Below are 57,671 nucleotides of genomic sequence, written 5' to 3'. Positions count from 1 at the left end.
ATGGCGCTGGTCATCGGCATCGTCGCCGCCGTCGAAGGGCTCAAGGTCGGCGGCAGCGCGGAATCGCTCGGCCAGCATGTGACGGCTGCGGTGGTGAAGGCGATTTTCGTGGTCATCCTGATGGACGGGCTTTTTGCGATGTTCTATGCAGCGATCGACTTCTAGCATGGCGAATCGCGTGGAAAAACCGATCGATACGGAAGACAGGGACGACAAGAACGAGAGGGACATCGTGCTCTCGGCGCGCGACGTCACCGTTGCCTTCGGCTCCAAAGTGGTGCTCGACAATCTCAACCTGAATATCTATCGCGGCGAGATCCTCGGCTTCGTCGGCGCGTCGGGCACCGGCAAATCGGTGCTGATGCGCACTGTGCTCCGGCTGCTGCCGCGGCGTTCCGGCACGATCAAGATCCTCGGCCAGGATTTCGACGAACTCGATGAGCCGCAGCGCAACGCGCTCGACATGCGGCTCGGCGTGCTGTTTCAGCAGGGGGCGCTGTTCTCGTCGCTGACGGTCAAGGAAAACATCCAGGTGCCGATGCGCGAATATCTCGACCTGCCGCGCTCGCTGATGGACGAACTGGCGCATCTGAAGATCCGCATGGTCGGGCTCGCGGCCGATGCCGCCGACAAATATCCGTCCGAACTGTCCGGCGGCATGATCAAGCGCGCCGCCCTTGCCCGGGCGCTGGCACTCGATCCCGAACTCGTCTTCCTGGATGAGCCGACCTCGGGTCTCGACCCGATCGGCGCTGCCGAATTCGACGAGCTGATCGCCAACCTGCGCGATAGTCTGGGACTGACCGTGTATATGGTGACGCATGACCTCGACAGCCTATTTTCGGTCTGCGACCGTATTGCCGTGCTCGGAAAGAAACGGGTAATGGTGGAAGGCACGATCGACGACATGCTGGCCTATGACGATCCCTGGGTGCAGGCCTATTTCAAGGGTAAACGGGCACGGGCGATCGTGCCGCAGGATGATGGCGCGCGGCACGGCAGCAGCGGGAAGTGATCGGATAAATGGAAACCAAAGCCAATTACACGATTGTCGGTTTTTTCACGGTGTTGGTGATCGCGGCTGCCTTCGGCTTCGTCTACTGGATGGCCGAATATGGCCGTGGCGGCCCGATGACCGAGCTGATCGTGCGTATTCCGGGTTCGGCCAACGGCCTCAGCGTCGGCTCGCCGGTGCGCTTCAACGGCATTCAGATCGGCTCGGTGCAGACCCTGTCGATCGATGCCGACGATCCGCAATATTCACTGGCGTTCACCCAGGTGCGCACCGATGCGCCGATCTATCCGTCGACCAAGGCTGCTCTTGAAATTCAGGGCCTGACCGGGGCTGCCTATATCGAACTGTCGGGCGGCCGCAAGGGCGAGGAAAGCATCCTCCAGCATGCGATCGACAACGGCAAACGCGCCGTCATCGTCGCCGATCAGTCGAGCGTCACCAATCTACTGGCGACCGCTGACAAGATCCTCGATCGCGCCAATGACGCGGTCGGCGAACTTCAGGGATTCATCGAAGATTCACGCGCGCCCCTCACTCAGACGTTCAAGAATGCCGAGACCTTCTCGGATGCGCTTGCCAAGAATTCCGGCAATATCGACGCCTTCCTACAGAGCGTCGGCGAGCTGTCGAATACGGTGAAGGCGGTCTCCGGCCGTGTCGATTCGACGCTTCAAGCGGTGGAATCGCTGGTCAAGGCGGTCGACGCCCAGAAAATCGACAATATCGTTTCCAACGCCGAAAAGATCACTGCCAATGTCGCCGATGCCTCTGGAGATCTGAAGGGGGCGATCCAGAAGTTCGACCAGACGGCCACCACCTTCAACGATTTCGGCAAGCAGGCCCAGGCGACGCTCGACCGCGTCGACACGCTCGTCGCCCAGATCGACCCCGCCAAGGTGAAGGGCTCTGTCGACGACATCGCGCAGGCGACCAAGGATGCGCGTGCAGCCGTTGCCTCGATCCGGGATGTCGCAAACACGGTTTCGTCGCGCCAGAAAGATATCGACCAGACGATCCAGGACGTCTCGCAGCTTGCCAACAAGCTGAATTCGGCCTCGACCCGCATCGACGGCATTCTCATCAAAGTCGATGCGCTGCTCGGCACCGACAATACACAATCGATGTTCGCACAAGCGCGCGATACGCTGGAATCCTTCAAGAAGGTCGCCGACAATCTGAATGCACGCATCGGGCCGATCGCCGACAATCTGCAGAAATTCTCCAGCGGCGGCTTGCGCGACGTGCAGACTCTCGTCAACGACATGCGCGGAACCGTCAACAATCTCAACGACACGATCACCAACTTCGACCGCAATCCGCAACGCCTGATCTTCGGCGGGGACACGGTCAAGCAATATGACGGCCGGACGCGGCGTTAACTGGGAAGTCAGGGGTAGCCTAATATGGTCGCATCGCATCTCTTGTCGCGCCGTTCATGGATCAGGGGAACGGTGATCGCGCTGCCGCTGACGGCGCTGATCCTTTCGGGGTGCGGCACCGCGGCCAAGAACGATACCTATGACCTATCCGCCGCCGCTGACGGTGACGGACCCGCGGCCAAATCTCGCCAGATCCTGATCGCTTCGCCAACGGCGCTGAGTGCGATCGGCAGCGAGCAGATCGTCATCCGCGTTTCGCCTTCGGAAATTCAGTATCTCTCGCGGGCGCAATGGGGCGACAAGCTGCCGCGCATGGTGCAGTCGAAACTGGTGGAAGCCTTCGAGAACTCCGGCAAACTCGGTGGCGTCGGCATACCGGGGCAGGGACTGGCGATCGACTATCAGGTCGTCACCGATATTCGCTCCTTCGAGATCGACGCTTCCAACGGCAATCAGGCGGTGGTCGAAATCTCCGCCAAGATCCTCAACGACCGCAACGGCTCGGTGCGCGCACAAAAGGTGTTCCGCGCCATGGCGCCGGCCGGCGGCGACAATGCCGGCTTCGTCAAGGGCCTAGACCGCGCCTTCTCCACGGTTGTCTCCGAGATCGTCAACTGGACGCTGCGTTCAATCTGAGATGGCGTTTGGCGACCGCTGCGTCGACATCAAGGGTTGCCGATTCTGAAAAATATGCGGCTCCATGAAGTCGGGGCTGTCATCGTATTCAAATTCTTCACGAATTTGTGGAACGCATCATGTTATCGCTGTCAGGAGGCATGCTGCATGGTGGTCGTAAGAGTATTCGGAAAGTCGTCGTCGGAGGCGATCCAGCGCGATAACGACCGCCTGGCTGCGCTGCAGCAGCTCGATCTTCTCGACACGCCGCGGGACGAAGGTTTTGAGCGGATCGTCCGCCTGATAAAGCAAATCTTTTCCATCGACATCGGCATCGTTTCCCTGATCGATGCGCACCGGCAATGGTACAAGGCCTGTTCCGGCCTCTCCGCCGACGAAGTGTCGCTCGACGACACATTCTGCCGCTGCGTGGTGGACTGCGACGAACCCGTTATCGTGCAGGATGCGACCAAGGACGCGCGCTTTTCAAAACATTCTGCGGTGACCGGCGAAGACCATATCCGCTTTTATGCCGGCGTGCCGTTGAGAACGAAGGCCGGGCATTTGATCGGAACGGTCTGCGCGATCGACCGCCGGCCGAGATCGTTCGGCAGCAGAGATCTCGACATTCTCCAGGAACTGGCGGGGGCGGCGATGGACCGCATCGAGCTCGTACAGTCGGCCGCCACCGACAGTCTGACCGAGGCGATGACACGGCGCGCTTTCAAGCAGGAAGCCGATCAGCTGATTTCGCTCGCTTTGCGGCACCAGCATGACCTGTCCTGCATCGCCTTCGATATCGACCATTTCAAGAAGGTGAACGATACCTATGGGCATGCCGCGGGAGATGCGGTTCTCAAGGCGGTTGCCTCGATTTGCAAGGCGACCCTTCGCGCCGGCGATCTGTTCGGGCGTATCGGAGGCGAGGAATTTGCCGTCGTCCTGCCGCATGTCGACCGGGAAGGGGCTTTCGCCGTCGCCGAAAAGCTCAGAGCCGCCATCGCCGCGCAGCCCATTCGCGGTGATCACGGTTCTTTGAATGTCACGGCGAGCTTCGGAACGTCGGCGCTTTCGATCGTCAGCAAGGAGATCGAGACGCTGTTGGCTCAGGCGGATGCCGCGATGTATCAGGCCAAACATGCGGGACGAAATCGTTGCGTGTCATGGAGTTCCATCCACGCCGATCACGCAATTGGTGCGCGGCGGCGGGTGCTGAAGGCAGGTTCGATCCTGTTCAACGATCGACGCTCGACCATCGACTGCACCGTCAAATCCATCGGCTCGGAAAGCGCCGGCATTTCGGTGTCCAGTTCGGCCGGCATTCCTTCCGAGTTCATTCTTGCCATCAAGGGAGAAGGATTCGAAACGAATTGCCGGGTGATCGCCCAGGACCGGCAACACCTGGAAGTGGCTTTCAGATAGAATAGCAGCCTATTTTGTCGGCTGCGCATCCGTCATCGTCGCTCCGGGCTGGTTGCTCGGCGTTGTGGAAGCTGTCGCGCTTGATGAGGGAGACAGGGTGCTGTCCAGCAGGCCTGCCATCTTGTCGTCGCGCAGGCTCGCTGTCTTTTCACCCATGACGACGCCGACGACGCGGCGGCCGTCCTTCAGCGCCGATGTCACGACATTATAGCCCGATGCGTCGGTATAACCGGTCTTGATGCCGTCGACGCCGTCATAACGATACATGAGGTTGTTGTGGCCGCGCAGCTTCATGCCGCGGAACTGGAAGCCGCGCATAGAGAAGAGCTTGAACTCCTCGGGAAAGTCCCGCATCAGCGAAATGCCGAGAGTTGCCATATCTCGCGCCGAGGTGACCTGCTCGGGATCGGGAAGGCCCGAGGGATTCCTGAAGACCGTATTCGTCATGCCGAGCTGGCGCGCCTTGTCGGTCATCGCTTTGGCAAAAGCCTGTTCGGAGCCGCCGAGCTGTTCGGCGATCGCCACGGCAGAATCGTTGGCGGACAAGACGACGATGCTTTCGACCGCTTCGCGCAGCGTCACCTGGCGGCCGGCGCCGACGGCGAGCTTGAACGGTTCCTTGCTCTCGGCATTTTCCGACATGGTGAGCTTCTGGTCCCAGGTGAGGCGTCCCTCATGCAGGGCCTCGAAGGCGAGGTAGAGCGTCATCATCTTGGTCAGCGACGCCGGATAGTTCAGGTCGTCCTGATTGGAGGCTTCGAGAACCTGACCGGATTGCGCATCGACGACGAAGCTCGCCTGGCCGGCCTCGGCCAGGGTGAACGCGCCCAGCAGAACGGCGGAAGAGAGCGCGGTGGCAAGGAGCCGGGAGGTCGTCTTGGTCATCGATGTTACTGTCTCTGTCGTTGGAAGGTCGAGCGTTGGAAGGTCGGGTCAGCCGTTAGCTAAACGCAAGCCGATCGAGAAAGTTTGTGACCAAATGAAGGACGGGCGGCAATAAAAAAGCCCATCCACAGCTGATTCATTTTGTCTCAGCGAATTGGGGTTTTGGCAAAGGCACGGGCGGCACGTAGAAAATTCGATCATGACCATGAAGCGCGCCCCTTTCTCTCGCCATTTCAGCACCTGCCTGCAGGTCGCGAGTGTGCGCGCATTTGACGGACGAGGTCTCCGCGTCCCGCTGTGACGTTGGGCGCTCCGGGCGTCCGGCGCGCTGCTGGACGTAAAGCCCCTCACCACGTCAATCAAGGCTGCCAGGGAGACAGGCGCCGTGCTCAATCTTTATCATGTCAATTCGCTCGTCCATTGGGAGGAGCGCGAGATCCATCTGCGCGATCATATGATCGGCTTCTTCTCGCAAGAGGTCGGCCGCTTTCTCAAATCGGTCAATCCGGCCTGGGATGTCAGAAGGGTCGAGGCGCCGGCGCTGATGCCGCTGGAGATGGTTTCCAGCGCCTATTCGAACGTCGATATTTGGGTCCAAGAACAGCTTTCCGCCGGCGATACCGCGCTGGTGCTGAGACCTGAGACCACGCCGTCAACCTATGCCTATATGCAGTATATTCTCGGCAACCACTCGAAGACGCGGCTGCCGCTCTGCGTCTGGCAGGCGGGCCGGTCCTATCGCCGCGAGCAGGAGCAGGCGACCAAACACATCCGGCTGAAGGAGTTCTGGCAGCTGGAATTCCAATGCGCCTTCACGACCGACAGCGGCAACGACTATCACGCCGCCTGCCTCGAACCGGTGCGCCGCATGATCGCCTCGCTGATCCATCTACCGACGCGGATCGTGCCCTCCGACCGGCTGCCGGCCTATTCCGAGGTGACGATGGATATCGAGGTCGACAATGGCGACAAATGGATGGAGGTCTGCTCGATCTCGCGACGCACGGACTTTCCGCAACGCTATCGGTCGCAACCAAAAAAAGGACCTGCTGTCGACCATGGCGTCCTCGTGCTGGAAATCGCCATCGGTCTCGATCGGTGCGTTTACAATTGGGGCATAGCGGCCGATCGGTGAGAAAGGGAACCGGGGTCGCTGCGGCGGTCCCGGCTTTCCATGGCACATGGTGCGGTTGGTAGCGAGCTGTCGTCGTTTGCCGGCGTTGAACGTTCGGGCGTCCCGTTGCTATGAATAGGATCAGCGACAAGGACACGATTGTATATCTCCTCGGGCCTACATGCATTCATCGAACAATGGGATGAGAAGCCATGCTGATTATCTTTGGCGGCTTGCCGGGGAGCGGGAAAACGACTGTTGCCCGCGCGCTCGCGAAACGGCTGGGTGCCTTATACGTCCGGGTGGACACCATCGAGCAGGCGATCAGAGTGTCCGGTGGTGACCCTGCAAGAGACGTCGGTCCGGCAGGGTATGTCGTCGCCTATGGGGTTGCCGAGGACAATCTCACCCTCGGCCGCGTGGTGATTGCCGACTCGGTCAATCCGCTTGACATAACCCGCGACGCTTGGCTGGCGGTCGCGGCGCGGTCCGGCGTGCTCGCGGTCGAAGTGGAAGTGATCTGTTCCGACAAGATCGAGCACCGCCGTCGGGCCGAGACGCGGAAAACGGATGTGGAAGGTCTGGTGAAGCCGACGTGGCAGGAAACCGTCGAGCGAGAATATGACGATTGGGGGCGGAGGCCGATCATTGTCGATACGGCTGCGAGGGATGTGCCGGAGGTCGTCGAGGCGCTGATCGTCAAGTTGAGGACCGATCGCCTGCTTCCGATTTGATGTTGGCTGTTGCTGCCGGAGCCTTATGAAAAATCAATGTTGGCGGTGGGACGGATATCGACGATCGCCCTGCCGGCGTCGAAACCGTCGAGCGTTTCATTGTGGTGGGCGACAATCTCGGAGAAGGTAAGGGTCGCCGTATCGCCGGTGGTGTGGCCATCCGCCACCAGCGTCACGTTATAGCCAAGAGAAACGGCGCGCCTGACCGTCGTGTCGACGCAGAATTGCGACATGCAGCCGCCGATGACGAGGTGAGTGATCGAGCGTTCGTTCAGGCGTTCGGCAAGGTCGGTCTCGAAGAAAGAATCGGCGCTTTTCTTGCGCACGACGACCTCGCCTGGTTCCGGCGCAATCTCCTGGCGCAGCGCCCATCCTTCCGTGCCGACGGCCAAGCGGTGACCACTGTCGCCGTCATGTTGGATCAGCACGACCGGCGCGCCCGCATTCCGAGCTTTCTCCTGAAGCGACGCCAGCCGCGCGACGGTCTCGTCGAGTGCGGCATCAATCTCGGGCTGGCGCTCCGGCAAGGCTTTTCCGGAAAGGATCGCATTCTGCACGTCGATGATCAGAAGGGCCTGGGTCATTCGGGGCGGTTTTCCGTGGCTGGACAAAGGGGGCTCGGTACTCGCCAATGGCTGCAAGAGAGGTTTTAGTCGCACCGGCATCTTACGAGAAAAGCCGCCTGACACATGGTCAAGCGGCTTTCCCTCAACGTCAATTCAAATCGGCAAACTCAGCTGAGCCTGCCTGCGGCATGGGCAAGCATGGTGTAGACCTTGCCCGTATCTGAGGTCAGGTAGGACTGCGAGACGATCTGGTTCGGGTCGGTGCGGGCGACGTCGGCCAGCAGCTTTTCGAAATCACCGATATAGCGATCGACGGCGGTGCGGAATTCCGGTTCGCGGTCATATTTGCGCTTGATCTCGTCAAAGGTCTGCTGGCCCTTCAGCGTGTACAGGCGGCGGGTGAAGACGTCGCGCTCGCCGCGCTGATAGCGGCGCCACAGATCGACCGAGGCGTCGTGATCGATGGCGCGGGCGATATCGACAGAGAGCGAGTTCAGCGATTCGACGACATGGCGCGGATTGCGGATGTCACTGCTGCGTGCGGCCGGTGTGGCGGTTTCCGCCGAGCGAGCCGGGGCACGGGCAGGCGCCTCGTCGGCGGCCTCCTCACGTGATGCGCCGCGCAGCAGATCGCTGATCCAGCCGCCGCTTTCGGCACGAGCCGGTTCCTGGCGGCCTGGTTCCTGACGGGCAGGCGCAGGCTGCGGAGCGGCAGCAGGTGCCGGCGGGGCGATCGTTCCGCGCAGGCCCGTCGCTTCGATCGGCGCGGGCGCTGCCGGCTGTGGCGGCGGGGGCGTCACCGGCTGACTTGCGGTCGGCTGACTTGGGATCGGCTGGGCGGCACGCGGGGCCGGCTGCGTCTGGGCGAGCGTGCGGGCGACGGGCTCAGAGATCTCGAGCTGCTGGCTGGAGCGGCCGACGAGCTGGGAGATATCCTGCAGCGCCTTGATCTGCTCGGCGACGGCCCGGCGCATGGCCGAGGCGCTTTCCTTGGCTTCCTCGGGAAGGTCGAAGGCGCCGCGCTTCAGTTCGGCGCGGGTGGCGTCGAGCTCGTTGCGGATGTCGGCGGCGGAGCGGCGGATATCATCGGTGGCGCCGGAGAAGCGGCCGACGGCATCATCGATCGCTTCGCGCAATGCTTCGCGCATGTGCTGGGCGGCGCCGTCGGAGGCGCGGCCGGCTTCGCCGAGCATGCGCTCGACTTCCGACAGCGACGCCGTCAGGCCACCGCGTATGCGGTTGGAGAGGTCGCCGGAGCGACGCTCGACATTGGCGAAGGTGCCGTCGATCGTCGTATTGGCCTCGTCGCCGGCGCGGGTGATCGCCTCGCGCATCGTCTCGGCGGCTTCCTGGGCGCGTTTCTCGGTTTCGGTAAGAATGCGGCCGATATCGGCGAAGGAGGACTGCACGCCCTGGCGCAGATTGCCGGTGACCTGGCTGGAGCGCTGTTCGGCTCGCTCGAACACGGTCTCGATCATGCCGCCGAGGCCGCGCATGGTCTTCTCGATCTCGTCGGAGCGTTGAACCAGGCTGACGGAGAGCGCTTGCAGCGCGCCTTCGCGCTCTTCGAGCGTCGAGGCAAGGTTGGACTGGGCGGCGCCGAGAAGCTGCGAGGCCTGTGTCAGGACCTTGGAGTGTTCGTCGAACCGGCCGATGATGCCGCCGACCTGTGACAGCGTCTGCCCCGAAATGTCGGAGAGGCGGTCGACCTTGCCTTCGAGAAGCCGGGTCGAGGCGTTGACCATTTCGGCAGCCTTGGTGGTGGAGTCGGCAAAGCGCGTCGTGGTTTCGCCGAGACGGCTGTCGACGCTGGTCAGCTGCTCGACGGCGCGGTTCATCATCATCGCCATCGCCGCGCTGCTTTCCGACATGCGCTCGACGAGGCCGTTGACGTTGCCGACCAGGCTGTTTTCGATGGCGCTGACGGCGTTGGCGACATTCTCGGTGCGGGCGGCAACGGCGCTGGCGAGCGCTTCGTTTTCGGTACGCAGACGGTCGGCGCTGAGGTTGGCTGCTGCGGTGATGCGGGCGGCGGCCTGTTCGCCGGCATCGGTATATCGGTCGATGATCGGACGGGCAGTTTCGTCGAGGATGCGCGTCAATTCGACCGAACGGCCAGCGAGCATCGAGTTGAGGTCGCGGGTGCGCTCGTCGAGTGTCGCGCGGATCGAATTGCCGCGCGCTTCGAGCGCCCGGTCGATGCCGGAAAAGGTCGTATCGATCTCGCGGGCGCGCTCCTCGAGATTGGAGCGGATAGCGTTGCTGCGGGCTTCGAGCGCCCGATCGACATCCGCCATGGTGGCGGAAATCTCGTTGCCGGCTCCCGACAACGTTGAGCGGATGGCATCGCCGCGCGTCTCCAGAGACTGGCCGGCATCCGACAGCGCCTTGGAGATGGCATTGACCTGCGTACCGACGATGGTCTCGGCCTCGGCAACCTTGTTGACGATGGCGTTGCCGGCTTCCGAGAAGGTCTGGGCGACGGCGGCGGCCTGGCTTGCCAGCCGGCTCTGGGCTTCGGCGACGCGGGTGACGATCTGCGACGAGCGCTCATCCATGGTGCGGGTGAATTCGTCGCTTTTCGCATTGAGATCGACGGCGAATTGCTGGCCGGTCTTGCCGAGCAGCTCGGTGGTTCTCGTCGCTTCGCCTTCCATTCCCTGGGCCGCCTCGGCAACCGCGCTGCGCAGCGTCGAGGCGAGGCCGGCGGCCTTGCCTTCGATGGTGCGGTTGACGGCATCGAGGCCGACGGTCAACGCACGATCCATGGTGGACAGACGTTCCTCGATGCGTTCATTGCCGCGGTCGAGGGTTTCGCCAAGGCTGGCGGTGCGGCCGTCGATGGCGCCGGTCAGGGTTGTAGCGCGGCTGTCGAGCGTCTCGGCCAGATTGGCGGCGCGGCTGTCGATCGCCTGGGTGAGGTTTGCGGCGCTGCCTTCGAGCGTCGCGGTGATACGCCGGTTGGCGTCGTCGCTAAGCGCGCTGATACGGGAGATGCCGTCGGCAAGCACGCCGGAGAGCTGGCCGCTGGCGGCTTCGACCCTTTCGGCGACACCGCCGACGCCGTTGCTGATGCGGGTCTCGATCGCCGCTAGACCGGATTCCACCCGCGATCCGGTTTCTTCAAAACGGCCGGTCAGGCTTTCGACAGACTGATCGAGTTGGGCGGAGAAATTCTGCGTGGAGGTGGAAATCGCATTTGCCGCCTCCTGGAAGCGGCCGGCGATCTGGCCGGCGCCGGCATGCATGCGCTCTTCCAACGTCTGGGCGCTGGCATCGATAGCCTGGCGGATCGAGGCTTCACGGTCCTCCAGCGACATTTCGAGCATGCTGACGCTCGTCGCCACCGAGGTGCCGATGCTGGTCGCGTGTTCCGTCAGCGTATCGTTGATAAGCGTATGGGCCTGGTTCAGCGACAGATCGATGGCATTGGCGCGATCTTCAAGCGTCGTGCGGATGCGCTCATGGGCAGAGGTGAGCCCGCCTTCGATACGCGCCGCGGCCTCGTCGGCGAGGCCTCCGAGCCGCGCATGGGCATCGCTCAGACGACCTTCGATGCGGCCGGTCAGGCCGCCGACGAGATCCTCGAAGCGAGCGCCGCCGGCATCGAGAACGCCGGAAAGGGCGGCACTATGCTCGGAAAGCGCATTTTCGAGCCGTTGCTGATTGTCGGTGTAAGCGGCGCGGATAGCATCGGTCTTGTCGGTGAAGGCGCTGGCGACGCGCGACTCGGCGCCGGAGACGGCCTCCATGATGGCGTTGCTGCGCGCTTCGAGCACGCTGTCGAAGCGGCTCTGGTTGTCGTCGAGCGAAATGGCGAGCGCCATGGTCTTTTCGTCGAGCGTGTCGGTCAGCCTGTCGTGCGTTGCCGTTACGGCACCGATGATCGCGGCGGTGCGGTGCACCAGGGCTTCCTCGAGGCGGGCCTGGCCTTCATTCAGCGAGGAGGCGATGGCCGCAGCTTTCCGGTCGAGCACACCGTTCAGGCCGTCATGCGTGCCGGAGACCGCCTGGGTGATGGCATCGGCGCCTGAGGTCAGGGTTTCCTCGAGCCGGCTCTGGCTCTCGTTCAGCGAAATGGCAAGCGCCATTGCCCGGTCGTCGAGTGTCTCGGACAGGCGGTCGTGGGTAGTGGAGACCGCACTGAGGAAGGATTCCGAGCGGCTGTCAAGCGTGTCCTGCAGGCGGCTCTGACCTTCGTTGAGCGAGGCGGCGAGGGCTGCCGACTTTTCATCGAGCGTTTCCGAAAGCCGCTCATGCGTGCCGGACACGGCCTTGAGGAAGGCTTCGGAGCGCGCTTCGAGCGTGTCTTCGATCCGTGACTGGCTCTCATTCAGCGAGATGGCGAGCGTCATCGCCTTTTCATCCAGCGTTTCGGACAGGCGCTCATGGGTGCCGGAGACCGCATTCAAGAGGGCCGCGGAGCGGCTTTCGAGCGTCTCCTCGATGCGAGCCTGGCCTTCGCTGAGCGAGGTGGCAAAAGCTTCCACTTTGCCTTCCAGCGTTTCGGACAGACGATCATGCGTGCCGGAGACAGCGTTCAACAGAGCCGCCGAGCGGGTCTGAAGCGTCTCTTCGATGCGGGCCTGGCTCTCGTTCAAGGAGATGGCGAAGGCCGCCGCCTTTTCGTCGAGGGTCTCGGCAAGTCGGTCGCGCGTGCCGGACACGGTGTTCAGCAATGCCTCGGCACGGGTTCCAAGCGCATTGTCGATGCGGGCATGGCGCTCATCGAGCGAGGTGGTCAGGGCGGCGGCCTTGCTGTCCAGCGTTTCGGACAGGCGGTCATGGGTGCCGGAGACGGCGTTCAGCAGGGCCGTGGAGCGGGTCTCGAGCGTATCTTCAATGCGGGCCTGGTTTTCATTGAGCGAAATGGCGAGCGCCATGGCCTTTTCATCGAGTGTCTCGGAGAGGCGGTCATGCGTGCCCGATACCGCGTTCAGCAGCGCTTCCGAGCGGGTCTCGAGCGTATCCTCGATGCGGGCCTGGCTCTCGTTGAGGGAGATGGCGAGGGCCATCGCCTTTTCGTCGAGCGTCTCGGCCAGACGGTCATGGGTGCCGGAGACGGCATCGATGATGGCATCGGCGCGTGATGTCAGCGCTTCTTCGAAGCGGCCGTGATGGGTGGTAAGCGCATCGACAAGCGCACCGCCGCGCTCGGCCATGACGTTGTCGATGCGGCCGTGGGCCGTGCCGAGCGCCTCGCTGATTTCGGCAGCGCGGGCAGTCAGCATGCCGCTCAGCTCCTCGCCGCGGCCGCCGAAGGCTGCGGTGACCTGCTCGGTGCCGGCGGCAACGGCGGTGGTCAGATCGCTGGTGGTGGTGCGCAGCGTGTCGCGGAATTCGGCCGAGCGGGCCTGAAGATTGTTCTGGAGATCGGAGGTGCCGGATGCAAGCGTCAGCGCGATTTCCGAAGTGGCGCTCTGCAGCGCCGAAGTCAGTTCGCCGGTGCGGTTGGTGAGCGCCGCGGTGATTTCGTCCGCCCGGGTGCCGAGCGCGCTTTCCAGCACTTCGTGGCCGGTGGAAAGCGCAGTGGCGAGTGCCAGCGACTGGTCGGTCATCGAGGAGCTCAGCCGGTCGATGCCGGAACTTAGGATGCCGTCGATCGAATCCGAGCCGCCGGTCAGCGTCTCGTTGATGCGGGCGAGGCTCTCCATCAGCTTGGTGTCGAGCGAGCCGGTGCGCTTGTCGAAGGCGCTAGTGAATTCAGCGACCCGTTCGTCGAAGGCGGTAGACAGCTGGGCGACGGTCGTCTGGAGCCGTTCTTCGAAGAAGCCGGAGCGGACGTCGAGATCCATGACGGCGTCGTCGGCGGTGCTCTGCAGGCTCTGGCGGAAGCTCGCTCCCTTTTCATCGAGGGCGCTGTTCAGCTTCGACAGCACGTCGTCAAGCGTGCCGCCGATGGTGCGTTCACCTGAAGTGAGGCTCTCATTGATCTCGCGGGTGCGGGCGATCAGTATCTCGCTGAGCTGCTGCGTGCGCTCGTGCAGCGCGGCATTCAGTTTCTCGGTGCTGCTGTCCATGGTTGAGGCGCGCGTCTCGAATTGGCTGAGCAGTTTTTCGCCATGGTCATTGAGGTTGACGGAGAGCGCTTCGAGGCGGTTGTCGAATTCGGTGGCGAGCGCGAAACCCGATGCGTTCAGCGTCTGCAGCAGGCTATCGGTCTTGGCGGCGAGCAGGCTGCCGATCGATTGCAGGGCATTGTCCGATTTTTCCAGAATCGTCGCGGCGCGCGTATCGATCAGCGAGGCAAAGGCTTCGCCCGATGTGGAAAGCCGCACGGCGATCTCTTCGGTTGCCAGCGAGAGCTCTTCCTTCAACTGGTCATGGACGCTGCCGATCGAGGTGCGGATGCGATCGGCATGGTTGACGATCGCCTCGCGCTCCGAGCCGAGTTCGTGGACGAGGCCGCGGACGCGCAACTCGTTGTCGGCATAGGAGCGTTCAAGTGCATTAACTTCGGAATGGACAAGCGTTTCGAGTTCGGACGCACGCGCGATGGTGCGTTCGATGCCTTCATTCATGGCCGAGACCTCACGGCGCACGGCCTGGCCGACGGTCATGATGCGCTCGGAGGCGATGGTTTCCGGCTCCGCCAGTCGCAATGCGACCTCCGCCATGGAACGGGCGGCGTTGCGCATGTCCTGGGCGCGGGCGATCATGATGGCGAAAGCATAGAACATCATGACGGGGATAATGATGCCGACGAGGCCGGCGATGACGCCAGGCAGGGCGACGAGATCGGCGAGCGAACGGATCTGCCAGATCTGCGGGGCATAAAGCAGCGACATCAGGCCGAGGCCGCCCATGACCCAAAGCACTGAGAACAGCGTGGCGGTGCGCACCGCCGAGCGGCTGGAGGCGCCGTCGAAGGATTTCAGAATCGAGGCGGGCGTGTTGCGGCTGGCATCGTTGGCGGGCGTGAAAGCCGGCCCCCTGGAAGCCTGCTCGGCCCCGGCGCTGCGGCGGTTGCGGCGCTGCGCTTCTTCCTGGGCCTGCTGGTTACGCGCATTCACTGGATCAGACACATTAGCCTCCGGGGCCTCTGGCGCATCGCCGCGGCGAGACGGCACGTTATCTTTGCCGAAGTCGATCTGGAGCGCCTCGTCCAATGCCTTGAACGCCTTGTCCTCAATCGACTCGTTATATTTGTTGTTCGCCATTGGTTATGCCTCGTTACTGTCGGCCGGTCCGGCAGCGCAATCCCGGGCTTCCGCCTCGCCGGGGAACAACTTTGCCGTTCCAGCCTTCCATCCCAACGACGGACGGATAAGCATGTTATTTCAGAGTAGATAGCCGCTTTTTCAAACGGAAGGTATCAAAACACTACCATTATCCACTCGCTCGGCAAAGGCGCGTACCGTAAACCCGCTCCACCAGTATCGTAGTGACACATCTGGGCTCTTCACACAATTAATGAAGGCTTGAGATTCCAAGCTCGTTAACCCGTTGTTAACATCTTTAAATCTGCGGCACCGCTTAAAAACCAATAATTTAGCGATATTTAACGGATGTTAACCATATGGCGAGATTTCCGCCCTGCATGTGTCGGAATTTAACGCGATGGCCACCCTCCTGTCGCAGAACTGTTGCAACTGCGCACGACACGAGACGGGAGAATTGGCAATGGCAGCTCAGATGGCAGCTTTGAACATCGTATTCGAGGCGCCGGATAATGCAAAGGGACCCTGTCCCTCCAAGGTCCGGCCGATCGATCTCGTCCATCTCGCCAAGCAGACGATGGGCGACAAGTCGCTGGAAATCGAAGTCCTTCAGATGTTTGCGCGCCAGGCTCGCGCATGCCTGCAGGATATTGCGAGCGGCGAAACCATCCGCGTCGGCGCGGCCGCACACCGCCTGAAGGGCGCGGCAAGCTCGGTGGGGGCGTTCCGCGTGTCGCAGACGGCCGAAGCCGTCGAGGAAACCGGCGGTGACGCCGGGGCGACGGCAGCGCTCGGTGCCGCCGTCATCGACGCCGAGAATTTCATCCTCAAGCTCTGCCGCGGCTGAGCCTTGTTTGAGATAGTTTGAATGAGGCCCGTTGTTCCATTGCGGAACCGCGGGTCTTTTTGCGACGTCTTCCATGACGCTTTGAAGACGGCGGGCGGAGGCCCGATCTGCGAGGTTATGGCGACTTTCCCGATGTTGACTGAAGCGTCGAATTGTCGGAAGAAAATCCGCCCATCATTTGAAGACCGGAAATAGTCCTGATGCCAAAACTTACCATCGTCGCCTTCGACGGCACGCGCTTCGACCTCGATGTCGACCAAGGCTCCACCGTCATGGAGAATGCCGTGCGCAATTCGGTGCCCGGCATCGAGGCTGAATGCGGCGGCGCTTGCGCCTGCGCGACCTGTCATGTCTATGTCGATGAGGCATGGACCGAGCAAGTCGGCCAGCCGGAAGCGATGGAAGAGGATATGCTCGACTTCGCCTTCGATGTGCGCCCGACCTCGCGGCTGTCCTGTCAGATCCGCATGAAGGCTGCCTATGACGGGCTCGTGGTGCACGTGCCGGAACGCCAGGCTTAAGCGCCGAGCTGCACACTTCGCCGGAATGGGATCCACAAAAAAGACGCCTCGCGCGCTGGTGCGAGCGAGGCGAGGCGGGCGCATTACCTACGGATGAGGGAGGAACATCCGCGGCTTCGGAACGCGCCAGGAGAACCCAGCGATGAAAGAGCAGATGCCGTAGCTGCACTTTCGAATGTGTTCATATTAACGCGTCCCGGTTGAGTCTGCCAGGATGAAAAATGACCATTCAATCACTGGGGAGGGTGCAAGTTTCGCACAAGTTTCGTTGTGCAGCTAAGGTTTTCCGCTCGCAACCAGACTGAAAAAGCCTTATTTTGCGCCGGCTCGGCCGTTGATTCGATTGTTCAACAATCTCAGCATGCGCTTCTGGAAATTGACCGCCTCGACCCGGTCGAATCGCGCCTGCTGCCGATCGTGCTCCTCTATACCGCGAGCTGATTCGCCTGAGACGAGTTCCTGCATGGCCTCGCAGCTGCGCTGCTGAGGCAAGGTGCGGATGGCGCGTTCCATGGCGCGGGCCTGATCGCGGGCGATTTCGGCATGGCGCTCCTCGTGGCGCTTGATATCGCTCGACAGGGCGTCCCAGATCATTGACAGCTCCTTGCTGGCGCCCTTGCGGCTGTTCCAGCGCGGCAGGATGATCTGGGTGTGGACCGTGACCTTGACGTTGCCGACACGGCAACGTCCGTTATCCTGGATATAGGTGGCTTCACCGCCGAAGCGGATCTTGGTGGCGCCGGGGTGGCGCGCCGAGGAGCCGCTCGAGGTCGGGCCGCGCCGGCTGAGTTCGCGGTCGAGCTCATCCGCGGTTTTGCCGCGGATGTCGAAATAGGAATAGCTTTTCGATGCGATCACTTCTGCTGCCACTGGGCTGCAGACGGAAAGAGCAATGGAAAAGGCGATAGGAAGGACCATATAACGCACTGCAAGCGGCATTCTGAACGCAACCCGTGTTGAAATCGACCGGAGCTTGGGGCATAGCCACCGCAAGCGCAATATCGGATGGCGCTTTTTTCGCGATCGATAGGATAAGTCTGGTGACAGGGTTCGAAGGCAGTTTATGGCGTGTGGGCCATGGCCGGGAGATCGAACTCGGCCGTCGTTCTCTCATCATGGCGATCATCAATGTGACGCCGGACTCCTTTTCCGACGGCGGACGCTTCGAAACCGTCGATGCTGCTGTCGAGCACGCGCTTCGCGCGGTGAGCGAGGGTGCCGGGATTGTCGACATCGGCGGGGAATCGACCCGCCCGAACGCCGCTGCCGTCAGTCCTTCCGAGGAGCAGGCGCGCGTGCTGCCGGTCATCGAGGCGCTGCGCGGGCGCACCCAGGCGCTGATCTCGATCGATACCTATCGCGCCGAAACGGCGCGGCTGGCGGTCAGTGCCGGCGCCCATATCGTCAACGATGTGTTCGGGCTGCAGAAGGAGCCCGATATCGCCGACATCGCCGCGGCGACCGGGGCCGGGCTCTGCATCATGCATACCGGCCGCGACAGGGCGAAGCTTCCGGACGTGATTGCCGACCAAGTGCATTTTCTCAAGCGGTCGCTTGAGATCGCTCAGGCCGCCGGCGTCAACAGCGACCGCATCGTGCTCGATCCGGGCTTCGGTTTTGCCAAGGAGACGGCGGAGGAGAACCTCGAACTGATGGCGCGATTTTCCGAACTTTCCCGCTTCGGACTGCCGCTGCTTGCCGGGACGTCGCGCAAGCGCTTCCTCGGCGCGGTGACGGGGCGTGAGGCGGCAGACAGGGATGCGGCGACGGCCGTCACCAGCGCCCTGCTCAGGCTTCAAGGGGCTGCTGTTTTCCGGGTGCACAATGTCGCAATCAACAGGGATGCGCTTGATATCGCCGATGCTATGCTGAATGCGCGCCAGGAATTCGAGAGGAAGCGGCCGACATGACCACCTACACGATCACGCTGCAGAACTGCGCCTTCTTTGCGCGCCACGGCGTGCACGACGAGGAGGAATTCCTCGGCCAGCGCTTCTTCGTCGATGCCGAGCTCGATGTCGTTGCCGGCGAGGCGCTGAAAAGCGATTCGATCGACGATACCGTCAATTACGGCATCGCCTTCACGGTGATCGAGGGGATCGTCACCGGCAAACGGCGTTACCTGATCGAGGCCCTGGCGCTCGATATCGCCAAGGGACTCTGCGATACATTCCCGCAGGTCCGGCGCGCAAAGATCACGGTGCGCAAGCCGAATGCGCCGGTGCCCGGCGTGCTCGATTTCGTGCAGGTGAGCGTTGAACACTTTGCCTGAGACTGCATTGCAATCGGCCACACTCGGCCTCGGCGGCAACATCGGCGATCCCGTCAAGGCGATGGCCGTCGCACTGCAGCGGCTGGACGGACGAGATGACTGCCGGGTTACGGCGGTCTCGCGGCTCTACCGCACGCCACCCTGGGGCAAGACCGACCAATCCTTCTTCTTCAACGCCTGCGCTGCCGTCGAAACCCGGCTGGAGCCGGAGACCTTGCTCGATGTCTGTCTGTCGATCGAACGGGAGATGAAACGCGAGCGTATCGAGCGCTGGGGGCCGCGCACACTCGACATCGACGTGCTGACCTATGGCGACGTCATCCAGGAGGCGCCGCGGCTGGAACTGCCGCATCCGCGCATGACCGATCGCGGTTTCGTGCTGATGCCGCTTGCCGATATCGCGCCGGACCTTATCGTCAAGGGCAGGGCGGTCAGCGACTGGCTTGAAGATGCAGAGGTAGCGGGCATCGAAGTCGCCAACAACAGCCGCGACTGGTGGCTCCAAACCTGAGGCAGAGATCCTGAAACGGAAAACGGCGGGAAACCCGCCGCTTTAGGAAAATGCGCTGTAGCTTCAGGAAAATCCGCGGTGCGATTGATCTACTGGATGGACCCGACGGCCATCTCGTCGACCTGGCGGGTCAGCGTCAGGCCGATGACCGGGATCATCTGGCTTTCGACCTTGACCGAAACAGTGACGTTCATCGTCTTGTCATCACGCACGCGGGCGATCATCGCGCCGTTCAGCTTGGCGCGGTTGATGCCGACGACGACGGTATCTTCGCTGACGGCGCCAGAGACGACGTCAAGACCCTTGCCGGCGGCGCCGTCAAGGAACTTGCCCTTGTAGGTCGAGCCCGACTGCGAGATGACGGCTGTCATCGGCTGCTTGAAGACGCCGACGCGGCAGGTGCCGTCGAGCTTGATGCCGGCGCCGCTGTCGCCCGTGGGCTCGCCGATCAGGTTGCAGGTGAATTTCGTCCCCTTGTATTTGCCGGCGACGATTTCGCCCGGGCCCTTCCATGAGCCGGCGACGGAATCGAAGAAGGCCTTGTCACGGGTTGCGGCGGTAGCTGCCGGAGCGACGTCTGCGACGGGAGACAATGCCGCGGCGGCCAGACCGCATATAATGAGAAACTTGCGCGAATACATGGATTTTCCTTGGCAAACACCACTCACGAACTGGCTGCAAGTTTTGCCTGGGAATGGTTAATCCTTCCTTTCAATCGTGCCGAAATGCGCTGGAATACAGGGGTTTCGCGCGGTCCAGATTTTAGCTTGTCGCTATTAGAGCCTTGAATCTGCTGTAATTTCGCCAACATTCCGTTAGGGATGGCAAAGTGTGCGGAATTGCTCCGACTCTCAAGGAGTGTTGCCGCGCGGCGACATGGAGGGCGTGAGGTCGCCGATGAAATCGCCGATTCCCGGCCGCTTCAGGGCATGGAAGGCGAGCGGGCGGCAGAGATCCATTGCCGCGATTCCAATGCGGGCGGTCATCAGGGCGTTGATGACGCCTTCGCCGAGCCGGGCCGAGAGCTTGGAGGCCAGCCCATGGCCGAGCACCTGCTGGACGAGGCTGTCGCCGACGGCGATCGAGCCGGTGACGGCCAGATGCGCCAGCACGTCGCGCAGCAGACGGAACATGCCGAGCGTGCCGGGACGGCCGCCGTAAAGCTCGGCCATGGCGCGGATAAGACGCACGGCCTCATAGAGGACGTAGAGCAGGTCGACCACGGCGCGCGGGCTGACGGCGGTGACGATTGAGACGCGCTTGGAGGCGTTGACGATCAGGGCACGGGCCTTGCGGTCGAGGGGCGTGAGCAATTCCCGTTCGGCGAGCGCAATCAGATGCGGGGGATCGATGACCTCGCTTTCCGTCGCCTTCAGCGTGGCGCGGCCCTTCGATGTCTCGGGATTGGCCGACAGCAGCGTGCTCAGGCGGGCGACGACGGCGCGCGCCCGTGCCGGCCGGGTTTCGACCATCGCGGCTTCCGCTTCGGCCTTGATCGCCTGGACGGCGGCAAGGCGCATCATCCCTAATGTTTCGCGGATGATGAGCGCAAGCACGGCGAGGATGCCGACCGCAAGCACGGCCAGCGCCGCATAGCCCAACCAGTCGGCACGGGTGAAGAGATCGCGGATCAGCCTATCGGTCCAGAGGCCGATGCCAAGCGACAGCAGAATGCCGAAGGCGCCGGCGGCGATCTTGCCGAAGGAGGTTCGGCGTCTCAGCGGCGTTGCCACGGGCACTGCGCTCAGATCCTTGTCGGGATTGAGGAAGGGATCGTCCTCATCCGCCGTCACGACGATGTTTTCGGAGAAGCTTTCCGGCTTGCGCCGCTGCTCTGCCTGGCGGCCGTTGTCAAGGCGCTCGGTGGCCTCGTCCTCGTAGATGAAAGCCGCGGGCGGGCGGCGTGGCGGATCGGAGGGGGGCTGGCTCATGCGAGACGATCTCCGAACAGGAACTGCATGGCGCGGTCGAGGCGGATATGCGGGACCGACAGCTTGATGCCGCCGCCGGTTTCCTCAAGCTGAGGCGGGCGGAACCTGACGACATTGACATCGGGCAGCCGCAAGCCGCTCTCGCCCGCGGCGATGCGGTCGAACAGGCTTTCTGGATCCGCCGGCAGGTCGCCGGGAAAGATCGCGGTCTTTCTCTGGCCGTCGAAACGCTCGCCGGCGATGGTTTCGCCCTCCATCGGCGTGCCGACGATGACAGGCAGGTCATGTCCGTCGCGCTTGACGGATGCCTCTCGGGTGGCGCGCACGGAGGCGAGCGCCATGACGTCGATGCCCGCACCCGCCATGCCGATGCGGTCGATGGCGCGATCGACCAGGCGGCGGGTCAGCGCGTCGAGCCGGTCGTGGCTTTCATGGTGGAGATGATCGGCCTTGGTCGCGGCGACCAGCACGCGGTCGATGCGGCGCCCGAGCAGCGAGGAGAGCAGCGAATTGGTGCCGGGGCGGAAACAGGCGAGCACATCGGTCAGCGCGCGTTCCAGATCCTGGACGGCTTCGGGGCCGCGGTTCATCGCCTGAAGCGCATCGACCAGCACGATCTGGCGGTCGAGCCGGGCGAAATGCTCGCGGAAGAAGGGTTTGACGACGACTGATTTATAGGCCTCGTAGCGCCGCTCCATCATCGTCCAGAGCGAGTTGCGCCCGGGACGGCCGTCCGCCGGCAAGGCCAGCGGTGCGAAGGTCAGCGCCGGCGAGCCGTCGAGATCGCCGGGCAGCAGCAGGCGGCCGGGCGGCAGGGTGGAGAGCGAGCGTTCGTCGGCCTTGCAGGCCTTGAGATAATCGGCAAAGGCGGTGGCGAGGCCGCGGGCGATCATCTCGTCGGCGCGGGCCTGGATATCGGCGGCATGGGTCAGCGCCAGCCATCCGCGCGACAGTTCGGAGCGGACGCCGGTTTTCGCTAGCGCGATCGTTTCCTCGCTAAAGGTGCGGTAATCCTTGCCGAGCAGCGGCAGGTCGAGCAGCCATTCGCCCGGATAGTCGACGATATCGATCGACAAACGGCCGGGCGAAAAAAGCCGGTTCCAGCCGCTGGCGCTCTGATAATCCAGTGTGATGCGCAGCTCAGAGATGGCGCGGGTCGAATCCGGCCAAATACGATCCTTCACCAGCGCGCGGATATGATCCTCGTATTGGAAGCGCGGTACGGCATCGTCGGGCTGCGGCTCCAGCCGCACCGCCGAGACGCGGCCGGACTGCACCGGCTCGAACAGCGGCAGGCGGCCGCCATGCAGAAGATTGTGTACCAGCGAGGAAATGAAGACCGTCTTGCCGGAGCGGGAGAGGCCCGTGACGCCGAGCCGCACGGTCGGATTGACGAGGCCGCTTGCCCGATCGGCGAGATTGTCGAGGGCGATGCGGGCGTCGTCGGTAAAGGATGTGAGGCGTGGCGGCAAGGCGCAATTCCGGTTGGTGACTGCCGGCAATATAGGAAGGACGTGCCGCCTGAAAAAGACGCGGCGCGAAAGCTTTCAGACAACCACGAAATCGATGAGACGCCAACCGCCGGCTGAAGCGTCGTAATCGACGACGGCAAGGCCCGCCGTCGGGAAGCCGCCGGGAAGGGCGCTTGCCATCGCCTCATGGCCGATCAGCGCCTCCAGCGCCTGCTCCATGGTTGGATTGTGGCCGACCAGCATGACGGCCGCCTCTTCCTGCGAATCGACGATTTCCAGGTAGTTATCGACCGTGGCGTTGTAGAGCGCATCGACATAACGGATGTCGAGCGTAAGGCCCATCGCCCGATGGACCGCATCGGCAGTGCCGCGGCAGCGCAGCGCCGTCGAACTGATCAGCAGATCGGGACGGTAGCCCTTGTCGGCGGCTTTGTCGGCAATGATCTCGGCATCGCCGAAGCCCTTTTCGTTGAGCGGCCGGTCGAAATCGCGCTGTCCGGGTTCGGCCCAGGCCGCCTCGGCATGACGCAGGAGATAGATGCGGTTCGGCGGAGGCAGCGGTACGGTCATGGGCAAATCCAGGATCGGGCGGGTCTTTTCAGTAGCGGTTGCGCTTGGCCGCCGTCAATCGCTGGCCATGCTGCGACGGCGCAAAACGTGGCTGACAACACGGCGTTTTGAAGGCGAAGAAGAAAACGGTAGCCGGAATAACCATGACAAAATAGATCGTTAGCCTAAAATTGTAACAGATTTAAAAATCTGTTTACCTGTCGTATTTGGCTTGAATCGCGGCTAGCGCTTGGGATATACACCCGCCCAGATGAGATGTTCTTCAGGAGAATCGCGTTGAGTGAGAAGATCGATCTTAGCAATTACGTTCCCTCGGAAGAGGAAGAGTTCATGAACGTAAACCAGCGTGCCTACTTCAGGACCAAGCTGGTTGCATGGAGAAATGATATCCTTCGAGAAGCGCGCGAAACCCTCGACCACCTGGCCGAGGAAAGCGCAAACCATCCCGACCTCGCCGACCGGGCGTCCTCGGAAACCGACCGGGCGATCGAACTTCGCGCCCGTGATCGGCAGAGAAAGCTGATTTCCAAGATCGACGCGGCACTGCAGCGCATCGAAGACGGTACTTACGGCTATTGCGAGGAAACCGGCGAACCAATCGGCCTCAAGCGTCTCGACGCCCGCCCGATCGCGACGCTGTCGATCGAGGCGCAGGAGCGCCACGAACGCCGCGAAAAAGTCTATCGCGACGAATAATGGTTTTCATGCAGAGGTGAGAGCAAGCGCCGCGATCGGATCGCGGCGCTTGTTCGTTGATCACTGCTCCGCTGCACAAATGCCTATCGCCAGAGCTTTCCACGATTGCTCTCGCTCGGCCTCCATGGAGAGGTCGATCGTCACAAGGGTGCCGTTCCTCAGGCGGTGTCGCAGGATGTCCGCCTTCTCAGGATCCGTCCGAACCATGCCTTCAGTGTGAAGGGCCTGCAGTCTCGAGCGTGAAAGCTTCAGTTCCGAGGCCAGCAGACGGTCGAGGCGGGTGCTTGTTGGGACAGGGACCGTCAGTTCGATTGCCAATGTCGTCCAATTTGCGGTTTCGTGCCGCATCTCCTTGGTGATTTCAAATTCGGCAAACTCGTCCATACGCAGCGATTTGCGTCGGAGAGCATCGAGGTTGAAGGTCTCTGCCCGGATCCAGTCCGGATCGTTGGCCTGCAGCGCGTCAAGGACCGCAGGATCGATGTCGCGGACATTGCGGCGCTCGAAGATCGGCCGGTTCCATGTCCTTTCGCAGGTCAGGCATTTGTAGATCAGCCAGGCATCCAGTTTGCGGCCGTTGGCGTTCAGCCGAATCTTGCCGCTGGATTGGAAGGCTCTCATGCCTCCGCATCCGCCGCATGCGATCCAGGGCTGGGGAGCTGTCTTGGGAATAATGGTCCATCGGACCTGAAGCGTCTTGCACATATCGTCTTGGTCTTCCGTTCGGAAGTCCATCGAGATGGTGCAGGAGAAACCCTTGCGGGCGCGGTGTGGCGATGTTGTGGGCGGCTGAAGAGCTGAGACAGCGGAACTGCACATGGCACATTGGAACAATGCCAAACCGGTCTCTCGCCACCACCCGATGAACATGGTCGCATGCCGCCAGCATGTCGCTAGACGGCAGTACGGGTGAAACTGGAGTGAGACCGGTGTTTACTTAGGCAAAATGCAACCTCGGATGCGCCAACGCTCTTCACCCCGATCGATAGCAAATGATCGGCATGATGGGGAGGCCAAAGACATTCGGACACTGAAAAAGCCGCGGTATGCGGCTTTTGTGCAACTTCATGGTGAAGGAGAGGGCGCGGCAACCCGGCGTGACGCGGGGGCCTTTGCCCTCATTTGTCGCGATTGACGCTCATTTCGCCGAAGATGCGGGCGACTTCTTTCTGCAGTTCCGTATCGGCGCCGGTGATTGGGGCGAGGTCGGGATCGCGGCGCGGCAGGTTGCTCGGCTGCGGCTGCGGTATGGCTTGGCGGGGGGCCTGGTTTGCCGGCGCCGGCACGATGCGTTCGGCCGTCAGATTGTTCGACATCTCCTCTTCCAGCACCCGCTGGAAATCATGGCGGGTCGCCGCTGCCGATTGCGCAGCCGCATCGTCTTCGGCTGGGCCGGGGGCGGCGGGCGGCATGTGCTGGACAGGCGGTGCGGAGATCTCGGGTTCAATGCGCTGCTGCGGCAGCACGCGCTGACGGGCGGCATCGAGGATCTCGGCCGCACTTGCGGTATCGTGGAACGCTGCGGGCGCGACCGGGGGAGCAACAGGACGCTCCGGCGGGCGCGGCTGGGGTGGGGCAGGTGGAGGAATGTCGCGTTCGGCCGACAGGGGCGCTATCACCCGGTTTGCCGGAAGAGGGCTGGTCGCCACCGGCGGTGCTGCGGCCTGCTGGGCCTGCGGTTCGGGGCGCGGGCGCGGCTCGGGCGAAACCGGTGCGGAGAAGGAAGGCTCGGCGGCCGGCTCGACGCGGGCTGCGGCAGGCGGTGAGGCCGGAGCTGCAATTGCAGCGCGGGGCGGAGAAACGGGGGACGGTTCCGGCTGCGCCGGGGGTGATACTGGACGCTGTTCGACAGGTTGTGGAAGGCCGGCGATTTCCGGCTGTTCGGCCGCTGCGGGCAGGATACGGCTTTCGATGACTATATCGCTCGGGCCGCCGATCATGATCAGATGCTCGACGTCGTCGCGGCGCACCAGCACCAGCCGGCGACGGGCATCGACAGCGGCGGCATCCAGGACCTGCAGACGCGGCTGGCGGTTGCGGCCGCCGCGCACGAAGGGCGAGGGCGCCCGGCTGCGGATCACCCAGAGCACGAGGATGAGCAGGAGAAGCGCCAGACCGACGCCACCGGCGGCAAGCAGAAAACGGCTGCCATAAGCTCCGACAACATCATCCAACATAGTCACTCACTCCATTTCATATTCGGCACATATTGACGACTTTTCCGTTCCTTAGGCAAGGGCCGCCGGTGCTGTCCAGTCACGGGAGAACGCGTTTTCGTGTTCCGCGGATTGGGCGCTCGCCGATGTTGCGCACGGTCGGCCGCGTCAGGGTTCAGGGGCAGATGGCGCTGTTGCCTGTGAATTCAAGCAGTCTTGCCGACCACCGGTGTTTTTGCCAACGCGGCAAATTGCTAAGAAGGAAAGAGTGCCTGATTCCCGCTTCGTGTTCGTGCTACGAAGCTGGAGGGACTTATGTGAGGAATACATGACGAAACCGCGTCAGGCCGACGATTATAACGCACCGCTTGTGGATCGTGGGGGGCGTTCTGGCACGGTTTTGCGCATTCTTCTGCTGGCCCTTGTGCTGATTGCAGCCGCCGGCGGCTTCGTCGTCTTCAAGAGATCGCTCGACAATGAGATCGTGCTCGGCGGTCTCGGCGTGCTTGCCATGGTCGGCATCTTCTTCCTGGTATCCTCGGTCATCGGCTTCATCGAGGTGATGCCGCAGCGTCAGTCCGACAGCCTGGCGCGCGCCTTCCTCAACAGCCATCCCGACGGCACGCTGATCACCGACGAAAAGGGCCGGATCATATATGCCAACGCCGCCTATGGTGCGCTGACCGGCGCGCGCAAGGCGACCGAGGTGCAGACGCTGGAAAGCCTGCTGTCGCGCCACCGCGAATCGAATGAGGCGCTCTATCGGCTGGTCAACGGCCTGCGCGAGGGCAAGGAAGGCCGGGAGGAATTCCGCCTGCTGCGCGCCGTCGGCCCCGGCAGCAACAGCTCAGGCGCCCATTGGTATCGGCTGAAGGCGCGGCTGCTGCAGCCGGAGGAAAACGGCGGCAAGCCGCTGCAGATCTGGCAGATTACCGATATCACCACGGAGCGGGACGACCAGGAGCGCTTCTTCAAGGAATTGCAGAACGCGATCGACTATCTCGACCATGCGCCGGCCGGTTTCTTCTCAGCCGGCAGGAAGGGCGAGATCTTCTATCTGAACGCCACGCTTGCCGAGTGGCTAGGCCTCGATCTCACCAAATTCGTGCCGGGCTCGATGACCATCGGCGACGTGGTGGCGGGCGAGGGGCTGGCGCTCATCCAGTCGGTGCAGGCCGAACCCGGCCTGAAGAAGACGGTGACGCTCGATCTCGACCTGCGCAAGACCAACGGCCAGAGCCTGCCGGTGCAGATCATCCACAGCGTCACCTCGATGCGCGACGGCGCACCCGGCGAAAGCCGGACGATCGTGCTGGGGCGTGAAAAGAGCGAGGCGGGCGGCCAGTCCGCTTCGGCCGCCGCCATGCGGTTCACCCGCTTCTTCAACAATACGCCGATGGCGATCGCCTCGGTGGACGGGGACGGGCGCATCCTGCGGACCAACGCACCGTTCCTGAAGATGTTCTCCGGCGTCGTCTCGCGCGACGATCTCGAAAAGGCGCCGCATCTCGAAACCATCGTGCAGGAAAGCGACCGGCCGCAGCTCGCCGAGGCGCTGGCAGCGGCCAAGGACCGGCAGGGCGACATTGCGCCCCTCGATACCCGCACGCCGACCGACGAAGCGCGCTATTTCCGTTTCTACGTCAACGCCGTCATCGACCAGAGCGACGAGGCGCCCGAGGAGGCGGCGATCGTCTACGCCGTCGAGGTGACCGAGCAGAAGGCGCTGGAAGCGCAGATGGCGCAGACGCAGAAGATGAATGCCGTCGGAACGCTCGCCGGCGGCATCGCGCATGATTTCAACAATGTGCTGACGGCGATCCTGCTTTCCTCCGACCATCTGCTGCTGCAGGCACGGCCGGCCGATGCGAGCTTTGCCGACCTGATGGAAATCAAGCGCAACGCCAACCGCGCCGCGGTGCTGGTGCGCCAGTTGCTCGCCTTCTCGCGCAAGCAGACGATGCGGCCCTCGGTGCTCAACCTCACCGATGTCGTCGGCGACCTGCGCATGCTGGTCGACCGGCTGCTCTCCGGCACCAATGTCAAGCTCGACGTGCAATATGGCCGCGACCTCTGGCCCGTCAAAACCGACCTTTCGCAATTCGAACAGGTGCTGATCAATCTCTGCGTCAATGCGCGCGACGCCATGCCCGAGGGTGGCACACTGACGCTGCGCACCCGAAACCTGACTGCTTCCGAGGTCTCCGCCTTCAACTATTCCTACATGCCGGCTGAGGACATGGTGCTGATCGAAGTCGCCGACAACGGCACCGGTATCGCGCCCGAAATCATGGACAAGATCTTCGAGCCCTTCTTCACCACCAAGGATGTCGGCAAGGGCACCGGGCTTGGTCTCGCCATGGTCTATGGCATCGTCAAGCAATCGGGCGGCTATATCCAGCCGGAATCCGAAGTCGGCAAGGGCACGACCTTCCGGGTCTTCCTGCCGCGCCACATCCCGGAGCCGGCGGTGGCCGCGGAAGCGGGTGCGATCGACAGCGCCGTCGCCGAGATCGGCATTCGGCCGGAGGCGCCAACGGCGCAACAGCCGGAGGACCTGACGGGATCGGCGGTCATCCTTCTCGTCGAAGACGAGGAGGCGGTGCGCCGCGGCGGCAAGCGCATGCTGGAAACGCGCGGTTATACCGTGCACGAAGCCGGCTCGGGCGTCGAGGCGCTCGCCATCTTGGAAGAGCTGGAAGGCAAGGTCGACATCGTCGTGTCCGACGTCGTCATGCCCGAGATGGACGGCCCGACGCTGCTGCGCGAGTTGCGCAAGACCTATCCCGACATGAAATTCATCTTCGTCTCGGGTTACGCCGAAGATGCCTTTGCCCGGAACCTGCCGCCGGACGCGAAATTCGGGTTTTTGCCGAAGCCGTTTTCGCTGAAGCAATTAGCTGTGGTGGTGAAGGAGACGCTGGACGGGTGAGGGCAGCCGGCATCGCCTTAGTAGACAGGGCGTGCCGCGGCCGCCCCCTCTGCCCTGCCGGGCATCTCCCCCACCTGTGGGGAGATCACAAGCGGCGGAACCTTCTCGCCACATCAACGTTTCGGCGAGCTGCGACGCCAATTGTTGGGGGAAGCCATTGCGTCTAGCCAATCTCCCCACCTGTGGGGGAGATGCCCGGTAGGGCAGAGGGGGCTGGAACGGCAGCAGCTGTCTGGCAAGGCGATTCCGGCCTGCCCCGTAGGCCTCACTCACCCAACGCCACGGCAATCTCAGCCGCCAGCCGCGCATTGTTCTCGACCAGCGCAATATTCGTCTTCAGGCTCTGGCCGTCCGTCAGATCGAAGATGGTCGAGAGCAGATAAGGCGTCACCGCCTTGCCCGTGATCTCGTCGCGCTCGGCGCTGTCGAGTGCCCGCTCAATGTAGATCTCCATCTCTTCGCGGGCGATCTCGTCGGCTTCCGGCACCGGATTGGCGATGAGCATGCCGCCGTCGATGCCGAGCTGTTCGCGCACCGTCTGGAAATTGGCGATGGCGGCCGGGCTGTTCAGCGACAGTGGGCTGCGGATGCCCGAGGCGCGTGACCAGAAGGCGGGGAATTCTTCGCTCTCATAGGTGACGACGGGAACGCCGCGGGTTTCCAGCACTTCCAGCGTCTTCGGAATGTCGAGGATCGCCTTGGCGCCGGCGCAGACGACGATGACGCCGGTGCGGGCGAGTTCCTCGAGATCGGCCGATATATCGAAGCTTTCCTCGGCGCCTCGGTGCACGCCTCCGATGCCGCCTGTGGCAAAGACGCGGATGCCGGCGCGGGCGGCGGCAATCATCGTCGCGGCCACCGTGGTGGCGCCGGTGCGGCGCTCGGCGATCGCGAAGGCGAGATCGGCGCGCGATACCTTCATCACTTCGGTCGCCTTGGCAAGCTGCTCCAGTTCGCCGGCTTCAAGGCCGATATGCAGCGTGCCATGAATGACGGCGATGGTTGCCGGCACCGCGCCCTGTTCGCGAATGATCGTCTCGACGCTGCGGGCCATCTCGATATTGCCGGGATAGGGCATGCCATGGGTGATGATGGTCGATTCTAGCGCCACCAGCGGCGCGCCGCGCTGCTTGGCGCTGGCAACCTCTTTCGAATAGGCAATCGGCAGAAGGGGCGAAATGGGCTTGGTCATGATGTTGTCCTGTCGTCGATGAGCATGATGCCGAAGCGTGTCAGCGGTTTTCGCACCTCATGCTCGACTATTTAATATAGCGGCTTCAATGCAGAATTCTGACCTCGGGAACAAGGGCAAGCGCCGCATTCAAGAGATCCGGCGTCAGATTTTCGTTGACGGCGTGCCGCGACTGCACGGTGAGCGTTGCGGCAGCCGTGCCGTGGCGAACGGCCTCTTCGAGCGGCAGACCGAGCATCAGGGCGGCAAGCGTGCCGGCCGCAAGAGAATCGCCGGCTCCGGTGACGTCGGCGACCGTGTCGGCGATCGGCGGCTGCAGCGTCACGGCGCGGCCCTTGCAAAGTGCCACGAGCTCGCGGCGGCCGCGGGTGACGACGGCGTTCCTGATGCCGATCTGGTTCAGAAGCGGCGGCCAGCCGGCAGCGTCTTCCGGCTGTTTACCGGCAAGGGCAGCGGCCTCGGCTTCATTCAGGAACAGGTAGTCGATATCCGCGATGCACTGTTTCAGCCTGACGACCTTGGCCGGCGAGATGGCAATCGCCGCGACCGGCTTCGCCAGGGAATGCGCCTTGGCAACGATCGCTGCGATCGTCTCCTCCGGCAGGTTGGCGTCGAAAAGAATGAGATCATGGGCGGCGAAAGCTTCGCGCACCCAGCGGATGGAGAGACGCCGCGGCACGAAGAATCGGTAGAGATCCATGTCGGCAAGGGCGATCACCAGATTGCCGTCCTTCTCGATGATCGCCGTATAGCTCGGGGTCTTGCGGTCGAGGAACACGAAAGGCCGGTCGTCGATGCCGGCGAAATCGGCGGCTTCGCCGACCATCTCGCCGATGGAGTCGCCGCCGCGTGGCGAAATCATCGTCACCTGAAAACCGAGCCTTGCCAGGTTGCGGGCCGCATTGAAGCCGCCGCCGCCCGGCTCCTCGAACCAGGTGCCGGGATTGCTGGCGCCCGGCGCCGTTTCGCCGGAGATCCGGCCGCGCCGGTCGATATGGGCGCCGCCGAGAACAAGAATCTTTTTCTTCACTTCAACCGCCTTCCGATGCCCGAAGCGCGAATCGAGACGGTGCTAGCAGCCGCGGCAAAGCCGGTGCATAAGGCCTAAGCCGTTGCTTTGCATCGATAAAACAAATATAGAACACAGGCTGTTTTACCTTTTTCTTTCAATCGTTTGATCGCCTATTGCGGAAATAGAACAAATGGGGTACAAACTCGACATTGCTTGGGCGGCTTCAATAACCTAAAGGTGGATCGGATGTCTCAGAATTCATTGCGGCTGGTAGAGGACAAATCGGTGGACAAAAGCAAAGCGCTTGAAGCGGCACTCTCACAGATAGAGCGGTCGTTCGGCAAGGGCTCGATCATGAAACTCGGCTCCAACGAGAATGTTGTCGAGATCGAGACGATCTCGACCGGCTCGCTTGGCCTCGATATCGCACTTGGCGTTGGTGGTCTGCCGAGGGGCCGTATCATCGAAATTTACGGGCCGGAAAGCTCGGGTAAGACGACGCTTGCGCTGCAGACCATTGCGGAAGCGCAGAAGAAGGGCGGCATTTGCGCCTTCGTTGATGCCGAACATGCGCTCGATCCCGTCTATGCCCGCAAGCTTGGCGTCGATCTGCAGAACCTTTTGATCTCGCAGCCCGATACCGGCGAGCAGGCGCTCGAAATCACCGATACGCTCGTGCGCTCTGGCGCCGTCGACGTTCTCGTCGTCGACTCGGTCGCCGCACTGACGCCGCGCGCCGAAATCGAAGGCGAGATGGGCGACAGTCTTCCCGGCTTGCAGGCGCGCCTGATGAGCCAGGCGCTGCGCAAGCTCACGGCTTCGATTTCCAAGTCGAACACCATGGTGATCTTCATCAACCAGATCCGCATGAAGATCGGCGTCATGTTCGGTTCGCCTGAGACGACAACCGGCGGCAATGCGCTGAAGTTCTACGCCTCCGTGCGCCTCGACATCCGCCGCATCGGCGCGGTCAAGGAGCGCGAAGAGGTGATCGGCAACCAGACCCGCGTCAAGGTCGTCAAGAACAAGATGGCGCCGCCCTTCAAGCAGGTCGAATTCGACATCATGTATGGCGAGGGCGTTTCCAAGACCGGCGAACTGGTCGATCTCGGCGTCAAGGCCGGCATCGTCGAGAAATCCGGTGCCTGGTTCTCCTATAACAGCCAGCGTCTCGGCCAAGGCCGCGAAAACGCCAAGACCTTCCTGCGCGACAATCCGGATCTCGCCCGTGAGATCGAGCTGTCGCTGCGCCAGAATGCCGGCCTGATCGCCGACCGCTTCCTGCAGAACGGCGGACCGGATCCCGATGATGGTGACGCTGCCGCGGAAATGTAATTTTCGCGATCGGTTTTCCGCCAGTCCCTTTGAAAATCCAAGCCGGCTGCATTCCCTGATCAGAATGCGGCCGGTTTTGTTTGTCTGCTGGACAGTGGCGGAGGTGAACGTTAAAAGCCGATGGATTTAGATTTACCTGCCTCCGGCAGCATTGAAGGGCATAGCATGAGCGGTGTGAACGATATCCGGTCGACATTCCTCGACTATTTCAAGAAGAACGGTCATGAGATCGTCTCGTCGAGCCCGCTCGTGCCGCGCAACGACCCGACGCTGATGTTCACCAATGCCGGCATGGTGCAGTTCAAGAACGTCTTCACCGGCCTGGAGAAACGCCCTTATTCCACGGCGACCACCTCGCAGAAATGCGTGCGCGCCGGCGGCAAGCATAACGACCTCGACAATGTCGGCTATACCGCCCGCCACCTGACCTTCTTCGAAATGCTCGGCAACTTTTCGTTTGGCGACTATTTCAAGGAGAATGCGATCGAGCTTGCCTGGAAGCTCGTCACCGAAGGTTTCGATCTGCCGAAACATCGCCTGCTGGTCACCGTCTATTCCGAAGACGAGGAAGCCGCGACGCTGTGGAGGAAGATCGCCGGCTTGTCCGACGACAAGATCATCCGCATCCCGACCTCCGACAATTTCTGGCAGATGGGCGATACCGGCCCCTGCGGCCCATGCTCTGAAATCTTCATAGACCAGGGCGAGAACGTCTGGGGCGGCCCTCCCGGTTCGCCGGAGGAGGATGGCGACCGGTTCCTGGAATTCTGGAACCTCGTCTTCATGCAGTTCGAGCAGATCGAACCCGGCGTGCGCAATCCGCTGCCGCGTCCGTCGATCGATACTGGCATGGGTCTAGAGCGCATGGCCTGCATCCTGCAGGGCGTCCAGAGCGTCTTCGACACCGACCTGTTCCGCACGCTGATCGGCGCCATCGAAGAGACGATGGGCGCCAAGGCTGAGGGCAGCGCCAGCCACCGCGTCATCGCCGACCATCTGCGCTCCTCGGCCTTCCTGATCGCCGACGGCGTGCTGCCGTCGAATGAAGGCCGCGGCTATGTGTTGCGCCGTATCATGCGTCGCGCCATGCGACACGCCCAGCTTCTCGGCGCCAAGGAGCCGCTGATGTACAAGCTGCTGCCGACGCTGGTGCAGGAGATGGGCCGCGCCTATCCGGAACTCGTGCGTGCCGAAGCGTTGATCTCGGAGACGCTGAAACTCGAAGAAGGCCGCTTCCGCAAGACGCTGGAGCGTGGCCTGTCGCTGCTGTCGGATGCGACCACGGATCTCGGCAAGGGCGACATGCTGGACGGCGAGACCGCCTTCAAGCTCTACGACACCTACGGCTTCCCGCTCGACCTGACGCAGGACGCTTTGCGCGCCCGTGAGATCGGCGTCGATATCTCCGGTTTTACCGATGCCATGCAGCGCCAGAAGGCCGAAGCCCGTTCGCACTGGGCCGGTTCCGGCGAGAAGGCAACCGAAACCATCTGGTTCGAGCTTAGGGAAAAGAACGGGGCAACCGAATTCCTGGGTTACGACACCGAAACCGCCGAAGGCGTGGTGCAGGCGATCGTCAAGGACGGGGCTGCTGCTGAAGAAGCCCAGGCCGGCGACAAGGTGCAGATCGTCGTGAACCAGACGCCGTTCTATGGCGAATCCGGCGGTCAGATGGGCGATACCGGCATCATTTCGTCCGACCACGGCAGAATAGAGATATCGGACACGCAGAAGAAGGGCGAAGGCCTCTTCGTGCATTCCGGCGTCGTTGTCGAAGGCGCATTCAAGAGCGGCGATGCGGTTGTTCTCACCGTCGATCACGCCCGCCGTTCGCGGCTGCGCGCCAACCACTCGGCAACACACCTGCTGCACGAGGCGCTGCGCGAAGTGCTCGGCACCCATGTTGCCCAGAAGGGTTCGCTGGTCGCGCCCGAGCGCCTGCGTTTCGACGTGTCGCATCCGAAGCCGATGTCGACCGAGGAGCTGAAGATCGTCGAGGATATGGCCAACGAGATCGTGCTGCAGAATTCTCATGTCACGACCCGGCTGATGAGCGTCGACGACGCCATCGAGGAAGGCGCCATGGCGCTCTTCGGCGAGAAGTACGGCGATGAAGTGCGGGTCGTCTCGATGGGCACAGGCGTTCATGGCGCAAAGAGCAACAAGCCTTACTCGGTCGAGCTTTGTGGCGGCACGCATGTGTCGGCCACCGGTCAGATCGGCCTGATCCGCGTTCTCGGCGAAAGTGCCGTCGGCGCCGGGGTTCGCCGCATCGAAGCGCTGACCGGTGAATCGGCGCGCGAATATCTGGCTGAGCAGGACGATCGCGTGAAGACGCTGGCTGCCTCGCTGAAGGTTCAGCCTTCGGAGGTTCTGTCGCGTGTCGAAGCGTTGATGGACGAGCGCCGCAAGCTCGAAAGGGAACTGGCCGACGCCAAGCGCAAACTTGCCATGGGCGGCGGGCAGGGCGGCTCGGCCGATGCCGTGCGCGAAGTCGCCGGCGTCAAGTTCCTCGGCAAGTCGATATCGGGCGTCGATCCCAAGGACCTCAAAGGGCTTGCCGATGACGGCAAGACCAGCATCGGCTCCGGCGTCGTGACGCTGATCGGCGTCTCCGACGACGGCAAGGCGAGTGCGGTCGTCGCCGTGACGCCGGATCTCGTGGATCGTTTCAGTGCTGTCGATCTGGTGCGCGTCGCCTCGGCCGCCCTCGGCGGCAAGGGCGGCGGCGGCCGCCCCGACATGGCCCAGGCCGGCGGCCCCGACGGCTCGAAGGCCGACGAGGCGATCGAAGCGGTGGCCGTAGCACTCGCGGGCTGAGCTGCCGGGTTACGTCGGCTCTCCTCCCTCATTCCTGTGCTTGTCACACGAATCCAGTGCGCCCAAGTCATTGGGCGCGAAAGATCTTTTTTCTTTCGGTACTGATTCATTCACGGCGCGGACGCGCCGTGAATGGAATCCTGTGACGAGCACAGGAATGAGGGACGTTGGCGTGATGCCGGTGTACCCGCCTCGTCCTTCGAGGCACCTGCTCGGCACGTCAGCAAGGATAAGGCTCTCTTGAACTTTGGCGCTCCGGAGCCGGCAAGTCCGCAGGATTTGTCAAATCGGGCTATGCTTTGTTGCATCCGATCGATTTGCAGGAGGTTTGACATGAACGGGGAAACGGCATGGGCACTTTATGAAACCCGTCTGAGACGGGTATCGGCTTATATTCACGACCACCTCGACGAGGAGCTGGATATGGCGCGCCTGGCCGAGATCGCCTGCATGTCCAGCTATCACTGGCACAGGATCTATCGGGCGATTTACGGCGAGACGCTGGCGGCCACCGTCAAGCGGCTGCGGCTGCATCGCGCGGCGGGCGAAATCGTCCGCACGGAGCTTGCCGTCCGTGAGATTGCGAAGCGATCAGGCTATCCCAATCTCCAATCCTTCAACCGCATTTTCAAGTCGGTCTACGGCATGCCGCCGGCACGCTATCGGAAAGAGGGAAGCCACACAGCCTTCCAACCCTCACCTAACGGAAAGATCAAAGCCATGTTCGACGTTACCATACGTGAGATCGCACCCACCGAACTGATCGGTGTTGCCCATGCCGGCTCCTATATGGAGATCGGCAAAGCCTTCGAAACATTGTTCGGCACGCTTTACGCGCGTGGTCTCGCCAGGCCCGACATGCGGATGATCGGTGTCTATCTCGACGATCCTGATATCGTGCCGGCCGAACAGCTGCGCTCGATCGCCTGCGTCACCGGCGTTTCCGCGGGGTCGGCCGAAGCGCCGTTCGAGCGGCGCACGATCGACGGCGGCGACTACGCCGTGCTGCGCCATAAAGGCCCCTATGCCGACATGCACAAGGCCTACCAGTGGCTCTATGCGGAGTGGCTGCCGAAATCCGGGCGGCAACTGAAGGACAGCGTCATGTTCGAGGAATATCTCAACAACCCGCGCGACGTGCCGCCGACCGAGCTGATGACGGATATCCATATGCCGCTTGCCTGAGGGCTGACATCCCGGCGCGGCGCGGCGATGACGATCAGGCGGCCTGCATCGTCTTGCCGGCCTCATCATCCAGCGCATTGGCGCGCTTATAGGGCTCACGTTCGCTGATGCGGCCGAAGTAATCGACGAAGGCCTGGCGCTTTTCGATGCTGCCGAAGCCGAGACCCCAGCCGATATGCGAGCCGACATAGACGTCGGCGGCGGTGAAGCGCTCGCCGGCGACGTAGGTCGAGCCGGAGACGGCCATTTCGAGTGTGTTCATGACGTCGCCGAAACCGCCGCAGCCGGCCATGCGGAGGCGTTCTGCTGGAATTTCGAAGCCGAGCGCCTTCATCGTCACCGCCGATTCCAGCGGGCCGGCGGCAAAGAACATCCAGCGGTAGTAGCGGGCGCGCTCTTCCTGCTTGGGGGCCAAACCTTTTTCGGGGAAGGTCTCGGCGAGATAGGCACAGATCGCTGCGCATTCAGTGACGACGGTGTTGCCATGGCGGATCGCCGGAACCTTGCCCATCGGGTTGATGCGCAGATATTCCGGCGCCTTCATGCGTTCGCCGAAGGTCAGGAGTTCGGTGCGATAGGGCTGACCGATTTCCTCCAGCATCCAGCGCGCGATGCGGCCGCGTGACATCGGGTTCGTGTAGAATACCAATTCTTCGGTCATGACATCCTCCTCCTGTTGCGTCGCTCGGAATCAATAGCGCGGGGAGGTCTTTGTGCAACCCCCGATCTTCAAAGAGCCTTGCGGTACTGGATGAAGCCTGAGCGCTCGGCGATCTTGTCGTAGAGCCGCCTCGCCGTGGCATTCGTTTCATGCGTCATCCAATAAAGCCTGCCTGCGCCGTTTTGACGGGCAAGATCGGCGACCGCATCGATCAGCGCGGCGCCGGTACCGAGCCCGCGCTGGCTGTTTTCGACATAGAGATCCTGCAGGTAGCACGTCCATTGCGGCAGCCAGCAGGAGCGGTGAAAGATGGCATGGACGATGCCGACGAGGCGGCCGTCTCCATCGAAGGCGCCGAGCGCATGCATCGGTTCGCTGGGATCGTGGAAACGGCCCCAGGTGAGATCGGTGGTTTCGGGTGGGATGACCACTTCGTAGAAGCGCTGATACGCCTCCCACAGGGTTTCCCAAGCGGCGCGGTCGGATGGTTCCAGCGGGCGTACGGTCGCCGTCATCAGCTGTTCTCCCAAAATGAAAACGGCGGGGAAATCCCCGCCGTTCCGATGCTATCCCGAAAGAGGAGGCTTACGCCATCGCCTTCTGCAGGTTCTGGTCGATCTTGTCGAGGAAGGCGGTGGTCGACAGCCACGGCTGGTCGGGGCCGATCAAGAGCGCCAGGTCCTTGGTCATGAAGCCGGATTCGACGGTATCGACGCAGACCTTTTCGAGCGTCGAAGCGAAGCGGCCAAGCTCGGCGTTGTCGTCGAGCTTGGCGCGATGGGCGAGGCCGCGGGTCCAGGCGAAGATCGAGGCGATCGAGTTCGTCGAGGTTTCCTGGCCCTTCTGGTGCTGGCGGTAATGGCGGGTAACCGTGCCGTGGGCGGCTTCGGCTTCCACCGTCTTGCCATCCGGCGTCAGCAGCACCGAGGTCATCAGGCCGAGCGAGCCGAAGCCCTGGGCAACCGTGTCAGACTGGACGTCGCCGTCATAGTTCTTGCAGGCCCAGACATAACCGCCCGACCACTTGAGCGCCGAGGCGACCATGTCGTCGATCAGACGGTGTTCATAGGTGATGCCGGCTTCCTTGAACTGATCCTTGAATTCTGTCTCGTAGACTTCCTCGAAGATGTCCTTGAAGCGGCCGTCATAGGCTTTGAGGATGGTGTTCTTGGTCGACAGGTAGACCGGCCATTTGCGCATCAGGCCGTACATCATCGAGGCGCGGGCGAATTCGCGGATCGATTCATCGAGGTTGTACATGGCCATGGCGACGCCGGCGCCCGGCGCGTTGAAGACTTCCTTCTCGATGACGGTGCCGTCTTCGCCGACGAACTTGATCGTCAGCTTGCCCTTGCCGGGGAACTTGAAGTCGGTGGCGCGGTACTGGTCGCCGAAGGCGTGGCGGCCGACGACGATCGGCTGGGTCCAGCCGGGAACCAGGCGCGGCACGTTCTTGCAGATGATCGGCTCGCGGAAGATGACGCCGCCGAGGATGTTGCGGATCGTGCCGTTCGGGCTCTTCCACATTTCCTTGAGGTTGAATTCCTTGACGCGGGCCTCATCCGGCGTGATCGTCGCGCACTTGATGCCGACGCCGTACTTCTTGATGGCATTGGCGGCGTCGACGGTCACCTGGTCGTTGGTGGCGTCGCGGTTTTCGACGGAGAGGTCGAAATAGTCGATATCGAGGTCGAGATACGGATGGATCAGCTTATCCTTGATGAGCTGCCAGATGATGCGCGTCATTTCATCGCCGTCGAGATCGGCGACGGGATTGGCGACCTTGATCTTGTTCATGTATCTGCCTCGTTCGAGCTTGAAGGGGACAAGCGTCCCGGGTGGGTGACCTGATGAGGAGCGCTATAGCACTGTGAACCGGGAACGCAAAGCTGCAACGGGTTTCACAATGCGTTTTTGCCGGCATTGCCAAGCGCTGAAATCTGGCTAGTGTCCGCGTTGATTTGCCCGCCCCGGAACATTCGATCATGAAGACAATCGCCGTTGTTATCGCAAGCCTTATCGCCTTTTCAGGCGCCGCCCACGCGGCCGATGCCACGGCTCCCGTGAAGGAGATCATGGACGCAACCAGGAGCAACTGGGCCGACAACAATAGCGACTGGACCGACATCTTCGATGCGAGCCGGCTCGACCAACTCTACAGCAAGGACTTCATCGCAAAATATCAGGCGGCCGCGCAATTTCCCGCCGGCGACGACGACGACGGCATATCGCCCTTCGATTACGATGTCATCGTCAACGGCCAGGATGCATGCCCGCTGGAGGATCTGACGATGGCGGCTGCGCCCCCGGTCAACGGGACGACCGAGGTCACGGTGCGCTTCAAGAAATCCGCCTGCGCGGACACTCCTGACGCCAAGGACTACACAACCGTTCGCTTCGAGGTGGTCGAGGAGGCTGGCCAAGCCGTCATCGATGATATCGTCACCGAGAATATCGAAACGCAGGGCCGCGATTCCCTGAAGGCGACGATGGCGCTGATTGCCAAGGGCCAATAGGCGCGCGACAGTCGCGAGCGTCGAGATTCGATCGCGGGCGATTTGCTTCGCCCGGCATGGCATTATCTGTCGATCCTTCCGCGGCATGAGGAGGCCTGCATTTGTTTTCCGGTTTTCAGGCTCGCGACTGGCTGCTTGCCAATGATCCGGCGCTTTCGCGTCTGCGCATGGCCCTGCGGGTGACGCTGACGATCGTTTTCTCCTTTTTGGTCCTTCTTGCCATCCACATGCTCATCCTGTCGTTGCCGACCGCGGCCTTTGGCCTCGGCATTGTGCTGTCGATCGAAGGCGGCGTGGCGGTGCGCGACAAGGGCAATTCCCGCCAGTTGGTGACGCGGCTCTTCGGCTGTGTGGCAAGCCTCGCCGTCGTCGGCATTGCCGCGGGGCTCGAGGATCGCCGCTTTCTCTCCGATCTCGTCTTCCTGGTGGTGATCGCGCTCGCATCGGCGGGACGGGTGTTCGGGCCGCGCGGTTTTGCCATCGGCATGTTCGCCTTCACCTCCTATTTCATGGGCGCCTATTTCCGGCCTCCGCTTGCCGAGCTGCCTGAAGTGGCGATCGGCCCTGTCGTCGCGGTGCTCGTCGGCCATCTGGTCAGGGCGGTTCTGCTGCCCGACGATTGGCGGCGCGATCTGTTGCGTTCGCTCGAAAGCGTCAGGGGTCGGATCAACCAGATCCTCTTCAAGCTCGCCGCCATCGCCGGCGGCGCCGAGATCGGCGAAGCCGACCGGCAGGAACTGCGCCAGCTGGAAGACCGGCTGAAGGAAGTGGTGCTGATGGCGGAGACCTTCATCCCGCGCCCGCCGGCCGGTGTTTTCGACGGCGCCGCCGACCCAGCCGCCGAACTGGCGATCCGGCTTTTCGACGCTCATCTTGCCGCCGAGAGCGCGATCGTGCTGAGCTTCCAGAGCCCGCCGCCTTTTGCGCTCGTCCATGCCGTTATCGAGGCGGATACGGCGGAAGTTGCAAGATTTGAAGGGATGGCCGACGCCATCAGGGATCAGCCGCAGGGAGAAACCCTGCGGGCCCTTCTCTGGCTCGGCGAGGCGCGGCAGCAGTTGACGCAGGCGATCGGCGAGGGGCAGGCCTCCGGTTTCTCCGAGATCGACGCGATCAAGGATACGGCGCAATCCCAGGCGATCGACTTTTCTTTCGCCAATCCTCTGCTGCGTTCGGCACTGCAGATCACCATCGCGTCGGCGATCGCCATGAGCTTCGGCCTGCTCTTGTCACGCGAACGCTGGTTCTGGGCGGTGCTTGCTTCCTTCCTCGTCTTTACCAACACCAATTCGCGCGGCGACACTGCGATGAGGGCGCTGTCGCGCTCGCTCGGCACCGTGTTCGGGATTGCCATCGGCCTTGTGCTGGCAACGCTGATTTCAGGCGAGCCCGATATTGCCATTCCGGTTGCCGCCGTCTGTATCTTCCTCGCCTTCTATTTCCTGCAGGTTTCCTATGCGACGATGACCTTCTTCATCTCGATCGTGCTCTGCCTGGTCTACGGCATGACGGGCGTGCTGACGCTCGATCTGTTGAAGCTGCGCATCGGCGAGACCATGATTGGGGCTGCGGCCGGAACGGCGGTCGCCTTCATCGTCTTTCCGACACGCACGCGTGGCGCGCTCGATTCCGCGCTTGCCCGCTGGTTCCAGGCGCTGCGCGACCTGCTCGGGGCGCTTAGCGAGGGTAAGAGCGGTTTCGAGCTGATGGCGCTGTCACAGAAGATCGATGCCTGCTACCGCGACGTGACGGTGGCGGCGCGGCCGCTCGGCTCGTCGTGGTCGGTGGTGACGCGGCCGGGCCAGATCCGCCAGACGCTGGCGATCTTCCTGTCCTGCACCTATTGGGCGCGTATCCTGGCAAAGAATTATCAAGCGCCGGCCGCCGACACTCTGAAAGGGCTGATTGCGGCGGATCTGGCGCTGATCGACGATGCTGCCCCGCGCGGATCCAGCTGCTTCCTGATCAAGCGCAAGGCATCGCGGACGACAGGACGACACCTGCCGCTGTCGCGCGAGGGCGCCAGGCTCGGGCTCGAAATGATCGGTTCGGCGCTGGAAAGGCTCTATCCGCAGGCCGACGTCTTGCCGTTTGCGACGGGCGAGGCTATTGCGCGCTCGAAACAAGGATAAGACCATGGCAGGCACGAACAGCGAGCGTCAACTTCTGGCCGAGGGGCCGGCCGTCATTCTGGTCGAGCCGCAGATGGGCGAGAATATCGGCATGGTGGCGCGCGCCATGGCGAATTTCGGCTTGGCAGAACTGCGCCTCGTCAATCCGCGTGACGGCTGGCCGAACGAAAAGGCGCTGGCGACCGCCTCCAAGGCCGATCATGTGATCGCGGCAACGAAGGTCTACGACACGCTGGAGCAGGCGGTCGCCGATCTCAACTTCGTCTATGCGACGACGGCACGCGAGCGCGACGGTTATAAGCCGGTGCGCTCCCCGGTCATCGCCGCCGAGATGCTGAGGGCGAAATTCCGTGCGGGCGAGGGCACCGGCATTCTCTTCGGGCGCGAGCGCTGGGGGTTGACCAATGAGGAAGTGGCGCTGGCCGACGAGATCGTCACCTTTCCCGTCAATCCGGCCTTTGCCTCGCTGAATATCGCCCAGGCCGTGCTGCTGATGTCCTATGAATGGATGAAGTCCGGCATGGAGGATATTGGCGCCGTGCCCTTCCAGGCGATCGGGCAGACACCCTCGACCAAGGAGCAGTTGTTCGGCCTGTTCGATCAGCTGGAAGAGGCGCTCGATGCGCGCGGTTATTTCCATCCTGCCGGGAAAAAGCCCAAAATGGTCGACAATCTGCGTGCAGTTCTATCCCGCCGGGCTTTCACGGAGCAGGAAATCAGCGTGTTGCGCGGCGTCATCTCATCTCTCGACCGCTTCTCGCGCAAGAGCCCGCGCGGCGGCAGGTTCCCGACACCGGCCAAGGAAACACCGCCAGATGACAGCGACGACGCGTGAGCTGAAACCTATCCTTCTCTTTGATTCCGGCATCGGCGGGCTGACCGTCTTGCGCGAGGCGCGCGTCTTGATGCCGGAGCGCGGCTTCATCTATGTCGCCGACGATGCTGGTTTTCCCTATGGCGGCTGGGAGGAACAGGCGCTGAAGGAGCGGGTTATCGGGCTCTTCGCCAAGCTGCTGGCGGATTATGACCCTGAAGTGTGCATCATCGCCTGCAATACCGCCTTCACTCTGGTCGGCGCCGACCTGCGCGCCGCCTTTCCCCAGATGACCTTTGTCGGCACCGTGCCGGCGATCAAGCCGGCGGCGGAGCGCACGCGCTCAGGTCTGGTCTCGGTGCTCGCGACGCCCGGCACGGTAAGGCGGGCCTATACGCGCGATCTCATCCAATCCTTCGCGCAGCAATGCCATGTCCGCCTCGTCGGCTCTGAGAACCTCGCGCGCATGGCCGAAGCCTATATCCGCGGCGACGCCGTCTCCGATGACGCCGTGCTTGCCGAAATCGACCAGTGTTTCGTCGAGAGGGACGGCCAGAAGACCGATATCGTCGTGCTGGCCTGCACCCATTATCCCTTCATGGCCAATCTGTTCCGGCGGATTGCCCCGTGGCCGGTCGATTGGCTCGATCCGGCCGAAGCAATCGCACGGCGCGCCCGCACGCTGGTTCCGCTGGTTGCCGATGCCGTGCATCCCGACAATTTCGACTTCGCCGTGTTTACCTCAGGCCAGCAGGATTTCGCGACGCGGCGGCTGATGCAGGGATTCGGCCTGAGGGCTTGAGGGAATTGTCCTGTGGGTTGGCAAAATCCGGCCCTGAACATCAGCAGATTCTTTGATAGACGGGGCGTTGCCGTTTCGGAAGAATGGCGTTTCGTTCATGTGAGTCTCTTCGTCGCGAGGATCGGCATTGCAAGTTGGCATCGATATGGGATTGGCGTCCGGCAGCCCGGCGACGCTCGATATCGAGGAGCTGCTGGCGACCCGTCTGCTCGTGCAGGGTAATTCCGGATCGGGGAAGTCGCATCTCTTGCGCCGTCTGCTCGAGCAATCGGCGCAATGGGTGCAGCAGGTCATCATCGATCCCGAGGGTGATTTCGTCACCCTCAGCGACAGGTTCGGCCATATCGTCGTCGACGGCGAACGCACCGAGGCGGAGTTGGCTGGTATTGCCAACCGCATTCGCCAGCATCGCGTTTCCTGCGTGCTGACGCTGGAAGGACTCGACATCGAGCAGCAGATGCGTGCCGCTGCCGCCTTCCTCAACGGCATGTTCGATGCCGACCGCGAATACTGGTATCCCGTTCTTGTCGTCGTCGATGAAGCGCAGATGTTTGCGCCGTCCGTCGGTGGCGACGTCTCGGAAGATGCGCGCAAGATGTCGCTGGGCGCGATGACCAATCTGATGTGCCGCGGCCGCAAGCGCGGGCTTGCCGGCGTCATTGCCACGCAGCGTCTCGCCAAACTCGCCAAGAACGTCGCGGCCGAGGCCTCGAACTTCCTGATGGGCCGTACCTTCCTCGATATCGACATGGCGCGCGCTGCCGACCTGCTCGGCATGGACCGGCGCCAGGCGGAGATGTTTAGAGACCTGAAGCGCGGCAATTTCGTCGCCCTCGGCCCGGCGCTGTCGCGTCGGCCGCTTCCAATCCAGATCGGCGCGGTGGAAACCTCAGCGCGCTCCTCCAGCCCGAAGCTGATGCCGCTGCCGGATGCGCCGCAGGATGTCGAGGATCTGATCTTCACGCCCGATCCGGAAGAATTCCAGCGTCCGCTCGTGCGCCGCGCGCCGCCGGCGCCGCGGCCGACCACCGATATACTGGCGGAGCTCTCACGCTCGACGCCGGCGGCGTCACCCGCATCTGTCGAGGCGAGGGCGAGCCAGATGGAGGTCTCCGCCGAGGAGCGGGAAGAGCGCCTCGCAGGCGTGCTTGCCGAAATCCTCGACGATCCCACCTCCGCCTTCCGTACCGATTCGGTACTCTACCAGGACTTTCTCGTGCGGCTGCGCATGCGCCGCGTGCCGGGACCGCCGATCGCGCTGCCGGATTTTCGACGGCGTGTGGCGATCTCCCGCTCCGGTGTCGATACCGCGACAGCGGCGACCGACGAGTGGGCGACGGCGCTGTCGCTGTCATCTGGCGTTACCGACGACCTGCAGGGTGTGTTCCTGATGCTCGCCAAGGCTGCCGCCTGCGGTGAGCCGTGCCCGTCGGACGCCCGCATCGCCCGCGCCTATGGCACCCACTCGGCGCGGCGCGCGCGGCGCCTGCTCGGTTATTTCGAGGAGCAGGGGATCGTCGTCGTCCACACGGATTTCTCCGGCAAACGCATCGTGGCATTCCCCGACATGAATTGCCAGACCGCGCCGGGCGACGCGAATGCGCCCGATACGGGTGATCAGCCGCTGGCTGCGGAATAGTGGCGCTTTCGGGCTTTGGCGCAGTTGACATTTTCATGACGGGCCTCTAAAGACCGCGCCAAGCACCGGGCAGCAATGTCCGGTGTTTCATTTGACATGTCCCGTGGATCGTTTCTGTTCGCGTAACCGGAACATCCTGTCAGATCTCGGCAGAGATCAGAGGAGGGCGTGTTTCCTTTGCGCGGTTTGGCAACAAACCGGCATAAACCTTTGAAAGGAAATACGATGAGCAAGCGCGAATCGTCCAAGTACAAAATTGACCGCCGTATGGGCGAAAACATCTGGGGCCGTCCGAAGTCCCCGGTGAACCGCCGCGAATATGGCCCGGGCCAGCACGGCCAGCGCCGCAAGGGCAAGCTTTCGGACTTCGGTGTGCAGCTGCGCGCCAAGCAGAAGCTCAAGGGCTACTACGGCGACCTGCGCGAAAAGCAGTTCCGCGCGATCTTCGCTGAAGCCGACCGCCGCAAGGGCGACACGTCTGAAAACCTGATCGGCCTGCTGGAGTCGCGCCTCGACGCGATCGTCTATCGCGCCAAGTTCGTTCCGACGGTCTTTGCTGCCCGTCAGTTCGTCAACCATGGCCACGTCACCGTCAACGGCGTGCGCGTCAACATCGGTTCTTACCGCTGCAAGGCTGGCGACGTTATCGAAGTTCGCGAGAAGTCGAAGCAGCTGGTGACCGTTCTGGAAGCCGTCAGCCTCGCTGAGCGCGACGTTCCTGATTATATCGAAGTCGATCACAACAAGATGGTCGCTACTTTCGGCCGCGTCCCGACGCTCAGCGACGTTCCGTTCCCGGTCGTCATGGAACCGCATCTGGTCGTCGAATTCTATTCGCGTTAATAAGAACCAGGCGTTTTCGCTTATGGAAAAGCCGCTCTTTCGGGCGGCTTTTTTGTTATCCGGAGAGAAGCGATGGCGGATCTGCAGGCAATCCTCGATAGTATCCATACCGATATCCTGCCGCGCATCGGCGAGGGTAAGGTCGCCGACTATATTCCCGAGCTTGCCAAGGTCGATCCACGGCAGTTCGGCATGGCGATCGTCACCGTCGACGGCAAGGTCTACCGTGTCGGCGATGCGGACATTGCCTTCTCGATCCAGAGCATCTCCAAGGTCTTCATGCTGACCTTGGCGCTTGGCAAGGTCGGCGAGGGTCTTTGGAAGCGCGTCGGGCGAGAACCGTCAGGATCGGCGTTCAATTCCATCGTCCAGCTCGAGCATGAGAGCGGCATCCCGCGCAATCCCTTCATCAATGCCGGCGCGATCGCCGTCAGCGATGTCGTCATGGCCGGCCACGCGCCGCGTGAAGCGATCGGCGAATTGTTGCGCTTCGTGCGTTATCTCGCCGATGACGAATCGATCACCATCGACGACAAGGTGGCGCGTTCGGAAACGCAGACGGGATATCGGAATGTCGCGCTTGCCAACTTCATGCGCGCCTACCGCAATCTCGATCACCCGGTCGACCACGTGCTCGGCGTCTATTTTCATCAATGCGCGCTGTCGATGAGCTGCGAACAGCTGGCCCGCGCCGGGCTGTTCCTCGCAGCGCGCGGCAGCAATCCGATGACCGGCCATTCCGTCGTGTCTCCGAAGCGGGCGCGGCGCATCAATGCGCTGATGCTGACCTGCGGCCATTACGACGGCTCAGGCGATTTCGCCTATCATGTCGGCCTGCCCGGCAAGAGCGGTGTGGGCGGCGGCATCTTCGCGGTTGCGCCGGGCATTGCCTCGATCGCTGTCTGGTCGCCGGGCTTGAACAAGGTCGGCAACTCGCAGCTCGGCGCCGTAGCGCTGGAAATGCTGGCGGCGCGTACCGGCTGGTCGGTTTTCGGCGATTGACGCTGTGTTGGCGAACTCGTTTCTGCTAAGGCAGACAGACCTCGATGGGACGACGCAATGAATATCGCAGCCAATATTGCGAATGATCTGGAAAACGGCGAAGCCAACGGCAGCGTCGGCCATGCGCTGTTTGCCGATGCGCCGCACTCGGTCTCCTTCAACAAGCTGCGCAAGCGGCTGCTCAGGCAGGTGCGCCAGGCCTTCGACGATTTCGATATGCTGAAGGGACAGAAGCGCTGGCTGGTCGGCCTTTCCGGCGGCAAGGATTCCTACGGGCTGCTGGCGCTGCTGCTCGACCTGCAATGGCGCGGGCTGCTGCCGGTCGAACTCATTGCCTGCAATCTCGATCAGGGCCAGCCGAACTTTCCCAAACATGTGCTGCCGGATTATCTTACAAGCATCGGCGTGCAGCACCGCATCGAGTATCGGGATACCTATTCGATCGTGAAGGAGAAGGTGCCGGAAGGTGCGACCTATTGCTCGCTCTGTTCGCGGCTGCGGCGCGGCAATCTCTATCGCGTCGCCCGGGAAGAGGGCTGCGATGCGCTGGTGCTTGGCCACCACCGCGAGGACATTCTCGAAACCTTCTTCATGAACTTCTTCCACGGCGGACGGCTAGCCTCCATGCCGGCGAAGCTTTTGAACGATGAGGGCGACCTTATGGTGCTTCGCCCGCTTGCCTATGCTGCCGAGGACGACCTCGCTAAGTTCGCCGTTGCCATGCAGTTTCCGATCATTCCCTGCGATCTCTGCGGCTCGCAGGATGGGCTGCAGCGCAATGCAATGAAGGATATGCTTGCCGATATCGAGCGGCGCATGCCGGGGCGCAAGGACACGATGCTGCGGGCGCTTTCGCATGTGAACCCGTCGCATCTGCTCGATCCGAAACTCTTCGACTTTTCCACCCTTGGTGTCACCGATCCTTCATGAAAGTCCGGCTAAGCAGCTGGCTATTGGATGAAGCGCAGGAATTCGCATGACCATTGCAGATCAGGATATTCTCTTTCTCGGCGATTGCGTGAAGGAGGCGGCGCGCGTGGAAATCTTGCCGCGTTTCCGCAATCTCGGCACTGCCGACGTTTCGGAAAAGACCTCGGCAATCGACGTGGTGACGCAGGCGGATTTGCTCGCCGAACACAGGATTACCGCGGCGCTGAAAGAGCGCTTTCCCGCAGCCCTCGTCGTCGGCGAGGAAGCCTATGACGCCGACCGGTCCGTCGTGCCGGCCCTTGCCGATGCCGAGCTCGCCTTCGTCATCGATCCTGTGGACGGCACCTTCAATTTCGCCGCCGGACTTCCGGTCTTCGGGACGATGCTGGCGGTCACCATCAGGGGCGAGACGGTCGCCGGCATCATACATGATCCCGTCCTTGGCGATACAGTGACGGCGATCAAGGGAGCGGGCGCTTTCCTGACGCGGCAGGACGGGCAATCGAACAGACTGAGGGTGGCGGAGCCCGCCTCCTTGAGCCAGATGGTCGGCGGCATCTCTTGGGGTCATATGGATGACCCGGATCGCTCGCGCATCGCAGCCAACATGGCGAAGATCAAAATGACCTTCGCTTTCAACTGCTCGGCCTATGAATATTGGATGGTCGCCTCCGGCAAGCTGCATTTCATCGGCCATGCGAAGCTGATGCCCTGGGATCACCTGGCTGGCGTGCTCGCACATCAGGAGGCGGGTGGCCATACGGCGAAATTCGACGGCACGCCTTATCGCCCCGGTGAGACGACGGGCGGCATCATCTCCGCACCCGACAGGGAAAGCTGGCAGCTGATCCGCCGCGAGATCATCGGCATCTGATTTAGCTCCTCACTAAGAGGCCGGACCGAAAGGATTTGACATGACTGCGACTGTCGACGTGACCGTTCTTGCCGACCTGTTGCGCCGCGCGGCGAAGACGGAAATCCTGCCGCGCTTCCGCCGGCTCGGCCAGGACGAGGTGCGCGCCAAGAGCGAGGCGACCGATCTCGTCACCGAGGCCGATGAGCAGGCCGAGCGGATGATCAAGGCGGAAGCGGAGCGGCTCTGGCCGCAGGCGCTGTTCCTCGGCGAAGAATCGGTCGCAGCCGAGCCCGCATTGCTCGGCAGGCTCGCAGATGCAGATCTCGCCATCGTCGTCGACCCGGTCGACGGCACGTTCAATTTCGCCGCCGGCATCCCGGCCTTCGGCGTCATGGCCTCAGTCATTTCAGGTGGCGAGACGATTGCCGGCATCATCTACGATCCGATGGGCGATGATTGGGTGATGGCGGAAAAGGGCGCCGGCGCCTGGCTGCGGCGGCCGGATGGCGAAGCACGGCGGCTGCGCGCGGCAGAGCCTGTCGCGCTCGACCAGATGGTCGGCATGGCCTCGACAGGCTACCTGCCGCAGGAGAAGCGTGCCGAGATCCTCGGCAATCTCGCCAAGGTGCGTTTTCTCACCAACTACCGCTGTGCGGCCCATGAATACCGCACCCTTGCGGGCGGCCATGTGCATTACCTCATATACAACAAGTTGATGCCCTGGGATCATCTGGCCGGCACGCTGATCTCGCAGGAGGCCGGCGCCTATGTCGCGCGTTTCGACGGTTCTCCGTACCTGCCGCACCATCTCGATGGCGGGCTGCTGGTTGCGCCCGACAAGGCCTCATGGGAGCTGCTGCGCCGTGAGGTCGTCACGGTCTGAAGGCGTGCAACCGGCCGCAGGACGCTGATTTTGCTGAGGCAGCCTGCGACGGGGACTGCCGGCTTCGTTCGATGACGCGTATCGGTGGCTCACCCTATTCCGCGTAGAGCTTTTCCATAAGGAAATTCTCCAGGCTTTGCCCACGTTTCTCGACGGTTTGCCTGGCTATCACACGGAAACCCTTGCGTTCGAAAAACGGGCGGGCGGTTCTGCTGGCTTCCGTATAAATTCGCTTGAAGCCGAGCTTCAGAGCTTGCTCCTCCACCCTGCTTAAGAGGAGGCTTGCTATTCGGAGTCCCTGGAACTCAGGTGGACGAACATCATGTCCAGACATCCGTCGCCGGTCAGATCGGAAAAGCCCACCGGCACTCCATCGATTTCCGCGACCTAGGCTGGCCTGCTTATCCTTCGCTCCGCCCAAAGACCGCGATCTTCGACCTTTGCCCAAGCTTCGATTTGAGCAGGCGAATAGTCTTTCGACGAGACCTCCCGGATGGCGCGCAGAAAGATCTCAATCGTCGCGTCCGCGTCGCTTGGCGCGTAAGGCCTGATCAGAACCGGGTCGTTCATCGTCATGCCTTTCGCGCACTGCCTAAGATAGTTGTCACCGTCAGAAGTGGGCGGCACCCGGATCCAATTGTGGGCTATCGCCCGGGTGGGTGAAGAGCTTGCCGTTTTCAGCCCAGAGGGTGGCGGCGATCGTCACCACCCCGAACAGCGCAAAGCCGCCGAAGAGGGGCTGGACCGTGCCGTTGAACATCTGGCCGACCAGGCCGCCGAGAATGGCTCCGAATGTTGTTGAGACGAAGCCGGTGACGGCGGTGGCGGTGCCGGCGAGATTGCCCATAGGTTCAAGGCTGATGGCGGTGAAATTGGTGGCGATGACGGCAAACATCATCAGCACGATGGTGAAGATGCTGTAGGCGACGGCGAAGTCCGGTTTGGCGGCCAGCGAAATGAAGAAGCCGACAGCCGACAGCGCCGTGAAGATCAGCAAAGCGGCGTGCGAGATGCGGCGCATGCCGAATTTGCGGACGAAGAAGCCGTTGGCGAAATTGGCAACGGCGATGCCGCCGGCGGTCGCCGCAAAGGCGATCGGCAGCCAGTCGCCGAGGCCATAGACCTCGCCGAAAACCTGCTGCACCGAAATCACATAGGCGCTGATGACGCCGGTGAACATCGTGAGGCCGATCATGTAGCCGCAGGTGATGCGGTTGGTAAGCACGGTCTTGAAGCCGTCGACGACGGAACCGACCGACAGCGGCAGGCGCTCTTCCGGCGGCAGCGATTCCTTCAGCCGCAGAAGGGCCCAGACGAACAGGATGGTGGCGGTGACGCCGAGCAGGATGAAGATCCAGTGCCAGTTGGCATAAAGGATGATGAGCTGGCCGACGGAAGGGGCGACGATCGGCACGATCATGAAGACGATCATGACATAGGACATGACACGGGCCATCTCGCGGCCGCCGAAACAATCGCGGACGATGGCCATCGTGGTGATGCGCACCGCCGCACCACCCACACCCTGAACGAAACGCATGATGAGCAGCATTTCGAAGCTGCCGGTTGCTGCGGCGGCAAACATGCCGATCACGTAGCAAACCAGGCCGCCGAGCAGGATGTTGCGGCGGCCGAACGTATCCGACAGGCTGCCGAAGAATATCTGCGAAACGCCGAAGCCGAGAAAAAACACGCCGATGATCAGCTGCGCGTCATTGGTATTGGTGACGCCGAGGGAATGGCCGATATTGGGCAATGCCGGCAGCATGCTGTCGATGGCCATGGCGATGCTGGCGGTCATGATGGCGATGGTGACGACGAACTCGCCGAAACCCATGCCGATGCGACGGGAGCCCTGGTTTTCCTGGTGCGGCTTATGCGGCGGCGTCATGTGGTGAAATCCTGGATGCGGAGGAGGTCGGCCGTTCAGACGGCAGGATTCTGCTGTTGGAAGAGGCGGCCCTTTTCGGCGATCAGCACGACGATCAGCCCGATGATCGATACGATGAAATAACCGGCGACCATCGGCAGCGCAGTGCCATCGAAAGCCTGGCCGATGCCGGCGCCGATGAGGGCGCCGCCGACCGTGCTCATGAAGCCGAGGACAGAAGAGGCGGTGCCGGCGACGTGGCCGAGCGGCTCCATGGCGAGCGAGTTGAAGTTCGAGCCGATCCAGCCGAACTGGAACATGGCAAGGCCGAAGAAGGAGATGAACAGAGCGAAAGGCATCGGCTCGGAACTCGCCATCTGGACGATCAGCCAGATGGTGTTGATGGTGATGAAACCGATGAGCGAGCCGTGCGACAGGCGGCGCATGCCCAGCTTGCCGACGAAGCGTGAGTTGAAAAAGGACGACAGCGACATGAAGATCGCCACGCCGGCAAAGGCGAAGGGGAAATAGACGCCGAGATCGTAGATGCCGACATAGACCTGCTGGGCCGAATTGATGAAGCCGAACAGCGCGCCGAAGATGAAGGTGCTGGCGATGGTGTAGCAAAGCGCGATGCGATTGGTCAGCACCAGCTTGAAAGCGCCGAAGATCGAGCGGGCGGTGAAGGGGCGGACATTGGTGGGATGCAGGGTTTCCGGCAGGCGAAGATAGGCCCAGACGGCGATACCAGTCGCCATGGCGGCGATGAAGAGGAAGATCAGGTGCCAGTTGCCGAAGAACATGACGATCTGGCCGGTGCCTGGTGCAATCACCGGCACGATCATGAAGACCATCATGATCAGCGACATGACTTCGGCCATCTGCCGGCCGCCATAGATGTCGCGGACAATGGAGACGGTGATGACGCGGGTTGCCGCCGAACCGACGCCCTGGACGAAGCGCAGGGCAAGCAAGCCTGCGAAGGAGGGGACGAAAACGATACTGATGGCGGAGAGAATGTAGATGACGAGACCGATCAACAGCGGCGTGCGGCGACCGAAGCGGTCAGACAGCGGGCCGTAGAACAACTGGGCGCAGCCGAAGCCGAGCAGATAGGTTGAGACAACGAACTGGCGATGATTTTCGCTCTCGACGCCGAGGCTCGCACCGATCTGCTGCAGAGCCGGCAGCATGATGTCGATCGCCAGAGAGTTGACGGCCATCAGGAAGGCAGCGAGCGCGATAAATTCTCGCTTGCCCATGGGCAAGCGGCCCGCGGACACGGCTTGTGATGAATCTGTCACAATGAAATTCCCATAAACAGGCTAAGGCGCTGCTAGCCGCAGCGCCTCGGTCTCGAGATTACAGATTTGGAAACCGGGCGGACGCCCGGTGACCGGTCAGGCGGCGCCGCGCACGGTGATGCCGTTTTCCTGGAGATGCTGCTGCAGCTCACCGGCCTGGAACATTTCCCGGACGATATCGCAGCCGCCGACAAACTCACCCTTGATGTAGAGCTGCGGGATCGTCGGCCAGTTGGAATATTCCTTGATCCCTTGGCGGATCTCCGAATCGGCGAGCACGTTGACGCCTTTGTAGTCGACACCGATATAATCGAGAATCTGCACGACCTGTCCGGAGAAACCGCACTGCGGAAACTGCGGCGTGCCCTTCATGAAGAGGACGACGTCGTTGCTCTTGATTTCGTTGTCGATGAATTCGTGAATGCCGCTCATGGGACCTGATCCTTTCAACAGGCGGGTTAAAGGCCCGCCGTTTCAATCGTTGCCTTTAGATAGCATGCGACGGCAGGAATTCCAGCCGCCCCAATCAAAAAAAGACAATTTGGTCAGACCACTCCGGCATTGTTGCCGTCGCGTTACGGTTGCCGGGTGAGATAGGCCTGAATCTGTTCGATTTCGATATCCGTGAAATAGCGGAAATCCCATTGCGAGACCTGCGTCATCACGCCGAGATCGCGTCCTCCGATACCCTTGCCGGTCCGCAGCAGCGTCTTGAAATCCGCAGCCGAATAGGATTGCGCCAAGGGCTTCAGTGCCGGAGCGAGAAAAGCTTCGGACTGCTTTGCCGTATCGAGATTGTGACAATGACTGCAGTCGGTTCTGAAGGCATATTCACCGATATCGGCCGGGCGCGTGGCGGCGGGGGTGAGGTCGGCGGGCACCAGATCGGCCTCGAAGGGAATCTTGTCGAGCGCCAGGCCTACTCGGCCGAGCGGTCCCCATTGCGTTCCTCCCGCCACGGCGTCGGGAAGTTGCTTCAGGCTGCGCAGCCAGGCGATGAGTGCTGCCATGTCGTCGTCGGTGATATTGGCGAAATTGCCAGCCGGCATGATCACGGCGCCGGTGCGGTCCTTCTTGACGCCATGGCGGATGAGGCGCACGAGTTCTGCATCACTGTACATAGGCGCCAGACGGGTCAGGTTCGGCGCGACGATGCGACCGACGCCCGGCTCGTCGAGCAGGATGTAGCCGGCATCGTGATGACAGCCGCCGCACATCAGCGTGCGGGCGCGGCGTTCGGCTTCCTCAGCGGGCAGCGTCGTCTTGACGGTAAAATCCGCGGCCGCCACCTCATAGGTCCTGGAAAGGCGCATCTCCGACAAGGCGTAAATGCCGACAACGGCAATAAGACAGATCGCAACCAGCGCCGCGAGGACGATTTCTAGAATGCGTTTCATCGGTCCGGGCCCCCAAAGACCTTGTGGAGGCAGATGCGCCGCGCTCCATCGTGACAATCCGTTTGACATCGGCACAGGCGCGCCGGCTTTTGTTGCCGCGGCATCGAGCCGGCGCGGGATATGAAAATCTGCAAGGTCGGCGCCGGCAAAGGCACCAACTGCCAGCTAGCTGCGGCGCTGGCGGCTGCGGCCGGCGGCGGTCCGGCGCTTGCTGACCTGTTTGCGGGCGGGCTTGCGTGTCGCCGCAGCCGTCTTGCGGGCGGTCGAGGCTGGTTTGCGCGCTGCAGCCGTCGTCGACGAACTGCGCGTCTTACGCTTCTTGCGCTTCGTCGTGGCGCGACCGGTGGTTTTCTTCAGGATTTCCTTCAGCACGCTGTCGACGACGCCTGATATCAATTCTTTGACTAGATCGGCCACAAAACCCCTCCGTTCGTGGTGGAAATGACATGCCTGCTATTGAATTCCGGAAGAGTTCGGTTAGCAAGACGGCTTCGAGACCAGGACTGCTTTTTTGCCGATATTTGCGGCGGAGCAATCGGATCGCAGCAACATGCCGGCCATTTGGCCGGCTGGAAGGTGGAATGAAACTCATCGAGACGCGGGTCGTCGTGCATTTCCCCGGCTTCGAGCCGCTCGATGGCGCCGCCCACAGGGCGCGCTACGAGCGTTCTGCCAAACAGAGCGCTGCCGTCTGGGGCTATTCGATCGACGTGGGTGCGTCGGCGGGAAACGATCCGCTCTGTTTCGAGGTCACGACGGGCGGTGGCGACGCGGCACCTGAGGCAGCCGGCGGCGCGGCGCCTGAGGCAGGGACCGATTCCCCTGGGTGGCAGACGAAGAGCCGGATCCACATGGTCGATCACGACGTGCTGGTAGGCCGGCTGCGCAGCGGTAATACGCTGAGCCAGATCATCGTGGGGTTCCGCAGTTGCGCCCAGATCGTGCTGGACGGCGGCATGCGCGGATATTTCCGCCACGCCTGGCGCTTCGGACTGTTCTTCCTCTTTCCGTTCCTGCTGACGGCGCTGGCGATCGCGTTAACGGCGCAGATCGCCATCATGCCCTATAGTCTCGGCTTTTCGCCCTGGCACATGCTCTGGAGCGGGCCGCTCGCGCTCTGCTTCTTCATCTTCGCCTTCCTGCCGTTTTCCGAACGCTTTCACACGCTGCATCTTTTTGCCGATTGGAAAATGGCGGTTGCGCTCGGCCGCATGGACCGGGCCGATTTCAACCGCTGGCTGGAAGATCGGGCCGCTGCCGTGCGCAAGGCGCTGGCTGAGGAGGCGGAGGAATATGTGATCTCCTCGCACAGCATGGGATCGAGCGTTGCCGCCCATGTCATCGGTATATTGCTGGAAAGGGAGCCGGAGATCTTCAAGGGCAAGCGCGTGGTGTTCGCCACCCTCGGCAGCGCCATCCTGCAATGTGCGCTGCTGTCGACGGCGACGCTGCTTCGCGCCCGCGTCGGCTTGATCGCCCGCTGTCCGGAGATTTCCTGGCTCGACGTGCAGTGCCTGACGGATTCGATCAATTTCTACAAGGTGCCGGTCGTCGCCGTTGCCGGCCATGCGGATGCACCTTCGGCAAAGATGATCCAGATTCGCGTCAAGCAGATGCTGACGCGCGAGCGCTACCGCAGGATCCGCAAGGACCAGCTGCGCGTCCACCGCCAATATGTGCTGGGCCCCGATCTCAAGGCGCCCTTCGATTTTACGCTGATGACGTCGGGTCCGATGCCCGCCTTGGTGTTTGCCAGCCCAGACGCTGAGAGGATGCCAGGCTGAGGGCTGTGGTATCAGGGTAGCGAGATGCTGGGAGACACGTCGAACCTTTTCAGAAGGTAAGAGCAGTTCTCACGTGAAGTGCTCGACTTAGGGTAGGCCCGCTGCCCTGCACTCCTCATTCCTGTGCTCGTCACAGGAATCGAGTGCGCCCAAGTCCTTAGGCGCGGAAAACTCTTTCCTTCGAAACAGGTGAGTCATTCACAGCGCCGACGCGCGGTTGCTGGATTCCTGTGACGAGCACAGGAATGAGGGAAGTTGAGACAGGGCGCGCCATTAAGTCCACACGCTTTGGTGAGTTGGAATCACCGCGCGTCGGCGAAAAAGCCCGGCAGAAAGTAAGTCTTCCTGCCGGGCCGGTTCATCGCAAACTTTCAACCGACCAACGGCAGCCGGTCAATCCGGCGCCGAGGTCTGCAGCGCCAGCGCGTGCAGGACGCCGCCCATATTGCCCTTCAGCGCCTCGTAGACCATCTGGTGTTGCTGCACGCGGCTCTTGCCGCGGAAGGCTTCGGCGACGACTTCGGCGGCGTAGTGATCGCCGTCGCCCGCCAGATCGCGGATCGTCACCTTTGCACCGGGAATCCCAGCCTTGATCATGTCTTCGATATCGCCGGGTTTCATGGCCATGATCGTTACTCCTTGCGCATCATTCCGCGGCCAGTTCGCCGCGGCCTTCCATGAAATCAGGGAACCACGATTCATGGGCTTCGCGCAATTGCTGAATCGGCAGCGAGATGAGATCGCCGACGGTAAGAGCCGTCCCTCCGACCGTTCCGAGGCGGCGGAACGGAACGCCCGCACCTTCGGCATTGGCGCAGACGAAATCGGCGACATCGGCCGGGATCGTCAGCACGTAGCGCGCCTGATCCTCACCGAAGAGCAGCGCATGCGGCGCACCCTTGCCTTCGCCGAGATCGATCGCCAGACCCTTGTCCGATGCCATGACCATTTCGGCGAGCGCGACCGCAAGGCCGCCCGAGGAAATATCGTGGCAGGCGGTCGCCTGGCCGTTGCGGATGACGGAACGGACGAAATCGCCGTTGCGGCGTTCGGCAAACAGATCCACTTCGGGGGCGGGACCTTCGCGACTGTCGAGCACATCGCGCAGATAGACCGACTGGCCGAGATGGCTGCCGTCGACGCCGATCATGATCACCTTGTCGCCGTCGTTGGCGGCGCCGATACGGGCCATCTTGCGCCAATCCGGCAGCAAGCCGACGCCTGCAATCGTCGGGGTCGGCAGGATGGCGACGCCGTTGGTCTCGTTGTAGAGCGAGACGTTGCCTGAGACGATCGGGAAATCGAGCGCCCGGCAGGCCTCGCCGATACCCTTCACCGCCTGGACGAACTGGCCCATGATCTCGGGCTTTTCGGGATTGCCGAAATTCAGATTGTCGGTGGCGGCAAGCGGCTCGGCGCCGGTTGCGGTGATGTTGCGCCAGCATTCGGCGACCGCCTGCTTGCCGCCCTCGAAAGGATCGGCTTCGACATAACGCGGCGTCACGTCGGAGGAGAAGGCGAGCGCCTTGCTCGGATGGCCGTCGACCCGCACAACGCCGGCATCGCCGCCCGGAAGCTGCAGCGAATTGCCCTGGATCAGCGTGTCATATTGCTCATAGACCCAGCGGCGGCTCGACTGGTTGGCGGAGCCGACGAGTTGCAGCAGCGCCTGGCCGTAATCCTGAGGGGCTGCGATGAGATTTGCGGGCAACGGAGCCTGCTTGCCGGATTCGCGCCAGGGACGATCATATTCCGGCGCCTGGTCGCCGAGATCCTTGATCGGCAGGTTGGCGACTTCCTCGCCCTGATGCATGACGCGGAAGCGCAGATCATCGGTCGTCTTTCCGACGACAGCGAAATCGAGGCCCCATTTCACGAAGATCGCCTTGGCTTCCT

50 protein-coding genes and 1 pseudogene (2 of these 51 cut by a window edge) are annotated in these 57,671 nt (G+C 62.4%); 28 read left to right on the top strand and 23 right to left on the bottom strand.

Going from position 1 to position 57,671, the window contains the following annotated elements:
- The 5 genes from K6N12_RS22255 to K6N12_RS22235 form a co-directional block, all read left to right on the top strand.
- Positions 1-165, top strand: partial view of an ABC transporter permease gene (locus K6N12_RS22255; protein ID WP_179867166.1) — the final stretch only. It extends 1,005 nt beyond the left edge of the window; the window shows 165 of its 1,170 coding nt (coding positions 1,006-1,170); its start codon lies beyond the left edge, outside the window; its stop codon occupies positions 163-165.
- 1 nt (position 166) lies between these two features.
- Entirely contained in the window at positions 167-1,015 is an 849-nt protein-coding gene (locus K6N12_RS22250; RefSeq protein WP_097628567.1) for an ABC transporter ATP-binding protein, read from the top strand.
- 8 nt (positions 1,016-1,023) lie between these two features.
- Positions 1,024-2,394, top strand: coding sequence for an MlaD family protein (locus tag K6N12_RS22245; protein ID WP_064838665.1), 1,371 nt, complete (start codon positions 1,024-1,026; stop codon positions 2,392-2,394).
- 24 nt (positions 2,395-2,418) lie between these two features.
- The gene (locus K6N12_RS22240; RefSeq protein WP_131711013.1) at positions 2,419-3,030 is read left to right on the top strand and encodes an ABC-type transport auxiliary lipoprotein family protein; all 612 of its coding nucleotides are present in this window, start codon (positions 2,419-2,421) and stop codon (positions 3,028-3,030) included.
- Between the two features lie 147 nt (positions 3,031-3,177).
- Positions 3,178-4,431, top strand: coding sequence for a sensor domain-containing diguanylate cyclase (locus K6N12_RS22235; RefSeq protein WP_131711012.1), 1,254 nt, complete (start codon positions 3,178-3,180; stop codon positions 4,429-4,431).
- A gap of 9 nt (positions 4,432-4,440) precedes the next feature.
- On the opposite strand, the gene K6N12_RS22230 is transcribed toward K6N12_RS22235, so the two are convergent.
- Positions 4,441-5,316: a D-alanyl-D-alanine carboxypeptidase family protein gene (locus K6N12_RS22230; protein ID WP_131711011.1), complete on the bottom strand. Its 876-nt coding sequence runs from the start codon at positions 5,314-5,316 to the stop codon at positions 4,441-4,443.
- Between the two features lie 385 nt (positions 5,317-5,701).
- On the opposite strand from K6N12_RS22230, the gene K6N12_RS22225 reads away from it, so the two are divergent.
- Positions 5,702-6,451, top strand: a complete 750-nt coding sequence (locus K6N12_RS22225) for an aminoacyl--tRNA ligase-related protein (RefSeq protein ID WP_131711010.1) — start codon at positions 5,702-5,704, stop codon at positions 6,449-6,451.
- A 191-nt stretch (positions 6,452-6,642) separates the two neighbouring features.
- Entirely contained in the window at positions 6,643-7,164 is a 522-nt protein-coding gene (locus tag K6N12_RS22220; RefSeq protein ID WP_131711009.1) for a P-loop nucleotide/nucleoside kinase family protein, read from the top strand.
- 23 nt (positions 7,165-7,187) lie between these two features.
- Here the strand turns inward: K6N12_RS22220 and K6N12_RS22215 are convergent, their stop codons facing one another.
- Both K6N12_RS22215 and K6N12_RS22210 read right to left on the bottom strand, forming a co-directional pair.
- Positions 7,188-7,748, bottom strand: coding sequence for a cysteine hydrolase family protein (locus K6N12_RS22215; protein ID WP_131711008.1), 561 nt, complete (start codon positions 7,746-7,748; stop codon positions 7,188-7,190).
- A gap of 149 nt (positions 7,749-7,897) precedes the next feature.
- Positions 7,898-14,890: an apolipoprotein A-IV repeat region-like domain-containing protein gene (locus tag K6N12_RS22210; RefSeq protein ID WP_131711007.1), complete on the bottom strand. Its 6,993-nt coding sequence runs from the start codon at positions 14,888-14,890 to the stop codon at positions 7,898-7,900.
- Positions 14,891-15,353: 463 nt separating this feature from the next.
- Between K6N12_RS22210 and K6N12_RS22205 the strand changes: the two genes are divergently transcribed.
- Together K6N12_RS22205 and K6N12_RS22200 are read left to right on the top strand one after the other, a co-directional pair.
- Positions 15,354-15,737 carry an Hpt domain-containing protein gene (locus tag K6N12_RS22205; RefSeq protein WP_003569019.1) on the top strand — a complete coding sequence of 128 codons (384 nt, stop codon included), beginning with the start codon at positions 15,354-15,356 and terminating at the stop codon, positions 15,735-15,737.
- Positions 15,738-15,937: 200 nt separating this feature from the next.
- A complete protein-coding gene (locus tag K6N12_RS22200; protein WP_085737415.1) occupies positions 15,938-16,258 on the top strand; it encodes a 2Fe-2S iron-sulfur cluster-binding protein in 321 nt (106 codons plus the stop codon).
- 312 nt (positions 16,259-16,570) lie between these two features.
- Here K6N12_RS22200 and K6N12_RS22195 read toward each other — a convergent pair whose 3' ends face one another.
- Positions 16,571-17,197 (bottom strand): DUF922 domain-containing Zn-dependent protease, encoded by a 627-nt coding sequence (locus K6N12_RS22195; protein ID WP_097628575.1) that lies wholly within the window; start codon positions 17,195-17,197, stop codon positions 16,571-16,573.
- Positions 17,198-17,298: 101 nt separating this feature from the next.
- Between K6N12_RS22195 and folP the strand changes: the two genes are divergently transcribed.
- From folP to folK, 3 genes are read left to right on the top strand one after another with little or no spacing between them, the layout of a single operon-like run.
- Positions 17,299-18,168 carry a dihydropteroate synthase gene (gene folP, locus K6N12_RS22190; RefSeq protein WP_097628576.1) on the top strand — a complete coding sequence of 290 codons (870 nt, stop codon included), beginning with the start codon at positions 17,299-17,301 and terminating at the stop codon, positions 18,166-18,168.
- Complete coding sequence (gene folB, locus K6N12_RS22185) at positions 18,165-18,530, top strand: dihydroneopterin aldolase (protein ID WP_097628577.1); 366 nt, start codon at positions 18,165-18,167, stop codon at positions 18,528-18,530. Before folP ends, folB begins: the two co-directional genes overlap by 4 nt.
- Positions 18,523-19,041: a 2-amino-4-hydroxy-6-hydroxymethyldihydropteridine diphosphokinase gene (folK, locus tag K6N12_RS22180; RefSeq protein WP_183781938.1), complete on the top strand. Its 519-nt coding sequence runs from the start codon at positions 18,523-18,525 to the stop codon at positions 19,039-19,041. Before folB ends, folK begins: the two co-directional genes overlap by 8 nt.
- 89 nt (positions 19,042-19,130) lie before the next feature.
- On the opposite strand, the gene K6N12_RS22175 is transcribed toward folK, so the two are convergent.
- From K6N12_RS22175 to K6N12_RS22160, 4 genes are all read right to left on the bottom strand, one after another.
- The gene (locus K6N12_RS22175; RefSeq protein WP_003579600.1) at positions 19,131-19,682 is read right to left on the bottom strand and encodes a hypothetical protein; all 552 of its coding nucleotides are present in this window, start codon (positions 19,680-19,682) and stop codon (positions 19,131-19,133) included.
- 210 nt (positions 19,683-19,892) lie between these two features.
- Positions 19,893-20,972, bottom strand: a complete 1,080-nt coding sequence (locus K6N12_RS22170) for a YcjF family protein (RefSeq protein ID WP_097628580.1) — start codon at positions 20,970-20,972, stop codon at positions 19,893-19,895.
- On the bottom strand, positions 20,969-22,444 hold the full coding sequence (locus K6N12_RS22165) for a YcjX family GTP-binding protein (protein WP_222134654.1): 1,476 nt from the start codon (positions 22,442-22,444) through the stop codon (positions 20,969-20,971). Before K6N12_RS22165 ends, K6N12_RS22170 begins: the two co-directional genes overlap by 4 nt.
- A 75-nt stretch (positions 22,445-22,519) precedes the next feature.
- On the bottom strand, positions 22,520-23,014 hold the full coding sequence (locus K6N12_RS22160) for a SixA phosphatase family protein (protein ID WP_097628582.1): 495 nt from the start codon (positions 23,012-23,014) through the stop codon (positions 22,520-22,522).
- A gap of 276 nt (positions 23,015-23,290) precedes the next feature.
- Between K6N12_RS22160 and dksA the strand changes: the two genes are divergently transcribed.
- Positions 23,291-23,710, top strand: a complete 420-nt coding sequence (dksA, locus tag K6N12_RS22155) for an RNA polymerase-binding protein DksA (protein ID WP_003569003.1) — start codon at positions 23,291-23,293, stop codon at positions 23,708-23,710.
- Positions 23,711-23,770: 60 nt separating this feature from the next.
- Here dksA and K6N12_RS22150 read toward each other — a convergent pair whose 3' ends face one another.
- Both K6N12_RS22150 and K6N12_RS22145 read right to left on the bottom strand, forming a co-directional pair.
- Positions 23,771-24,415: a DUF1062 domain-containing protein gene (locus tag K6N12_RS22150; protein ID WP_131711038.1), complete on the bottom strand. Its 645-nt coding sequence runs from the start codon at positions 24,413-24,415 to the stop codon at positions 23,771-23,773.
- Positions 24,416-24,828: 413 nt separating this feature from the next.
- On the bottom strand, positions 24,829-25,887 hold the full coding sequence (locus K6N12_RS22145) for a flagellar biosynthetic protein FliO (RefSeq protein WP_183781863.1): 1,059 nt from the start codon (positions 25,885-25,887) through the stop codon (positions 24,829-24,831).
- A 307-nt stretch (positions 25,888-26,194) separates the two neighbouring features.
- Between K6N12_RS22145 and cckA the strand changes: the two genes are divergently transcribed.
- Complete coding sequence (gene cckA / locus K6N12_RS22140; RefSeq protein ID WP_097628585.1) at positions 26,195-28,798, top strand: cell cycle histidine kinase CckA; 2,604 nt, start codon at positions 26,195-26,197, stop codon at positions 28,796-28,798.
- 265 nt (positions 28,799-29,063) lie between these two features.
- On the opposite strand, the gene K6N12_RS22135 is transcribed toward cckA, so the two are convergent.
- A complete protein-coding gene (locus tag K6N12_RS22135; RefSeq protein WP_054183126.1) occupies positions 29,064-29,990 on the bottom strand; it encodes a pseudouridine-5'-phosphate glycosidase in 927 nt (308 codons plus the stop codon).
- A gap of 85 nt (positions 29,991-30,075) precedes the next feature.
- Positions 30,076-31,020 carry a carbohydrate kinase family protein gene (locus K6N12_RS22130; RefSeq protein WP_097628586.1) on the bottom strand — a complete coding sequence of 315 codons (945 nt, stop codon included), beginning with the start codon at positions 31,018-31,020 and terminating at the stop codon, positions 30,076-30,078.
- Positions 31,021-31,248: 228 nt separating this feature from the next.
- On the opposite strand from K6N12_RS22130, the gene recA reads away from it, so the two are divergent.
- From recA to K6N12_RS22115, 3 genes are all read left to right on the top strand, one after another.
- A complete protein-coding gene (gene recA / locus K6N12_RS22125) occupies positions 31,249-32,337 on the top strand; it encodes a recombinase RecA (protein WP_003586201.1) in 1,089 nt (362 codons plus the stop codon).
- Positions 32,338-32,502: 165 nt separating this feature from the next.
- On the top strand, positions 32,503-35,157 hold the full coding sequence (gene alaS / locus K6N12_RS22120) for an alanine--tRNA ligase (protein WP_097628587.1): 2,655 nt from the start codon (positions 32,503-32,505) through the stop codon (positions 35,155-35,157).
- Positions 35,158-35,490: 333 nt separating this feature from the next.
- Positions 35,491-36,342: an AraC family transcriptional regulator gene (locus K6N12_RS22115; RefSeq protein WP_097628588.1), complete on the top strand. Its 852-nt coding sequence runs from the start codon at positions 35,491-35,493 to the stop codon at positions 36,340-36,342.
- A gap of 34 nt (positions 36,343-36,376) precedes the next feature.
- Here the strand turns inward: K6N12_RS22115 and K6N12_RS22110 are convergent, their stop codons facing one another.
- From K6N12_RS22110 to K6N12_RS22100, 3 genes are all read right to left on the bottom strand, one after another.
- Entirely contained in the window at positions 36,377-37,003 is a 627-nt protein-coding gene (locus tag K6N12_RS22110) for a glutathione S-transferase family protein (protein WP_097628589.1), read from the bottom strand.
- A 68-nt stretch (positions 37,004-37,071) separates the two neighbouring features.
- Positions 37,072-37,518 carry a GNAT family N-acetyltransferase gene (locus K6N12_RS22105; protein WP_088396494.1) on the bottom strand — a complete coding sequence of 149 codons (447 nt, stop codon included), beginning with the start codon at positions 37,516-37,518 and terminating at the stop codon, positions 37,072-37,074.
- Between the two features lie 70 nt (positions 37,519-37,588).
- Positions 37,589-38,800 (bottom strand): NADP-dependent isocitrate dehydrogenase, encoded by a 1,212-nt coding sequence (locus K6N12_RS22100; RefSeq protein WP_088396493.1) that lies wholly within the window; start codon positions 38,798-38,800, stop codon positions 37,589-37,591.
- A 188-nt stretch (positions 38,801-38,988) separates the two neighbouring features.
- Here K6N12_RS22100 and K6N12_RS22095 point away from each other — a divergent pair, with 188 nt between their 5' ends.
- The 10 genes from K6N12_RS22095 to K6N12_RS22050 all read left to right on the top strand — a co-directional run bounded on the left by K6N12_RS22095 (position 38,989) and on the right by K6N12_RS22050 (position 49,420).
- A complete protein-coding gene (locus K6N12_RS22095) occupies positions 38,989-39,519 on the top strand; it encodes a hypothetical protein (protein WP_088396492.1) in 531 nt (176 codons plus the stop codon).
- A gap of 95 nt (positions 39,520-39,614) precedes the next feature.
- Positions 39,615-41,651: an FUSC family protein gene (locus K6N12_RS22090; RefSeq protein WP_179867168.1), complete on the top strand. Its 2,037-nt coding sequence runs from the start codon at positions 39,615-39,617 to the stop codon at positions 41,649-41,651.
- A 4-nt stretch (positions 41,652-41,655) separates the two neighbouring features.
- On the top strand, positions 41,656-42,486 hold the full coding sequence (locus K6N12_RS22085; protein ID WP_097628591.1) for an RNA methyltransferase: 831 nt from the start codon (positions 41,656-41,658) through the stop codon (positions 42,484-42,486).
- Positions 42,467-43,267, top strand: coding sequence for a glutamate racemase (gene murI / locus K6N12_RS22080; protein WP_097628592.1), 801 nt, complete (start codon positions 42,467-42,469; stop codon positions 43,265-43,267). Before K6N12_RS22085 ends, murI begins: the two co-directional genes overlap by 20 nt.
- Before the next feature lie 127 nt (positions 43,268-43,394).
- Positions 43,395-44,906 carry a helicase HerA domain-containing protein gene (locus K6N12_RS22075; RefSeq protein ID WP_097628593.1) on the top strand — a complete coding sequence of 504 codons (1,512 nt, stop codon included), beginning with the start codon at positions 43,395-43,397 and terminating at the stop codon, positions 44,904-44,906.
- Positions 44,907-45,131: 225 nt separating this feature from the next.
- Positions 45,132-45,749, top strand: coding sequence for a 30S ribosomal protein S4 (gene rpsD / locus K6N12_RS22070; RefSeq protein ID WP_004676212.1), 618 nt, complete (start codon positions 45,132-45,134; stop codon positions 45,747-45,749).
- A gap of 72 nt (positions 45,750-45,821) precedes the next feature.
- Positions 45,822-46,751 carry a glutaminase gene (locus K6N12_RS22065; protein ID WP_097628594.1) on the top strand — a complete coding sequence of 310 codons (930 nt, stop codon included), beginning with the start codon at positions 45,822-45,824 and terminating at the stop codon, positions 46,749-46,751.
- A gap of 57 nt (positions 46,752-46,808) precedes the next feature.
- Positions 46,809-47,681, top strand: a complete 873-nt coding sequence (gene ttcA, locus K6N12_RS22060) for a tRNA 2-thiocytidine(32) synthetase TtcA (protein ID WP_097628595.1) — start codon at positions 46,809-46,811, stop codon at positions 47,679-47,681.
- 46 nt (positions 47,682-47,727) lie between these two features.
- Positions 47,728-48,555, top strand: coding sequence for an inositol monophosphatase family protein (locus K6N12_RS22055; RefSeq protein WP_097628596.1), 828 nt, complete (start codon positions 47,728-47,730; stop codon positions 48,553-48,555).
- A 40-nt stretch (positions 48,556-48,595) separates the two neighbouring features.
- Positions 48,596-49,420 (top strand): inositol monophosphatase family protein, encoded by an 825-nt coding sequence (locus tag K6N12_RS22050; RefSeq protein ID WP_097628597.1) that lies wholly within the window; start codon positions 48,596-48,598, stop codon positions 49,418-49,420.
- A 94-nt stretch (positions 49,421-49,514) separates the two neighbouring features.
- Here K6N12_RS22050 and K6N12_RS22045 read toward each other — a convergent pair.
- The 6 genes and pseudogenes from K6N12_RS22045 to K6N12_RS22020 form a co-directional block, all read right to left on the bottom strand.
- Positions 49,515-49,990 (bottom strand): annotated as a pseudogene (locus K6N12_RS22045) (GNAT family N-acetyltransferase).
- Positions 49,991-50,030: 40 nt separating this feature from the next.
- Positions 50,031-51,311, bottom strand: a complete 1,281-nt coding sequence (locus K6N12_RS22040) for a multidrug effflux MFS transporter (RefSeq protein WP_097628598.1) — start codon at positions 51,309-51,311, stop codon at positions 50,031-50,033.
- Between the two features lie 35 nt (positions 51,312-51,346).
- Positions 51,347-52,552: a multidrug effflux MFS transporter gene (locus tag K6N12_RS22035; protein WP_097628599.1), complete on the bottom strand. Its 1,206-nt coding sequence runs from the start codon at positions 52,550-52,552 to the stop codon at positions 51,347-51,349.
- Positions 52,553-52,690: 138 nt separating this feature from the next.
- Positions 52,691-53,026 (bottom strand): Grx4 family monothiol glutaredoxin, encoded by a 336-nt coding sequence (gene grxD, locus K6N12_RS22030; protein ID WP_003586231.1) that lies wholly within the window; start codon positions 53,024-53,026, stop codon positions 52,691-52,693.
- Between the two features lie 143 nt (positions 53,027-53,169).
- Complete coding sequence (locus tag K6N12_RS22025) at positions 53,170-53,991, bottom strand: c-type cytochrome (protein ID WP_097628600.1); 822 nt, start codon at positions 53,989-53,991, stop codon at positions 53,170-53,172.
- A gap of 165 nt (positions 53,992-54,156) precedes the next feature.
- A complete protein-coding gene (locus K6N12_RS22020) occupies positions 54,157-54,408 on the bottom strand; it encodes a hypothetical protein (RefSeq protein WP_097628601.1) in 252 nt (83 codons plus the stop codon).
- A 164-nt stretch (positions 54,409-54,572) separates the two neighbouring features.
- Here K6N12_RS22020 and K6N12_RS22015 point away from each other — a divergent pair, with 164 nt between their 5' ends.
- A complete protein-coding gene (locus tag K6N12_RS22015) occupies positions 54,573-55,775 on the top strand; it encodes an alpha/beta fold hydrolase (protein ID WP_097628602.1) in 1,203 nt (400 codons plus the stop codon).
- Between the two features lie 393 nt (positions 55,776-56,168).
- Here the strand turns inward: K6N12_RS22015 and K6N12_RS22010 are convergent, their stop codons facing one another.
- Together K6N12_RS22010 and purL are read right to left on the bottom strand one after the other, a co-directional pair.
- Positions 56,169-56,402, bottom strand: a complete 234-nt coding sequence (locus K6N12_RS22010) for a BolA/IbaG family iron-sulfur metabolism protein (protein ID WP_004676237.1) — start codon at positions 56,400-56,402, stop codon at positions 56,169-56,171.
- 19 nt (positions 56,403-56,421) lie between these two features.
- On the bottom strand, positions 56,422-57,671 hold the 3' portion of the coding sequence (purL, locus tag K6N12_RS22005; RefSeq protein WP_097628603.1) for a phosphoribosylformylglycinamidine synthase subunit PurL. 982 nt of this gene lie beyond the right edge of the window; 1,250 of the gene's 2,232 nt are visible here — the last part of the coding sequence; the start codon falls outside the window, past its right edge — the gene reads right to left on this strand; it ends in the stop codon at positions 56,422-56,424.

Origin of the sequence: Rhizobium redzepovicii (genome assembly GCF_019793435.1) — a bacterium.
Lineage (GTDB): Bacteria > Pseudomonadota > Alphaproteobacteria > Rhizobiales > Rhizobiaceae > Rhizobium > Rhizobium redzepovicii.
This window is presented reverse-complemented; position numbering and strand designations above follow the sequence as displayed.

Bases quoted from the DNA above. Each gene is read 5' to 3' on its own strand.
- K6N12_RS22110 (WP_097628589.1), bottom strand. From the start codon at position 37,003: ATGACCGAAGAATTGGTATTCTACACGAACCCGATGTCACGCGGCCGC.
- K6N12_RS22160 (WP_097628582.1), bottom strand. From the start codon at position 23,014: ATGACCGTACCGCTGCCTCCGCCGAACCGCATCTATCTCCTGCGTCAT.
- alaS (WP_097628587.1), top strand. From the start codon at position 32,503: ATGAGCGGTGTGAACGATATCCGGTCGACATTCCTCGACTATTTCAAG.
- cckA (WP_097628585.1), top strand. From the start codon at position 26,195: ATGACGAAACCGCGTCAGGCCGACGATTATAACGCACCGCTTGTGGAT.
- K6N12_RS22170 (WP_097628580.1), bottom strand. From the start codon at position 20,972: ATGAGCCAGCCCCCCTCCGATCCGCCACGCCGCCCGCCCGCGGCTTTC.
- K6N12_RS22025 (WP_097628600.1), bottom strand. From the start codon at position 53,991: ATGAAACGCATTCTAGAAATCGTCCTCGCGGCGCTGGTTGCGATCTGT.
- K6N12_RS22195 (WP_097628575.1), bottom strand. From the start codon at position 17,197: ATGCCGCTTGCAGTGCGTTATATGGTCCTTCCTATCGCCTTTTCCATT.
- K6N12_RS22230 (WP_131711011.1), bottom strand. From the start codon at position 5,316: ATGACCAAGACGACCTCCCGGCTCCTTGCCACCGCGCTCTCTTCCGCC.
- K6N12_RS22245 (WP_064838665.1), top strand. From the start codon at position 1,024: ATGGAAACCAAAGCCAATTACACGATTGTCGGTTTTTTCACGGTGTTG.
- K6N12_RS22150 (WP_131711038.1), bottom strand. From the start codon at position 24,415: ATGTGCAAGACGCTTCAGGTCCGATGGACCATTATTCCCAAGACAGCT.
- grxD (WP_003586231.1), bottom strand. From the start codon at position 53,026: ATGAGCGGCATTCACGAATTCATCGACAACGAAATCAAGAGCAACGAC.
- K6N12_RS22215 (WP_131711008.1), bottom strand. From the start codon at position 7,748: ATGACCCAGGCCCTTCTGATCATCGACGTGCAGAATGCGATCCTTTCC.
- K6N12_RS22115 (WP_097628588.1), top strand. From the start codon at position 35,491: ATGAACGGGGAAACGGCATGGGCACTTTATGAAACCCGTCTGAGACGG.
- K6N12_RS22085 (WP_097628591.1), top strand. From the start codon at position 41,656: ATGGCAGGCACGAACAGCGAGCGTCAACTTCTGGCCGAGGGGCCGGCC.
- K6N12_RS22035 (WP_097628599.1), bottom strand. From the start codon at position 52,552: ATGGGCAAGCGAGAATTTATCGCGCTCGCTGCCTTCCTGATGGCCGTC.
- K6N12_RS22250 (WP_097628567.1), top strand. From the start codon at position 167: ATGGCGAATCGCGTGGAAAAACCGATCGATACGGAAGACAGGGACGAC.
- K6N12_RS22135 (WP_054183126.1), bottom strand. From the start codon at position 29,990: ATGACCAAGCCCATTTCGCCCCTTCTGCCGATTGCCTATTCGAAAGAG.
- K6N12_RS22040 (WP_097628598.1), bottom strand. From the start codon at position 51,311: ATGACGCCGCCGCATAAGCCGCACCAGGAAAACCAGGGCTCCCGTCGC.
- K6N12_RS22105 (WP_088396494.1), bottom strand. From the start codon at position 37,518: ATGACGGCGACCGTACGCCCGCTGGAACCATCCGACCGCGCCGCTTGG.
- K6N12_RS22065 (WP_097628594.1), top strand. From the start codon at position 45,822: ATGGCGGATCTGCAGGCAATCCTCGATAGTATCCATACCGATATCCTG.
- K6N12_RS22010 (WP_004676237.1), bottom strand. From the start codon at position 56,402: ATGGCCATGAAACCCGGCGATATCGAAGACATGATCAAGGCTGGGATT.
- K6N12_RS22055 (WP_097628596.1), top strand. From the start codon at position 47,728: ATGACCATTGCAGATCAGGATATTCTCTTTCTCGGCGATTGCGTGAAG.
- K6N12_RS22200 (WP_085737415.1), top strand. From the start codon at position 15,938: ATGCCAAAACTTACCATCGTCGCCTTCGACGGCACGCGCTTCGACCTC.
- K6N12_RS22220 (WP_131711009.1), top strand. From the start codon at position 6,643: ATGCTGATTATCTTTGGCGGCTTGCCGGGGAGCGGGAAAACGACTGTT.
- K6N12_RS22100 (WP_088396493.1), bottom strand. From the start codon at position 38,800: ATGAACAAGATCAAGGTCGCCAATCCCGTCGCCGATCTCGACGGCGAT.
- K6N12_RS22210 (WP_131711007.1), bottom strand. From the start codon at position 14,890: ATGGCGAACAACAAATATAACGAGTCGATTGAGGACAAGGCGTTCAAG.
- K6N12_RS22145 (WP_183781863.1), bottom strand. From the start codon at position 25,887: ATGTTGGATGATGTTGTCGGAGCTTATGGCAGCCGTTTTCTGCTTGCC.
- ttcA (WP_097628595.1), top strand. From the start codon at position 46,809: ATGAATATCGCAGCCAATATTGCGAATGATCTGGAAAACGGCGAAGCC.
- K6N12_RS22205 (WP_003569019.1), top strand. From the start codon at position 15,354: ATGGCAGCTCAGATGGCAGCTTTGAACATCGTATTCGAGGCGCCGGAT.
- rpsD (WP_004676212.1), top strand. From the start codon at position 45,132: ATGAGCAAGCGCGAATCGTCCAAGTACAAAATTGACCGCCGTATGGGC.
- K6N12_RS22095 (WP_088396492.1), top strand. From the start codon at position 38,989: ATGAAGACAATCGCCGTTGTTATCGCAAGCCTTATCGCCTTTTCAGGC.
- murI (WP_097628592.1), top strand. From the start codon at position 42,467: ATGACAGCGACGACGCGTGAGCTGAAACCTATCCTTCTCTTTGATTCC.
- K6N12_RS22015 (WP_097628602.1), top strand. From the start codon at position 54,573: ATGAAACTCATCGAGACGCGGGTCGTCGTGCATTTCCCCGGCTTCGAG.
- folB (WP_097628577.1), top strand. From the start codon at position 18,165: ATGACCACCTACACGATCACGCTGCAGAACTGCGCCTTCTTTGCGCGC.
- K6N12_RS22175 (WP_003579600.1), bottom strand. From the start codon at position 19,682: ATGTATTCGCGCAAGTTTCTCATTATATGCGGTCTGGCCGCCGCGGCA.
- K6N12_RS22240 (WP_131711013.1), top strand. From the start codon at position 2,419: ATGGTCGCATCGCATCTCTTGTCGCGCCGTTCATGGATCAGGGGAACG.
- recA (WP_003586201.1), top strand. From the start codon at position 31,249: ATGTCTCAGAATTCATTGCGGCTGGTAGAGGACAAATCGGTGGACAAA.
- K6N12_RS22050 (WP_097628597.1), top strand. From the start codon at position 48,596: ATGACTGCGACTGTCGACGTGACCGTTCTTGCCGACCTGTTGCGCCGC.
- K6N12_RS22235 (WP_131711012.1), top strand. From the start codon at position 3,178: ATGGTGGTCGTAAGAGTATTCGGAAAGTCGTCGTCGGAGGCGATCCAG.